Origin of the sequence: Bacillus sp. SG-1, assembly GCF_000181495.1 — a bacterium.
In the GTDB taxonomy this organism is placed as follows: Bacteria; Bacillota; Bacilli; order Bacillales; family Bacillaceae_B; genus Rossellomorea.
The window spans coordinates 1-54260 of the sequence record NZ_ABCF01000015.1; the positions used below are offsets into that span (position 1 = coordinate 1).

Genomic DNA, 54260 nt, shown 5'->3' on the forward strand with positions numbered 1-54260 from the left:
TTCGCCTTAACTGGATGAAGGGGTTTATTTTTGTATTCTGGAAAGACTGGCTTAATCATCGACAGCAAAACCAGCCCCTGCTTTTTGTTTATTCCGCATAGTTTTGCTAAACTGAAATCAATTAATGATATAGGGCGGTAACGTGATGAATAAAGGTAGCAAAGATAATAAAATCGTTTATTTTCCGCAGTTGAAGGAGAGGCTTTTTGAAAAAGGGATAGATGCGCTTCAAAACAGTCATCTGGACCAGGCTGTGCAATTTTTGGAGCAGGCGTATGAAATGGATCCGGAAGATGGAGAGGTCGGACCTGCCCTGGTCGTGGCTTTATATGAGGGTAAAAAGTATCAGCGCGCGAAAGAGATTTGCAGAGAACTGCTCCTGGAAGGACAAGGAGACTACTTTAAAGTTGTTGAATTATATGTAATGATTCTTATACAGTTAAATGAACATAATGAAGTGGTCAGCACCTTGAGCGCTTTGTTTGATGAGAAGGAAGTCCCTTTTGAAAAAGAAGAGCACTTCGGCAAACTGCTGTCATTCAGCAAAAGGGTGCTTGAAGGAAAAGAGGCTCCTGCTCCTGGGCGTCCTGATGAAGCTCAAGTAACTGAAGAAAAAACAATCCTGGAAGGGAAAGACCTGCAAGAGCAGACCTTTATTTTGGCAGAGCTTGTGAACCGGAATATACGTCCGTATCTTCCAGAACTGTTGACAGCGTTGAAAAATGAAGAAACCCACCCATTCATTGGAACGATGATAGTGAATGTCCTTCGGGAGCATGGCTTCAATGAAGAGGTAGAGGTGAAGAAATTCGGCAAGGTGATGACCTGCATACCTGCAAATCTGGAAGAGGTGTTCCAAACCGAATACTTTACTTCAGTGGCGGAAGGGATTGAGGATCTGGTTGCACAGAGAAACCCTACCTTGCTTCAGCAGGTGAGAGAAACCTTTACCCGTCACAGTTTCCTGCTTTACCCGGGGGAGTTTGAATGGCCTGCGGAGAAGGTATCGATTGCTTATCTCCTTTACGGTCTCCAGCTTTATGGAGAAGATCCTTCAGATATAGGACTGGATGAAGAAAAAACAGATGATGCAGTGATTAAATCTATTGAATCATTTATTCTTGAACTGGAAAAGGTGACCTCCCCGGTGCTGTAAGCAAATATAGGAAACTTGTTTTTACGGCTATGAGTTGAAAGAAGGATTCCATATGTTATAATATAATGGTTGCAATGTGAAGATTTTTCATATTCGAAGGGATAGTGCTTTTGTTACATAGCAAACCTATCTAAATATTTATTTTGTATTAACTATAATCAATTATAGATTGTTGGAGGGAAAAGTATGTCTGCTAAATGGGAAAAGCAAGAAGGGAACCAAGGGGTTCTTACAATTGAGGTAGATGCAGATACAGTAAACAACGGTTTAGACGCTGCATTTAAAAAAGTAGTAAAGCAAGTAAATGTACCTGGATTCCGTAAAGGTAAAATGCCTCGCGGTATGTTTGAAAAACGTTTTGGTGTAGAATCTCTATACCAGGATGCACTTGATGTAATTCTTCCAGAAGCTTATGCAAAAGCTGTTGAAGAAACAGGCATCCAGCCGGTTGATCGTCCGGATATCGATATCGAACAAATGGAAAAAGGCAAAGAGCTTATCTTCAAAGCGACAGTAACTGTTAAGCCTGAAGTTAAACTTGGCGAATACAAAAGTCTTGAAGTAGAGAAAATGGACACAGAAGTTACTTCTGAAGACGTAGAGAACGAATTGAAATCTCTTCAAGAAAAGCAAGCTGAACTTGCTGTTAAAGAAGGCGCAGCAGAAAACGGCGATACAGTCGTAATCGATTTCGAAGGTTTCGTTGATGGAGAAGCGTTCGAAGGCGGTAAAGCTGAAAACTATTCTCTTGAATTAGGTTCTGGTTCTTTCATCCCTGGTTTCGAAGAGCAATTGGTAGGTCTTGAAGCAGGAGCAGAGAAAGAAGTTGAAGTAAGTTTCCCAGAGGAATACCATGCTGCTGAACTTGCTGGCAAGCCTGCAGTTTTCAAGACAAAACTTCATGAGGTTAAAGCAAAAGAACTTCCTGAGCTTGATGATGAGTTCGCGAAGGATGCAGACGAAGAAGTTGAATCTCTTGATCAATTAAGAGAAAAAATCCAAAAGCGTCTTGAAGAATCCAAGAAAAACGAAGCAGATCAAACACTTCGTGACACGCTAGTGGAAAAAGCTTCTGAAAATGCTGAAATGGACATTCCTGATGCAATGGTTGACACTGAAGTTGACCGCATGATGCAGGAGTTCGAACAACGCCTTCAAATGCAAGGAATGAACTTGGATCTTTACTTCCAATTCTCTGGCCAAAAAGAAGAAGATCTTCGCGGTCAAATGAAAGAGGATGCTGCAAAGCGTGTACGCACTAACTTGACTCTTGAAGCTATTGCTGACGCAGAGAACCTTGAAATTTCTGATGAAGAAGCAGAAGAAGAAGTAAACAAACTGGCTGAACAGTACAATATGGCTGCGGACAACATCAAGCAAGCTCTTGGCGGTCTTGATAACTTGAAAGCAGATCTTAAAATCCGCAAAGCTGTAGAAGTTCTTGTGGATAACAGCAAGACTGTTGCATAATAATAACTATAGATACAAGGCGCGAGTTTAATCGTGCCTTGTTTTATAAAATACGAAAAAAACTATTGGTCTTGCCGGCTTACCCTAAAGGGAAACCTTTACAATCAAATTACATAATCACATAATCAGGAATAGGATAGACGTTTTTTGGATAAAGCTTAATAAGCGGGCAGAATATCGTAAGGTCGTTTAATTTCCTTTCCGGACATATAGTATGATAAAATGCAATACATAACTTGAATTTTTGAAACGACATAGCTTTCTATAAGGGGTGAATTTCATTGTTTAAATTTAACGATGAAAAAGGACAGTTGAAATGTTCTTTTTGTGGTAAGACACAAGATCAGGTCCGTAAGCTAGTAGCGGGACCAGGTGTATATATATGTGACGAATGCATCGAGCTTTGTACCGAGATCGTAGAAGAAGAGCTTGGAACAGAAGAAGAAGTTGAGTTTAAAGATGTTCCAAAACCGAAAGAAATCAGGGAAATCCTTGATGAGTACGTTATCGGCCAGGAACAGGCTAAGAAATCATTGGCAGTAGCGGTATATAACCATTACAAACGTATCAATTCAAACAGCAAAGTGGATGATGTTGAACTTTCAAAAAGTAACATTGCCATGATTGGACCTACAGGAAGCGGTAAAACACTTCTTGCCCAGACATTGGCCCGTATTCTGAATGTACCATTTGCTATTGCAGATGCTACATCACTTACAGAAGCGGGATATGTAGGGGAAGATGTTGAAAACATCTTGTTAAAACTGATCCAGGCTGCTGACTATGATGTAGAAAAAGCAGAACGCGGCATCATCTACATCGATGAAATTGATAAAGTAGCCAGAAAATCTGAAAACCCGTCCATCACTAGAGATGTTTCAGGTGAAGGTGTTCAGCAGGCATTGCTGAAGATTCTTGAAGGTACGGTTGCAAGTGTTCCTCCTCAAGGAGGCAGAAAGCATCCTCATCAGGAATTCATCCAGATTGATACTTCCAATATCCTGTTCATCTGCGGTGGAGCGTTTGACGGAATTGAGCAGATTGTCAAGAGACGCCTTGGCCAAAAAGTCATCGGTTTCGGTTCTGATCCTAAGACTGTCAATGTTGACAATGATAAATCTTTACTCGCAAAAGTTGTGCCTGAAGATTTATTGAAATTCGGTTTGATCCCTGAATTCATCGGTCGTCTGCCGGTTATCTCAAGCTTAACGCCTCTTGATGAGGATGCGCTTGTGGAAATCCTGACTAAACCGAAGAATGCCCTGGTCAAACAATACCAAAAAATGCTTGAACTTGATCAGGTTGAATTGGAATTCGAAGAAGATGCACTTAGAGAAATTGCCAACAAAGCAATTGAACGCAAAACCGGTGCCCGCGGTCTGCGTTCCATCATTGAGAGCATCATGCTTGAAGTCATGTTCGATCTTCCTTCAAGAGAAGACATTAAAAAATGTATCATTACACCAGGTACAGTCACAGATAGCGAAGCACCAAAGCTTCTGTTGGAAGACGGTACAATTATTGAAGGTAACGACGAAGAGAAGACATCTGCATAAGAGATATATCATAAAAGGTCCTCCCGGCTATACGCCGGAGAGGACTTTTTTTATAAAGGGGAATAGATCACATTATTTGTACAATAGCTTGAATGAAGGGGATAGTAAGTACACGAGTAGCAGGCGATGAGAGGACAGATGTACCAAGAATGTATCAAAGGGCCGAGAGTAAGTACATAAGTAGTGAGAAAAGAGTGGAGAGATGTATCAAAGAGCCAAGAGTAAGTACATAAGTAGTGAGAAAAGAGTGAAGTGGTGTATCAAGAAGCCGAAAGCAAGTGCATAAGTAGACGAAGAAGAGCGAAGAGATGTATCAAGAAGCCGAGTGTAAGTCATAAGTAGTCGAAGAAGAATGAAGAGATGTAATTAAGCATAGTAAGTACATAAGCCGTGGTAAAACAAAATAAATCTTTACCAAGTAAGGCGTGAAAGTTCAGCAGTTCTAATTGAAATGGGCTTTCTTAAAAAACTTATTGTAATTATCTGCCTTTCTCCGCATATTACTTTTGAAGTCAGCCATCCAAAAGCGAAAACTCTGTTGGTCTACCCGGAAATTATTTCGTTTATTCTCCCGGTTTTGAAAATTCACTACGGAAAACCACACTTCAAATGTGTACCAGAAAAACTTGTTTATTCCGCCAGTCTCGAGGAGATACTAAATTTTACAACAAGTTATTACTGGAGGGAAAGGCATGAGTTGGACAGGAATTGCATTGATCATCCAACTGTTTTTCGGGGTGATTATCGGTTTATATTTTTGGAACTTATTAAAGAGTCAAAGAACGCAAAAGGTTTCGATTGACCGTGAGTCGAAAAAAGAGATGGAACAATTAAGAAAAATGCGATCCATCTCTTTATCTGAGCCGTTGTCGGAGAAAGTAAGACCGCAAAGTTTTGCTGATATCGTCGGGCAGGAGGATGGAATCAAATCATTAAAGGCGGCTCTTTGCGGCCCGAACCCTCAGCATGTCCTCATTTATGGACCACCTGGTGTCGGAAAGACTGCAGCTGCAAGGCTGGTTCTTCAAGAAGCGAAAGACCAGATGAAATCCCCGTTCAGGAAATCCTCTGTCTTTGTAGAATTGGATGCTACAACCGCCAGATTTGATGAAAGAGGGATTGCGGATCCATTAATCGGTTCTGTGCATGACCCCATTTACCAGGGAGCAGGAGCGATGGGACAGGCCGGGATTCCCCAGCCAAAGCAAGGTGCAGTGACCAATGCCCATGGGGGAGTATTATTCATCGATGAGATAGGAGAGCTTCACCCTATACAGATGAACAAATTACTTAAAGTACTTGAAGATCGCAAAGTTTTTTTGGAAAGTGCTTACTATAGTGAAGAAAACACACAAATACCTACTCATATCCACGATATATTCAAAAACGGCCTCCCTGCCGACTTCAGGCTTGTAGGTGCTACAACGAGGACACCAAGTGAAATTCCACCCGCAATACGCTCAAGGTGTATGGAGGTCTTTTTCAGGGAATTGAATAAAGAAGAGGTAATGGAAGTTGCCTTGAATGCTTCTGAAAAAGTGGACATATCCATCAGCCAAGCAGGGGTCGAGCTTCTTGCATCCTATGCCAGAAATGGGAGGGAAGCCGTTAACATGGTGCAGATTGTTGCCGGGCTTGCCATTACGGAGAACAGGCAATCCATTGATGACAAGGATATTGAATGGATGATTCAATCCAGCCAGCTTTCCCCGCGAATGGATCGGAAAATTGATGGAAAACCAGTCATTGGCTTAGTAAACGGACTAGCTGTAACTGGTCCTAATACAGGTTCATTATTGGAGATTGAAGTCACGGTCATCCCTGCAGTTGATAAGGGAAGCGTTAATATAACAGGTATTGTAGAGGAAGAGAGTATCGGTGACAAAGGAAAATCCATCAGAAGAAAGAGCATGGCGAAAGGATCAATTGAGAATGTCCTGACGGTATTGCGCTCCATGGGTGTTCCTGCTGACCAATATGATATCCATGTCAATTTCCCGGGAGGCATACCGGTCGACGGACCATCAGCGGGAATTGCGATGGCTACAGGAATCTATTCAGCAATTTACCGAATCCCCGTAAAATCTGACATCGCTTTAACGGGAGAAATCAGTATCCATGGTTTTGTCAAACCGGTTGGAGGCGTATACCCTAAAGTGAAGGCAGCTAAATTGGCTGGAGCTAAATCTGCTATCATTCCATATGAAAATATGGGGGCTCTTCTCCAGGAAATAGAGGGAATAGAAGTGAAGCCGGTAAAACACCTGCAAGAGGTGTTCAACATTGCCCTCGATAAAGAAAAACCGGAGGAAGAGATAGCATTCAATGATAAAGTGAATAAGAAAAGCGTATAATCTCCTGAAGGAATTTTCGGTTTAAGTCATCACCTATAGAGGAAAACGATAAGTGTACCCTAAGCATAATTCATGAAGGAAACAGTTTTTATAGGTAAAATGAGAGGGAGGGGGTACAACAGTCCTCCCTCTTATATTCGAATAGGTCTATTTGCTTTTATAAAAGGCTGTTTTCGTATAGATTGTTGCTTTTGGAAAAATCCCTAGTGCCGGATTTTTCCCCTGGTACAAGGTTTTTTCTCTCTGAACAGGGAGAGCAGCTCTTTTCTTCCTGCCTTACCAGGATATATCGTGTGAATGATGGCTTTATTTTTCGAAATTCATATTAAATAGAACAAAGTTTGAGAAAAGAGCCTTATAAAAAGCCCCGCCCCTATAAAATGGACACTTATTTATAAATAAGATAGAATTGTACAAAGACTTATCAGAAGCAAAAGGGCAAGAATATTTGGAGGTGTATTTATGGCAAAACAAAAAGAATTAACTCTTCCCCTCCTTCCATTAAGAGGTTTGCTTGTTTATCCAACTATGGTCCTTCATTTAGATGTCGGACGTGACCGGTCAGTACAGGCGCTTGAAAAAGCAATGGTGGATGACCAATATATATTTCTGACTACCCAAAAGGATATGAATATAGATGAACCAGGCGTTGACGATTTTTATAAAATGGGGACGCTGACAAAGGTTAAACAGATGCTTAAGCTTCCTAATGGAACGATCCGGGTGCTCGTGGAAGGTATTCAGAGAGCTGAAGTAAGTAACTTTACTAATGAAGAAAAGTTTTATGAAGTTAACATTTTCACACATGAAGACAGTGATGAAAAAGAATCGGAAACAGAAGCGCTAATGAGGACGCTTTTGAATTACTTCGAACAATACATAAAGCTTTCCAAAAAGGTATCTGCTGAAACGTATTCAACCGTATCAGATATAGACGAACCTGGAAGGCTTGCTGATATTGTCGCATCCCACCTTCCTTTAAAGATGAAGGAAAAACAAAATGTCCTTGAAACGCTGGATATTAAAGAACGGCTTCAGCTTGTGATTCAAACGATCAACAATGAAAAAGAAGTATTGAATCTGGAGAAAAAAATCGGGCAGCGTGTCAAACGTTCAATGGAGCGCACTCAAAAAGAATATTACTTGAGAGAGCAAATGAAGGCTATCCAGAAGGAACTTGGCGACAAAGAAGGAAAGACTGGCGAAATTGAAGAGTTGACCAAGCGAATTGCCGAAGCAGAGATGCCGGAATCGGTTGAGAAAACGGTGTTAAAAGAACTGGGAAGATATGAAAAAGTCCCGACAAGTTCTGCTGAAAGCTCTGTCATCAGGAACTATATCGAGTGGCTTATTTCTCTTCCATGGTCTGCACAGACAGAGGATGACCTTGATATTAAAAAGGCAGAGGAAATCCTTAACCGCGAGCATTTTGGGCTTGAAAAGGTAAAGGAACGTGTGCTGGAATATCTGGCTGTCCAAAAACTGACGCAATCCTTAAGAGGTCCAATTCTTTGCCTTGCAGGACCTCCTGGTGTCGGTAAAACAAGTCTCGCTAAATCTGTGGCGGAATCCCTTGGAAGAAATTTTGTCCGCGTTTCACTCGGCGGTGTGCGTGATGAATCGGAAATCCGCGGCCATAGACGTACTTATGTAGGGGCGATGCCGGGCCGAGTTATCCAAGGTATGAAGAAAGCGGGAACCATCAACCCGGTTTTCCTTCTGGATGAAATTGATAAGATGTCCAGCGATTTCAGGGGAGATCCTTCCTCTGCTATGCTGGAAGTATTGGATCCTGAACAAAATTCCAACTTCAGTGATCATTACATTGAGGAAACATATGATCTATCAAAGGTCATGTTCCTTGCCACGGCAAACGATCTTTCTACGATTCCGGGGCCTTTGCGTGACCGTATGGAGATTATTACAATTGCCGGTTATACAGAACTTGAAAAGATTAACATCGCTAAGAACCATCTCCTGCCAAAACAAATCAAAGAGAACGGCCTAACCAAATCTCAGCTTCAAGTAAGGGAAGACGCTCTTGAAGCAGTTGTCCGTTATTATACAAGAGAAGCCGGTGTCAGGGGATTGGAGCGGCAGCTGGCAACTTTATGCCGTAAAACAGCGAAAGTCATCGTCTCAGGAGAGAAAAAGAAAGTCATCATTACAGAAAAGAATATTGAAGAATTCCTGGGAAAGAAGAAATTCCGTTATGGCCAGGCAGAATCAGAAAATCAGGTAGGTGTTGCTACCGGATTAGCTTATACCTCTGTAGGGGGAGACACCTTGCAGATAGAAGTATCTCTTTCTCCGGGTAAAGGCAAGCTGGTTTTAACAGGTAAACTCGGTGATGTAATGAAAGAATCCGCTCAAGCTGCTTTCAGTTATGTTAGGTCAAAAGCAAATGAGCTGAAACTTGAAGAAAATTTCCACGAAAAATATGACATCCATATACATGTTCCAGAAGGGGCAGTGCCTAAGGACGGTCCTTCAGCCGGTATTACTATCGCAACTGCCCTTGTGTCAGCCTTGACCGGGCGGGAAATAAAGCGTGAAATTGGTATGACTGGAGAAATCACACTAAGAGGGCGTGTCCTTCCTATTGGCGGGCTGAAGGAAAAGACGCTAAGTGCACATCGTGCGGGACTTACAACCATCATTCTTCCGATTGACAATGAAAAGGATATTGATGATATCCCTGAAAGTGTCAGAAAGGATCTAAAGTTTGTACCGGTTTCCCATATAGAAGAAGTATTAGAAACAGCTTTAGTAGGTGAGAGAAGTGAAAGTAAATAATGTAGAACTTGTAATAAGTGCTGTAAGGCCAGAGCAGTATCCGGGAGAATTTTTGCCGGAGTTTGCTCTGGCAGGCCGCTCCAACGTCGGGAAATCGTCGTTTATCAACCGGATGATCGGACGTAAAAGCATGGCAAGGATATCATCCAGACCAGGAAAGACGCAGACTCTAAACTTTTATAAAATTGAAGAGAGTTTGTATTTTGTCGATGTTCCCGGTTATGGGTTTGCCAAAGTATCCAAAAAAGAACGTGAAGCATGGGGAAGAATGATCGAAACCTATATCACAATGAGAGAACAGTTGAAAGCTGTGATTCAAATTGTGGACTTGCGTCATCCCCCTACTGAGGATGACATTATGATGTATGATTTCTTGAAGCATAATGGCATCCCATGTGTCATTATCGCCACAAAGGCTGATAAGATTCCGAAAGGGAAATGGCAAAAGCACTTGAAAGTCACGAAAGAGGCGCTTGATATTGAAGAGGGAGATGAGATCATCCTCTTTTCATCAGAAACAGGCTTAGGCAAGGACCAGGTGTGGGCGGCGCTTAATTCAAGACGATAGGTATTTAAAAGGGATATCCATAGTGGATATCTCTTTTTTTAATGCAATTAATAAGTAATTCCAATATTATCAATTGAATTACTTTTCTGATGTTTGGAACATATCGAAGCAGGGAAAGGAAAAGTAAGGATTTATGGGCAAATGAATGTATTTAAAAGGAATAGAGTGGCTTGCTTGACCTAAGGCCTGTATTCACTTGAATTTACAGACTTATCATTAAATTTGAATTTTGTGAATTATACATTAGTTTGCTACCATAATATCTAGGGTCTAAAAAAGATTAGAGGGGGAACTAAAGAAAAATGAAAAAATTATTTAGTTTTGCAGCATTATCATTATCAGCCGTTTTAATTTCGGGCTGCGGTACCAGTGAGACTGGTTCTGGAAGTGCATCAGACAGCGGGTTGGACTTAGTTGATGAAGGAAAGTTTACATATGCAGCATCCGGTGAATTCAAACCGTTCAGTGTTACCAGCGGAGATGGAACAATGACAGGATTTGATATCGAAGTAGCTGAGGCAGTTGCAAAAGAACTGGGCCTCGATCCGGAACAGAAGAAATTCAAGTTCGCGGGTATTGTTGAAGGTGTTCAGGCAGGCCGTTTTGATGCAGCAGTAGCCAGCCATACAATTACAGATGAGCGGGCTGAGAAAGTAGATTTCTCCACACCATACTATTACTCAGGTCCACAAATATTTGTTCGTCCTGACAGTGATGTAGAAACACTGGAAGATCTAGAAGGTATGGAAATTGCTGTTTCAAAAGGATCTACCTATGCAGATACAGCGAGTGAAGTAACGGAAAATATCAAGACATATGACAGTGATGTCGTTGCCCTTGAAGCTTTGAGCAAAGGAAAGCATGATGCTGTCATCACTGACTTTGTCACTGGTAAAGAAGCCATCGGTGCGGGACTTGAAATCGATACCAGGGAATTGCTCGGACGCAGTGAACAGGCGATAGCTGTTGCTCAAGATAATGATGAGCTTCTGGAAGCGATTAACGAAGCTTTGGAAACACTTAGAGAAAACGGAACACTGGAAGAAATCAGTAAAAAATATTTCGGAGAAGACATTACAACTGACCCTGAGGGAGAAGAATAAACATCATCAAATTTAGGGCGGATGTGCACTTTTTTTGCGCATTCGCTTTTTCTATCCGTAAATATCTAAACCTCATGCAGCAACGCCGCAAGGTAAGTGGCTGGAAAAAATAAGACACAGGAGGGAATAGGGTGAACTTTTTTGAAACATTCACAGGTACCATTGATGTTTTCCTGAAAGGGATGCTGTTAACATTTGAGCTGACAGTGGTATCCGTATTTATTGCTATATTCATAGGTTTATTTTTTGCATTTTTGAAGATTTCCAAGATGAAAGTTCTTGAAATCATTGCTGATATCTACATATTCGTAGTGCGTGGTACACCGTTGATCGTCCAGATATTCATCTTCTACTTTGGACTGACAGCTCTTCAGATTTCCGGCTTCTGGTCGGTAGTGCTGGGACTTGCTTTCCATAATGGGGCATACATTGCGGAAATCTTCAGAGGTACAATCCAGTCAATCGATAAAGGGCAGATGGAAGCGGGCCGCTCCCTGGGGATGTCCAATGGATTGACGATGAGAAGAATCATTCTTCCGCAGGCATTCCGAAGAGCGCTTCCGCCGCTTGGTAACCAATTTATCATTGCACTGAAGGATTCTTCGCTTGCCTCCTTCATCGGCATGTACGAGCTCTTCAGTGTGGCAACAACACTCGGATCTAACAATTTCGATTACATGACATATTTATTGATTGTAGCCGTTTATTATCTAGTGTTGGTTCTGTTCTTCTCAGTGATTGTAAACTTTGTAGAAAAACGTATGTCTTTAAGTGACTAATGAAACTGACTTCCAAAACAAGTGGAGGGATATAATTTGACCCAGGAAATGATTAAAGTAGAAAAACTGAATAAATCCTTTGGTGATCTTCATGTGTTAAAGGATATAGATATTAATGTAAAAGAAAGTGATGTAGTTTGTCTTATAGGAGCGAGTGGTTCCGGAAAAAGCACACTGCTCCGATGCTTGAACTTCCTTGAGATTAAAGATAGCGGAAAGATCATTATCGAGGGAGAAGAAGTGAACAGGGGTACTCATGATTTAAATGAAGTCAGGGCAAAAGTGGGAATGGTTTTTCAGCATTTCTATCTTTTTCCTCATAAAACTGTGTTGGAAAATGTCATGGAAGCACCTGTACAAGTGAAGAAGATTTCCAAGGTGAAGGCCAAAGAAGAAGCAATGGAACTCTTGAGCAAAGTCGGTTTGAAGGAAAAAGCGGATGTATATCCTTCCAAGTTATCCGGAGGTCAAAAACAGCGTGTTGCAATCGCAAGGGCTCTCGCTATGAAACCGGATATTATGCTGTTTGATGAACCGACCTCAGCCCTCGATCCGGAACTGGTAGGGGAAGTTCTATCCACGATGAAAGAACTGGCTCTTGAAGGAATGACAATGGTAGTCGTTACTCATGAAATGGGATTTGCCCGTGAAGTGGCTGATTGGGTTGTCTACATGCATGACGGCCGGATCGTTGAGGTTGGACCTCCAGAGGAACTGTTCGGGAATCCCAAGGAGCAGAGGACAAAAGAATTTCTCGATTCCATATTATAAGACTCTTTTCTTTAACTTTGCTATTTAACCATCTAAACGAAAACAGCCTATTATAAACGACAAAACAGGAACCGAAGCCGGTTCCTGTTTTATTTTTTCTTGATAAATAATAGATAGACGCCAATCAAGACGATGATAAGCGGCCAGAAGTCACGAATGACATTCACTCCGCCCTGCAGAAGGCCAAGCCACATTAAAACTTTATCATAAAACAAAAGAATAATAGCTAGAATAAGAAATAGGACTCCTTGAAACAGACCGCTGCCTGTTTTCTGATACCTAAGCAGAAAGCCGAGTGAAATAATCAGAATGAAGGTCCCTATATGATCCGGCCAGATGGCAACCTTATTTACAATGTGGAAATGCAAGCCGAATCCGGTGAGGATGGTACCAGGCAGGATGGATTCGTAATCCCTGCCTTTATACCCTTGAGCAAGGAAGGCGGCACCAACAATGATCAGCAGTGTCGGCCATGTATAAAACTCCCTGAATAACATAATGTTCGATTGCTGAAGGTAAAAATAGATGCCGAACCCTATTAATATCATACCTGGAAAAAGTCGTTGTCCTTTCATAATTGCCTCCGATTTGTATACTTGAATATTGGGTTTGTATTTGTTAATCTAACATAGGAAACTATGTCGAAAAGAATATATTTATGTAAGTCTTTATATAAATGTCTGAAAACGGGTATACAACGTATATGAAATATGGCACGTGCGGATATACAACTGGCTATCCGGGGCTGCGTTTCTTAGCATAGGATGTCAATGAGCCGTCCTCATCTGTTGTAAGAATCAACGCCTGTCGGACCTGAAAGAGCCGTCTTTACACTTAATGGTATCCGGTATCAGCGGCTAGGCCCTCGAGTCGTTATGTTTCAACAGCCAAGGGCAAAGAGCGTCCTCATCTGGTGGCCCATCAGCGCTTGTCGGGCCTGAGAGAGCCGCTTCTACACTTAATGGTATCCGGTGCAGACGGCTAGGTCCTCGGGTCGTTATGTTTCAACAGCCAAGGGCAAAAAGCGCCCTTATCTGTTGAAAGCATCAACGCCTGTCAGATCTGAAAGAGCCGTCTTTACACTTAATGGTACCACAGGTTTCATCTTATGTTCACATTTATTTAAATGGGATATTTGTCGGACATGTTATACTAGAGTTAATGATTATTTGGGGGTGTCATTTCTGTCATGCACATTATTACAGTCGGTATAAATTACAAAACGGCCCCTGTCGAGATTCGTGAACGTTTATCTTTTAATGAAGCAGACCTGCAAAGAGCGATGGAAACGCTTAAGGGGAAAAAGAGTATCCTTGAGAATGTGATCGTTTCTACATGTAACAGGACGGAAGTATATGCGGTCGTAGATCAGCTTCATACAGGTCGTTATTATATTAAGGAATTTTTATCCCAATGGTTTGATATTGATAAAGAGGAGTTTACTCCTTATTTGTTTATATATGAGCAGGATGGTGCTGTTGAGCACTTATTTAATGTAACATGCGGCTTGAATTCCATGGTTGTCGGGGAAACACAGATACTTGGCCAAATTAGGTCGAGCTTTTTATCTGCCCAGGAATCAGGTACAACCGGCACTGTTTTCAATCATCTTTTCAAACAAGCCATTACACTGGCAAAGAAAGCCCATTCAGAAACAGAAATAGGTTCTAATGCGGTTTCTGTCAGCTATGCTGCAGTAGAACTCGCGAAGAAAATCTTTGGTGATTTAAGCGGGAAGCATGTGCTGATCTTTGGGGCCGGTAAAATGGGAGAGTTGGCGATCAAGAACTTGCATGGCAGCGGTGCTACTAAAGTGACGGTCATCAACCGTACGTTTGAAAAAGCTGTTTCTTTGGCAGATAAGTTCAAGGGAAACGCCAAAACATTGCAGGAACTTCAATGTGCACTGGTTGAAGCTGACATCTTGATTAGTTCGACAGGTGCCAAAGAATATGTGATCACAAAAGATCAAATGGTCGAAGTGGAACGCATGAGGAAAGGGCGTCCATTGTTCATGGTGGATATTGCTGTTCCCAGGGATATCGATCCTGCCATCGAAAGTCTGGAAAGTGCATTTTTATATGACATCGATGACTTGGAAGGCATTGTCCAATCGAATATGGCTGAAAGACAGAAAGCAGCAGAGTCCATTGGCATCATGATTGAAGCGGAAATTGTCGCTTTCAAAGAATGGCTCAATATGCTTGGAGTCGTGCCGGTTATTTCTGCTCTTAGAGAAAAAGCCTTAGTGATTCAGGGACAGACAATGGAGAGCATTGAACGCAAGATGCCTGATTTGACTGAGCGTGAGCGCAAAGTCTTAAACAAACATACAAAAAGTATCATCAATCAGTTATTGAAAGATCCCATTCTCCAGGTGAAAGAATTGGCAGCACTGCCTGACGGTCAGGAGAAGCTGGACTTATTCATTAAGATTTTCAACATCGAGGAACAATTGCAGACAGAGGCAGAAGCACTTGAGAGCAAGGGGAAAGAAAAGACAGGAGTTGCAGCAGCTAAACTCCAGCCTTCTTTTCAACAATAAGTGAGGTTAAAAGTCGATGTTTGAACAAACAATGACGAGGCTGCATGAACTGATGATTGTTCTGTATGCTATCAGTATTCTATTTTATTTTATTGATTTCTTAAACAAAAACCGGAAGGCAAATGCGTTTGCCTTCTGGCTACTTGCGATTGTTTGGGTTCTTCAAACAATCTTTTTGTTTCTTTATATGATGCGTACAGGCAGATTCCCGGTCCTCACCATTTTTGAAGGGCTTTATTTTTATGCATGGGTACTTATTACTTTATCTCTTGCGATCAACAGAGTCCTCCGGGTGGACTTCACGGTATTCTTTACAAATATTCTCGGGTTCATCATTATGGCCATACATACATTTGCGCCTGTACAAGTTGAATCCAATGCAATGGCAGAGCAGCTTGTTTCGGAATTGCTGCTGATTCATATTACCATGGCGATTCTTTCATACGGGGCTTTTTCGTTGTCCTTTGTGTTCTCTCTGCTCTACTTGTTACAATATAAGCTTCTCAAAGAGAAAAAGTGGGGACCGAGGTTATGGCGGATCAGTGATTTGTCGAAACTGGAAAAAGGGGCATATATCTTAAATGCCATCGGGGTGGCGATGCTCCTGTTGAGTCTGATTCTCGGCCTTCAGTGGGCGTTTATCAAACTGCCTGACTTTCTATGGTACGACCCGAAAATCATTGGTTCATTCATATTGCTGATCATTTACAGTGTATTTTTATATTTACGAGTACGGAAAGAGGTTTATGGCAAGAATCTGGCATTGTTAAACGTAGGAGCTTTTCTGGTAATCTTGATCAACTTCCTGCTTGTCAGCCGTTTGTCTTCATTCCATTTCTGGTATTCATAAGCTTAGGAGGTTCGTAATGCGAAAAATAATAGTAGGTTCACGTCGAAGCAAGCTTGCATTAACACAAACGAATTGGGTCATCAGCCAATTGAAAGAATTGGATTCTTCGTTTGAGTTCGAAGTAAAGGAAATCGTTACAAAAGGCGATCAAATCCTTGATGTGACTTTGTCCAAAGTCGGGGGAAAAGGGTTGTTTGTAAAGGAAATTGAGCAAGCGATGCTCGATAAGGAAATTGATATGGCCGTGCATAGTATGAAAGATATGCCGGCAGAATTGCCTGAAGGCTTGTGCATTGGCTGTATCCCGGAAAGAGAGGACCATCGTGATGCCTTTATTTCCAAGGATCATGTGAAGCTTGCTGATCTTCCTGCAGGAGCGATCATCGGTACAAGCAGTTTGAGAAGAGGTGCCCAAATCCTTGCTCAGCGTCCTGATTTGGAAATCAAGTGGATCCGTGGCAATATTGATACGCGGTTGGGGAAACTTGAGACTGAGGACTATGATGCAATCATTTTAGCAGCAGCAGGATTGTCACGCATGGGCTGGACTTCGAATGTGGTAACGGAATTCCTGGATCCCGAAGTTTGTGTACCTGCAGTAGGGCAAGGAGCACTGTCGATTGAGTGCCGCGAAGATGATGAAGAGCTTCTTGGTTTGCTAGGCAAGTTTGCATCAGACCAAGTAACGAAGACGGTTACAGCTGAAAGGACCTTCCTTCATAAAATGGAAGGAGGCTGCCAAGTTCCAATCGCAGGATATGCTGAACTGCTTCAGGAGGAAGATGTTAAACTGACGGTGCTGGTCGCTTCTCCAGACGGGAAAGATATCTATAAAGAGACTGTTACAGGCTCTGATCCTGTACAAGTTGGTGAAGAAGCTGCAGCACTGCTGACAGAAAGAGGAGCTAAGGCCCTTATTGATAAGGTCAAAGAGGAGCTTGATCAGTAATGGATTCCTCTTTACCGCTTTCAGGTAGAGAAATTCTCGTTACACGGGAAGAAAAGGCGGCGAAAGGGATAGCGGATGTTATCAAGCAGTATGGGGGCATCCCCCATATTGTCCCGCTAATCTCTTTCAGGCCTTATGAAGATGAAAAAGAAAGTACATATTTAGAAAAATTGAAATCCTATGATTGGATTTTTTTTACTAGCAAAAACGGCGTTCACTTCTTTTTCCAAAAATTGAAGGAACATAATCTCTCAATTGTGGGCAGCCCTACTAAATTCGCTGCTGTAGGGGAGAAAACGTGTAGAGCCATGAAGAGCCATGGCATACAAGTGGATTTTGTTCCTAAATTATATTCGGGTTTTGATTTTGCGAAGGAGTTTGTCCATTCGTTTCCGCAAGCAGGCCGTGTCCTTCTTTCTAAAGGTAACTTGGCGAAAGATACCATTTCGTCCTATTTTACTGAGAGAAGCATGCCGATTGATGAGTGGATTACTTATGAAACTTTTTTTCCGGATGCTATTGAAAAAAGATTGAGTAGCTTATTGCAAGAAAAGAAGCTTTCTGCCGTAACGTTTACCAGTCCTTCAACTGTCAGGGGATTTATGAAGATTGTCAATGATAATGGATTGCATGAAGCAATGAATGGCCTGGCTGTCGTTTGTATCGGCCCTGTAACAAGAGAGGCTGCCTGCAGATATGGTTTGACTGTACAAGTCGTCCCTGAAAGGTATACAGTTGAAGATATGATAGACGACTTAGCTAACTATTTTATCTCTTTGAAAGAGAATAGGGAGGAATAAGCATGAAAGATTTGAAGTTCAATCGTCACCGCCGTCTTCGCCAATCCGAGAACTTACGCGCAATGGTGCGCGAAAATTTCTTGAGAACAGAAGATTTAATCTATCCGCTTTTCGTAGTCGAAGGTGAAAGTGTAAAGAACCCAGTTGCGTCCATGCCGGGTGTCTATCAAATTTCATTGGACTACTTAAAAGCTGAATTGGATGAACTGAACAGCCTTGGCATTCATTCCATCATTTTGTTTGGTGTGCCAGCAGAAAAAGATGAACTTGGCAAAAGTGCCTATGACGCGAACGGGATCGTTCAGCAGGCCACCCGCCTCGTAAAAGAGTATTATCCTGAAATGGTAGTCGTTGCGGATACTTGTCTATGCCAATATACGAGCCATGGTCATTGCGGAATAGTGGAAGGCGGTAAAATTCTCAATGATCCGACACTCGATCTTCTTGCGAAAACAGCTGTCAGCCAGGCGGAAGCCGGAGCTGATATCATCGCTCCTTCCAACATGATGGACGGTTTCGTTGCGGCAATCAGAAAAGGGTTGGATGAAGCAGGATTCATCGATGTACCGGTCATGTCTTATGCAGTGAAATATTCCTCAAGTTTTTATGGCCCATTCAGGGATGCAGCCCACAGTTCACCTAAGTTCGGAGACCGCAGAACGTATCAAATGGACCCTGCCAATAGAAGAGAAGCTCTTAGAGAAGCCCAATCCGATATAGAAGAAGGCGCAGATTTCTTAATTGTAAAACCGGCTCTGTCTTATTTGGATATCATCCGAGACGTCAAAGATGAATTCAATGTTCCAGTAGTTGCCTACAATGTAAGCGGTGAATATTCGATGATCAAAGCTGCGGCGGCAAACGGCTGGGTTGATGAAAAAGCGATGGTCATGGAAAAATTGACGAGCATGAAAAGAGCAGGAGCAGACCTGATCATCACGTATGCAGCTAAGGATGCAGCAGCCTGGATTAAAGGCGAATAAGCTCTGGATCAAGAATAATACTCAGTAAGACTTAAAACAGGCATTTCCTTCACAGAGGAAAGTGACGAATTTTAAAGAAAACGGAGGAACTTATCATGCGCACATATGATCAGTCGAAACAGGCTTTTAAAGAAGCAGTTAAAGTCATGCCTGGCGGGGTAAACAGCCCTGTCCGCGCCTTTAAATCTGTCGATATGGATCCCATCTTCATGGAAAAGGGGAAAGGTTCCAAGATTTATGACATCGACGGCAATGAATACATCGATTATGTACTGTCCTGGGGACCATTAATCCTTGGCCACACGAATGAAAGAGTGGTTGCATCCATTAAAGAAGTTGCTGAACTTGGTACAAGCTTTGGCGCACCAACATTGGTGGAAAACAAGCTTGCTGAGCTTGTAATTGAACGTGTACCATCCATTGAAATCGTACGTATGGTTTCTTCCGGTACTGAAGCAACCATGAGTGCACTGCGCCTTGCAAGAGGATACACAGGACGGAACAAAATCATTAAATTTGAAGGCTGTTACCACGGTCACGGGGATTCCCTGCTGATCAAAGCCGGTTCAGGAGTGGCTACTTTAGGATTGCCGGATAGTCCTGGAGTCCCTGCAGGTGTTGCAGAAAACACTATTACAGTTCCTTACAATGATCTGGAAAGCCTGCGATATGCATTTGAACAATTTGGGGAGGATATTGCCGGCGTTATCGTAGAACCAGTTGCTGGGAATATGGGGGTTGTTCCTCCACAGCCTGGATTCTTGGAATCACTTCGGGAAATCACTGAGAAACACGGGTCATTGTTGATCTTTGATGAAGTCATGACTGGTTTTCGTGTAGGTTATAATTGTGCTCAAGGATATTACGGTGTGACGCCTGATCTTACCTGCCTTGGTAAAGTAATCGGCGGCGGTCTGCCTGTAGGTGCATATGGCGGTAAAGCGGAGATCATGGAAAGGATTGCACCGAGCGGTCCTATCTATCAAGCGGGTACGCTATCAGGTAATCCGCTTGCTATGACTGCAGGTTATGAAACATTGAGCCAGCTGACGCCTGAAAGCTATAAGGAATTTGAAAGAAAAGTGGACAGACTCGAAGAAGGCCTCCATGCAGCTGCTGAAAAATATGAGATTCCTCATACAATCAACCGTGCAGGTTCCATGATCGGTATCTTCTTTACGAACGAAGAAGTGAAGAATTACGAGGGAGCAAAGAGTTCAGACCTTGAGCTCTTCTCAGCCTACTATCGCGAAATGGCAAACGAAGGCGTCTTCCTTCCGCCTTCACAGTTTGAAGGATTATTCCTTTCCACAGCACATACCGATGAAGACATCGAGAAAACCATCCAAGCTGCAGAAAAAGCATTTCAAAAGATTAAAGGTTAAATCATACAAAGACAGAGCCGTTCGGTGGCTTTGTCTTTTTTATTATAGAAATAGAAACACGCATATGTTTGAAAGTAGTTGTTTGGCAGCTGTTTCCCTGAAATTAGGAAGAAGAAATTTATAAAAATCAATATTTTCAATGACAGTTTTTTGTTTGATTGGACCGGAAGATGCTTGACTCCTGCGGGATTAGCGGGACGTCTAGTTCCAGCACCAAGGTTACGTACCTACTGGAACGTAACCCAGCCCCTCGGGATCAAATAACCCTCAGAGAATAAAAGGAAACACCACCTTTTTTTCGCTGAGGAACATTTGCCTGTCGGGGCTGAACAGTGCGCTTCCACTTTTTAAGCAAGCAAAGCCGAGGAGGCTCAACGTCCGCCCCGCGGAGTCGTACGCCTGTAGCGGAAATCATATCCAACCCATCTGAACAACTATTGAAAAAACGCATAAATTAATTATTCAAAACCTATTTTCACTAAAAATCAATTCATATTCTGCCGCTCCTCCTCATAAGTTGATAATGACATTGATATACCTTGTAACGGAATTGAAAGGAGGAGTTTTCTTTGTCACAAGAACAACAATCGTGCTTGCGATTTTCACTGGAAGAAGCTGTTTGGTTTAAAAAAGGACAGGAAGTAGAAGAATTGCTTTCCATCTCCTTAGATCCCCATATAACGATCCAGGAGCAGGAACAATACGTATTAATCCGGGGAACACTGGATTTAACAGGTGAATACTTACCATCTGGTTCAAATGAAGAGGAGGAGCCTGGAAACTGGTATGACTTTCAGCATAATGGAAAGTATGTGCAACGAGTCGAGCACAGAGAAAAAGGCGAATGTGAGTTTGCCCATAGTTTCCCTGTGGATGTAACAATTCCAAAGAACCGTATCGCCAACCTAGAAGAAATCGATGTCTATGTTGATTCTTTCGATTATGTGGTACCTGAAAATGCATGTCTGAAACTGAATGCTGATCTCACCATATCAGGCATTTATGGCGAACAACAGGTCCATGCACCGATTGAACTAGCGGAAGATGGAGTGATTGAACCAGTTTACCGTTCTGCACCTGCTGCTGGGGTGTTACAGGAAGTGGAGGAAGAGGAATCTTTCGACGACCTGGAAGAAACAGTGTACGAAGTTGATAGAGACGAAGAAGAAGTCAAAACAGAAGTGGATTACGAAGACCAGCAGACAGAAGAATATGAAGAGGATACTTATGAGCCGTTTACCATAGAAGGAAGAAAGGCTCCTGAAGAAGAGGAAGAAGTTGTGATCCCTATCTCTTATGAAGCCAAAAAGGAATCTCCTCCGACTTTTTCATATGATGAGGAAGAATTTGAGTATGCAAGAGGGGAACAAATCGAGTTTGAAGAAGAAGAGGCTGTAGAGGCAGTCGAAGCGGAGTATGAAGAAGAAGAGGAAAGCAGCTCCTCCTCGTCTGCTGAAGAATCGAAGAAAAAACCTCTGTTCAAGAAAAAGAATGAGACAATTTCATTGACTGATTTCTTTGCGCGTAAAGATGAAGAAAGAGGCGCGAAAATGAAGGTCTGCATCGTCCAGCAAGGGGAAACACTTGAGCTGATTGCTGACAAGTATGATTTATCGATTCCGCAATTACTGCGTGTTAACCACCTGGAAGCACACCAGGATGTATCAGAAGGTCAGGTCTTGTATATCCCTCAAGAAGCTGTTTATAAAAATTAACTTGTGGTGAGCAGGGTCTGATCCTTGCTCTCCTGTTTTTTACAGGCATATATTAAGAGCGGGTTGTAAGAATTCCCAGCTTTCACAACCATCGGTGAGATAAAGCCAGAGCCGGATTTTAACACAGCCACCTTTTTAAAGGCAAACAGATAACTAAATAAGCAGGTGAAGGGAATGGCTAACGACCAAATTTTAACTGCTGTCTTAAAGCCATATGGTATAAAACCACATTTTGTGGAAGAGTTCGGCAAGATTGTGAAAGTTTACACGGAGAAGGGTACGCTTGCTGTTAAAAAAATTCCTGCCGATACTGGGGTAGATTTTGTCAGGAATGTACAGCACCTTTTCCAATCTGGATACCATCGGATTGTGCCGATTTATCCTACGCAAGATGGCCGGTACGCTGTATGGCATGAAAATGATTTGTATTATGTAATGCCCTGGCTGGCGAATGAAGTGAAAGAAAATCATTTTGAAAGGCATCAAACGCTTTTTCGTGAACTGGCAAGGCTTCACACCCTCTCTTCCAAGGAACAAAAAATAAGAAAAGAGGAACGTGAAGAACATTATGAAACGATGAATGAAAGGTGGGAAAAAGAACAGAATTTTTTAGAGGAATATATCGAGCTGTGTGAGAAGGAATGGTATATGTCTCCATTCCAGCTATCATACTGTATGTTCTACGGAGATGCTTCACAGGCATTGAAGTTTGCGAGAAAGAAGTTTGACAGCTGGTATGAGGTTTCGAAGGATCTTGAAAAGGTCAGGAGTGTCGTCGTTCATGGAAAGATTTCTCCTGAGCATTTCTTATACGATGAAAGGGGTTCAGGTTACTTTTCCAACTTTGAAAATACAAGAATTTCCTCCCCCATCCATGATCTGCTTCCATTCTTATCGAGAACACTGAAGACATATCCGAAAGCATATGACGAATGTTTTGACTGGCTGATGACTTACTGCAGTCATTTTTCCTTCAGAAATGAGGAAAAACTGTTGTTCCTAAGCTACCTTGCGTACCCGAGCGGATTGATTTCAGTAGTAAAAAAATATCATGAAACCCCGCGCGAAAAAAGAAATGAAATTAAGTTTTTAAGAAAACTGCAGCACCATTACTGGCTTCTAAAAAACACCGAGTATATCGTCATGAAGTGGGAGGAGTGGGAGCAGCGGAACAAAGAAGCAAAACAAAATGCACAAGAAGGAGCTTCATCCTCTTAACAGGCTGAAGCTCCTTTTTATATCCATTCAAAATAAAGAGCAACGGCAAGCAAAATGAAAATGGAAAGCAGCAATACATCAAAGGTGGTTGGAATAAGTATCGTCCTAATCCCCTGAAAAATGCAGAAAGGAACACTAAACTGCTTACATACCATCCGGCATGTACGAAGCCAAGGAGGCAGGGTATATGGGTTATATTTTTTCCGCATTGGATCTCCTCCTAACAAAGTTTATACTATTCTATGAGAGGGTCCTTTTTTTGTTCCCCAAATATCCGAAAAGTTTTTTGCATTATTTTTTAAAAAATGGGCGATAATGATTGACGAACAGAATTAAAATCCTATACTATATTTAATAATAGTAAATACAGTTTAAATGCAGAGAAAGGGAAGAGTACTTTGAAACTCGCCTCCAGAGAGGGAAATCACCTGCTGAAAGATTTCCCAGGCCAAGACAAAGGAATGTCGCCCTTGAGCAGTTTCCGTGAAAATCAGCAGTAGCGGAAGCCGGTTTAAAGCCGTTATCTCAACGAAGTGCCAGGCATGTTTTTCTGCCTGTGTAAAAAGGTGGTACCGCGAATCAGCTCCCTCGTCCTTTTAGACGAGTGGAGTTTTTTTATTTTTCTTGCAAAAACACATAGAATTATCAACTCTAAGGAGGAAAAGGTTATGGAAAACAATGAAATCAGTATGCCGACCAAATATGATCCGCAAGCCATAGAAAGCGGACGCTATCAGTGGTGGCTGGACGGAAAATTTTTTGAAGCAGCGAATGACAAGGAGAAAGAACCGTATACAATCGTCATCCCTCCTCCGAACGTTACAGGCAAGCTTCACCTTGGGCATGCGTGGGATACGACTCTTCAAGATATCCTCACAAGAATGAAACGGATGCAGGGTTATGATGTACTCTGGCTTCCTGGCATGGACCATGCCGGCATTGCAACACAGGCCAAAGTAGAAGAAAAACTCCGCAGCGAAGGGACTACCAGATATGACCTTGGCCGTGAAAAATTCCTTGAAGAGACATGGAAGTGGAAAGAGGAGTATGCCAAGCATATCCGTGCACAATGGTCAAAGCTTGGCCTGGGACTTGATTACAGCAGGGAACGTTTTACGTTGGACGAAGGCTTGTCAGATGCGGTTAAAGAGGTATTTGTTACTCTTTATGAAAAAGGCCTGATTTACCGTGGCGAATATATCATCAACTGGGACCCGGCAACGAAAACAGCCCTTTCTGATATTGAAGTAATTCATCAGGATGTTCAAGGCGCCTTCTACCACATGAGATATCCGCTGGCTGATGGTTCGGGACATATCGAAATCGCGACAACGCGTCCGGAAACCATGCTTGGAGATACGGCAGTGGCTGTACATCCTCAAGACGATCGCTACAAACATCTCATTGGCAAAAAAGTAACATTGCCAATCGTCGGCCGTAAAATTCCGATTGTCGGCGATGATTACGTAGATATGGAATTTGGTTCAGGAGCGGTCAAGATTACACCGGCTCATGACCCTAATGACTTCGAAATCGGGAACCGCCATAACTTGGAGCGCATCCTGGTAATGAATGAAGACGGCTCAATGAACGAAAAAGCAGGAAAATACAACGGTATGGACCGATTCGCCTGCCGCAAGGAAATTGTAAAAGATCTGCAGGAGTCTGGTGTTCTTTTCAAAATTGAAGAACATATGCATTCTGTTGGTCATTCCGAACGAAGCGGAGCAGTTGTAGAGCCATATCTATCCACGCAGTGGTTTGTAAAGATGCAGCCTCTTGCTGACAAAGCAATTGAGCTTCAAAATGGTGAGGAAAAGGTTAACTTTGTACCAGATCGTTTCGAAACATCGTACCTTCGCTGGATGGAAAACACCCGTGACTGGTGTATTTCCCGTCAACTTTGGTGGGGGCACCGGATACCTGCCTGGTACCATAAAGAAACTGGCGAAATCCATGTTGGAAAAGAAGAGCCTGCTGACATTGAAAACTGGAGACAGGAAGAGGATGTACTCGATACGTGGTTCAGTTCAGCGTTATGGCCGTTTTCTACAATGGGCTGGCCTGACACGGAAGCGGAAGATTTTAAACGCTACTACCCGACAGATGCTCTTGTAACAGGATATGACATCATTGGATTCTGGGTTTCACGCATGATTTTCCAAGGTCTTGAGTTTACCGGAACACGCCCGTTCAATGATGTACTCATCCATGGTCTTGTAAGGGCTGAGGATGGAAGAAAGATGAGTAAGTCCCTGGGTAACGGTGTGGATCCTATGGAAGTCATCGATCAATATGGAGCCGATGCTCTAAGGTACATGCTTTCAACAGGAAGTTCACCAGGACAGGATTTACGCTACTCAACTGAAAAAGTTGAATCGGTTTGGAACTTTGCCAATAAAATTTGGAATGCTTCAAGATTTGCCCTGATGAACATGGATGGATTGAAGTATGAAGAGATCGACCTAACAGGAGAAAAGTCGGCAGCTGATAAATGGATCCTGACTCGCTTGAATGAAACGATTGAAACTGTAACAAAACTGGCAGACCGTTATGAATTCGGTGAAGTGGGCCGTATCCTTTACAACTTCATCTGGGATGACTTCTGTGACTGGTACATCGAAATGGCGAAACTGCCGTTGTATGGTGAAGATGAAGCAGCCAAGAAAACGACAAGATCGATCCTCGCTTACGTTCTTGATAACACAATGAGACTTCTTCATCCGTTCATGCCGTTTATTACCGAGGAAATATGGCAGAACCTGCCGCATGAAGGCGAATCGATTACGACTGCTGCATGGCCGGTTGTACGCGAAGAATTCTCGGATAAAGCAGCGGCTGAGGACATGAAACTTCTCGTGGAAATCATTCGTGCGGTACGTAATATCCGCGCAGAAGTGAATACACCTCTAAGCAAACAAATCAAGCTTCTTCTGAAAGCGAAAGACGAACAAACGAAAAAGACGCTTGAAAAGAATAAAGGATATATTGAAAGATTCTGTAATCCTGAAGAATTGACCATTTCTACTGATATTGAAGCACCTGATAAAGCGATGACAGCTGTAGCAACGGGTGTTGAACTCTTCCTTCCTTTAGAAGGACTGATCAATATTGCCGAAGAGATTGCCCGTCTGGAAAAAGAGCTGGAGAAATGGAATAAAGAAGTTGCCAGGGTACAGGGTAAGTTGAACAACGAAAAATTCGTAAGCAAAGCACCTCAAAAAGTAGTGGATGAGGAGCGTGCAAAAGAAGCGGATTACCTGGAAAAACGCAGCACGGTTGAAGCACGTATCAATGAATTGAAAGGCCAATAAGATAGTCAGATAAATGTTCGGGACTGACACGGGAGAAGGTGAATGCGCTTCTTCCGGGCAGTCCCGATTTTAGGTAGGAACTTTTTGAAATAGAAGATATTCTTCCTATTTTCGGTTTTTCGATTCAGCGGTAAACATGCAATATACAATTGCCATTCGAAGGAGGGAGCAACATGGTCAATACATATGAAGAAGCCGTTGGCTGGATTCATTCGAGGTTGAGACTTGGCATCAAGCCGGGCTTGAGCAGGATGGAATGGATGATGAAAAAGCTGAATCATCCTGAAAAAGAAATAAAAGCGGTCCATATCGCCGGTACGAATGGAAAAGGGTCCACTTTGACATTCCTGCGCCACATTTTGGAATCTGCAGGCTACGATACCGGAACCTTTACCTCTCCTTATTTAGAAGTATTCAATGAGAGGATCGGTATCAATGGGAGACCGATTTCAGATGAAGAAATTATGGAATTGGTTAACATCATCATCCCTCTGGCAGAGGAACTGGAAGAGACAGAAATGGGTGGTCCTTCAGAGTTTGAAGTGATCACTTGTATGGCTTTATATTACTTCGCCAGGATGAATCCTGTTCCAGTTGTCTTATTTGAAGTGGGGCTCGGCGGCCGGTTTGATTCCACGAATGTCATCGATCCCATGATTTCCGTGATTACAAATATAGGGATGGATCATACTCAATTTCTCGGTAACACCATTGAGAAAATCGCTTTTGAAAAAGCGGGAATCATTAAAGAAGGAAAGCCTGTAGTAACAGCAGCATCGCAAACGGGCGCACAAAACGTCCTCATCTCTAAAGCGGCTGAGAAGAATGCTGATTTATTTTTGCTGAATCGTGACTTTGAAGTCAGTTATAAAGGACCTGCTGAAGAAGGTGAAACCTTTGACTTCTTCGGAAAAGGCAAGACAAGAAGTTACGAAATAGGAATGATCGGCAGACACCAAACAGAAAATGCTTCATTAGCTGTGGCGGCCGCCGATATATTAAAAGAGAGATATTTTTATAAAATAGAAGAAGGTGCTATCCAAAGGGGATTGGCTGCTGCCTATTGGCCTGGAAGAATGGATAAGGTTAACCAGAAACCTGCAATTTATCTGGATGGGGCACATAACCCTGAAGGGATGCAGGCGTTGATTAATACCATTGAGACAAGATTTAGGAAGAAAAAAGTATCTATTTTATTTGCTGCTTTAAAAGACAAAGATCTTCAGTCCATGGTAAGTGACCTTGAGAAGAACGTTACTGATATAGGGCTTACGACATTTGAATTCCCAAGAGCGGCGAATCCGGAAGAACTTGCAGAATACTTTCAACTTGATCGCCACCATATCGTAAATGATTGGGAAAAATATATTGAAGCTTTCAGGATTGAAGAAGATGATAGCGCAGTACTGATTGTCACCGGGTCGCTTTACTTCCTGTCAGCGGTTAGATCAAAGATTTTGAACTACAGTTAGGCTATGTAATCTTTTTCATGACTTTTTCAAAAGACTTTGATAAAATATTCTTAAACTTGTGACTTTTTAACTAATATTAGGAATTTATCCATTGAGCTAGTTGGGATTTAAGAGAGGAGGGGATATTGATGAAAATCAGCAAGACTCAGGAGGCGATTGTCTGGGTAGTATGGGCAATGCTTGTACCCCCTGGCATATATTTTGCCTATCAATACTTCCCCCCGGTGAACGCTGATATATTCAGTATGTCAGCGTTTATTATTTTTACTATCATTATATCTCTTATGCCTATAGTCATTAACGGCTTCCCGATATTGCTCATACAATGGGTGTCGCTGGCAGCTTTTTTGAAGTTCGGACTTTTTTTTGAAGTGGTTCTCCTTCAAATTGCCATTTTCACCTTCATGTTCCGTCTTCGCGTTGGAAAAAATGACTTGTATCGTTTTCCTTGGAACTCTATCATGTTCTTCCTTATGTCTGTGTTCAGCGGTATCATTTATTTTTATATCGGGGGCACCATAGGTTATTCCCCTGTTGAGTCGATATTTATTCCGGCTCTGGTTTATCAGGTATCTTCCATTCTGGTAAACCAAGTCCTGCTGATAGGTTTTTATGCGTTTCTTAATAAGAAAATCAAGTTGTTTGGGGAGGACTTGAAGTGGGATTTTTCAGCGATGCTGATCATGTTCCCGATGGGTCTGGGCTTATTTTACCTCCAATATCAAATCGGTCCGATTGCGCTGTTTTTGATCGGCCTGCCGTTTATGTCAGGTGCAATGATATTGAGGCTCTATAACTCCTCAGAACAAATCAATCAATATCTTCAAAAAGCAGTGGAGATAGGCCATCAGCTTACTGAAAGCCTTCAAGTTGATGAGGTGCTCCAATTCTTCCTTGATAAAATCCTTCAGACCCTGCCCGTGGAGTATGCCTACATATTGGATGTCCAGGGGGATGACCTGGTCCTGCTGCGAAGAGTCGAAAATAATGAAAACAAGTCCATAAGCCTTCCTCCTTTGAAAAAGAATGAAGGAATCAGCGGCTTGGTATGGGCATCTGGAAAGTCAGCATTATTTCATAGAAAATCTGACTGGACAGAGGTAGCGAAAGGGTATATGCCTGAAGATGTAGAGAGTGTGCTTTCCGTCCCGATTGTCAGGAACCAAAAGGTGAGAGGGGTCCTGCTCCTCGCCTCATCAAAAAAGAGGGCGTATAAAAAATACCAATTAATGATTGTTGATATACTGTGTTCGTATCTTGGTGTGGCAATAGCCAATGCCCGCCATTATGAAGCAACAAAACGGAACAGTGAGCGCTGCGCTTTGACCAAGCTTTATAACTATCGGTATTTTGAGGACCTGTTATCCAGTGAGTTTAACGCATTGAAAACAGGTGACAGAGTGTGTTTATCCCTGATCATGCTTGATATTGACCATTTTAAATCGGTGAATGATAACTATGGACATCAAAGCGGAAACGAGATTCTGTTTGAATTGGCAAGAAGGCTTGAAACCCTTATTGGAGATGAGGGGACAGTCGCCCGCTATGGTGGTGAGGAGTTTGTTATCCTGCTCCCTGATACTTCAAAGGAAGATGCATTTTTAATTGCTGAGATTGTACGGAGAACTATTGCGGATCGTCCGTTCATTTTACACAGTAATCTCGAAGCTGAGAGAAAGTCGCTGAAGCTGAAGGTTACCGCCAGCATCGGAGTCGCATCGGCTCCGCTTGATGCTGATGACAGCATGTCCCTGATAAGGCACGCAGACAGGGCTCTTTATACGGGCGCTAAACAGGCTGGGAGAAACCGAGTAGCTGAATATGTGAAATCTTCTTGACCCCGTTTTGAACAGCGGGGTTTTTCTTTTGAAAAAATTTCTTGGTTTGAGTACTTAGGTCTATATAAAGATGGATGAGATTGCTATAATAGTAGATAAGTAATAGATTTTAAATGAAAATTGAAAATAAATAACAATGAGGAGGGGAGAATTTGAACAAAAGGTTATCGTTTGCAATCATTTTTACAATCATCTTCAGTTTTATATTACATACCTCCTTTGCGAATGCAGCTATTAAACCTTCAGTTGAATTTTCCGTACAACCCAGTGCGACTGAATATGTGAAACCCGCAAACGGTGATGCCCAGGGACGCCTGGATATTGAGGTGACACCAAAGGGACAAGCCACCAATGAAGAGAGGAAGCCGATTGATGTGGTTTTCGTGCACGATACATCAGGCTCTATGAAAGACTCATTTGGCGGTGTCAAAAAAGCGACAAGTGCGGAAAATGCACTAAAAGAGTCTTTAAGATTTTTTAATCAAAATCAACAGAGTAAAGATAAATACTTCTTTGTCCCATTCGACAGTGATGTGAGTTATAAGAATTATGGAGATAAGCGAATACAACCAGCTGAAGGTTTAAGTGATATTCTGCCAATGGCGGAACACCTGGACTTTAGTGAAGCCTATTGGGTAAAAAAATATTCCTGGTACTACGGTTATTACTGGTCGCAGGAAATTTTCGACTTCAGTGTAGGAGGAACCAACTATACCCAATCACTTGAGTATGCCCTGAGTAAATTTTCCGGCATGAGGGACTCCAAGAGGTATATCATCTTTTTGACTGATGGAGAGCCGACATCTCTTAACCATGACAATAAGCAATATACACTATATACAAACGGAACTGCCAGAGCAGGGAATGTGAATGCAAACTATAATGATGTGCAGAAATTCATCCATGAAAAAGCAGTTGCCTCGGCTGAAAAACTCGGTGTCAACGATGTCAAGATGTACAGCATTGCCTTCGCCGAACCTGGCGAGGTGAACTATCAGCTGTTAGAGAATATGTCCAATAAAACCGGAGGAAGGGCCATACAGGCAAACCCAAACAGTCTTTCCAATGTGTTTACCGATATTTCGAAAGAGTTCAATTCTCCATCAGTGGATGGGGAGGTTCAAATCGATTTAAGCAAGTTCAATGGGAAAGTAAAACTGGCTGCTAATTCTGATGCTTATATTGATAAAAATAATGTGGTGCATATGAAGTATAATTTCACCTATCCCATTGGAAAACAGCCTTCTCCTGGCAGTATTCAATTAAGTTTGCCGCTCCAATTTACTGAAATGGGCAGCTATGTGTTCGATAATATTAAATTAATTTATAAGGATTTTGACGGTAACATCCAACCGGCCATCACGCATAAGAGTATTACTGTAAACATCGTGGAGGAAGCCGCTCCGAAATTCGATAGTGCGGTAAAGATAAACGGAAATCAATATCATGCTCCCGAAAACTTAATAAAAATGGGAATGCAAAATAGTGTCCAGAATGAATTTTCCGTTGAATATGATTTAATTCCTTCAGGTATTCTTCAATCGAACAAGACAGGGGTATTGAAAGATATTCGTATCGTTCAGCCATTACCTGATGGAATTACACTTAAAAGTCAAAATCTCCAGACCGCCCTAAGCGGTTTACTGACGGGAGCTACTGTCAAGGAGATCACACATAATGGCCAAAGGGCAATTGAAATTAAGCCAGGAAAGTCAATCAATTACAGCGGAAGTCAATTTTCTCCTGCCAAGTTGAATTATAAAGCTCTTCTTCAAGCAGAGTTTGCTATGTCATTAGTAAAAATGCCAAAGGCAACAATTTATTACAATGATACTAACTTCAATTCCCAAAGTCATACTCTTACTTCCCATTCAGGATATATTGGCATGCAGGTAATCTTGAAAGGGATGGCAGATGATATCACATATATCGGCGATCATACTGGTAAGCTGGCTAAGAAAAACGACTTAACAAGCGAGCTGACTGCTGAAGTATCACTTAAACCTCTTCCAGTAAAAGGACTTGAGCTGATAGCTGGAAATACTATAAGGGTTCATTTCAGTGACCAGTCTTTCAAAGATGTATATTTGAAGACCGATTTTAAGGTAATGGAAACCTTAACAGAAAAAGTCCTTTCAAATAATGAAGAAACAACAGGCCCGGCATCATTCAAAATAACTAACCAGGTTGGTGGAGATGATGTCAAATACCTGTATAAGATAATAGCAAACAACACGCAAACAGAATGGACCCAATTTTCCCCTGATCAAAAGGTAGACATACAGACAGGTATAGTCGGACCGGTAGAAGTTCAGGTTAAAACGGTAGGCGGATTCACTCTCAATGATCAGCCAGTGACAAAGAAAATCATCTTTATTAAAAAGGTAAGTTCCATAAACATCTCTCCTAATCCTATAGAAGTAAAGGTTGGAGAATCCATCTCCTTCCAGATCGAAGTGCTCCCGGTAGATGCCTCTAACAAAAATGTTGACATCTACTTAGAGAAGGGAAATGGAAAGATTGCCAGCTACTCTAATGGCGGCATACTAACATCAGATTCACACCGAATAATAGGTGTGAAGCCAGGGGATGACAAACTAATAATTGAAGCAAAAGACGGTTCAGGGGTAAAACGGATCGTTCCTGTTAAGGTCCTTGATCCTTATGTGAAACTTGAAGAAATCCGGTTCAAGCAAGCTAAAATCACTCTGCCTCTGACAGAGGTGCAGATACCGATTGATGCATTCCTGATTTACAATCCATCAGATGCAACCAATAAAAAGTTAGCTAAAGTACTTTCCACTTCAGATGCCATTGAGGTCATTAAATCTGAAGGTAAATGGTATATCAGGACTGAAGATCTTGGTTATACTACCGTTACCGTAGAGGCTGATGAAGACAAATCCATTACTGACTCGGCAGTATTTGAAGTCGTAGATCCTGAAGAAGGCGGCGGAGATGGAGGAGATGGAGAAACTCCATACTTGGATGGCAGATGGTAAATGAAAAAGCTTCCCAATCGGGAAGCTTTCAGCTTGTAGACAAAGTCCAAGATATGGACCACGTCTACAAGCTTTTTTGTATAATTAGGTTGTAAATACTTTTTGGCATACGTTTAGGTGGTTGGAATAGATAGTTGATTTCCGCTACATGCGCACGACTCCGCGGGGCGGGCGGTGAGCCTCCTCGGCTGCGCCTGCGGGGTCTCACCTGTCCCGCTAATCCCGCAGGAGGTCGTACGCCTTCCGCTCCAATCAATCCTTTGTAAACTAAAACTAGTCTTGACACCAAAACCTTTGAAAAAATCTGTGGGGGATTCAATATGTTATCAAAACATGTAGAAGATGGAAGAAATCAAATTGAGATGGTTGCACTGGACCAGCTGGTCCCGCAAGACCACTTAGTAAGAAAGATAGAACAAGCGATTGACTTTGAGTTTATTTATGACCTAGTAAAAGACAGATACTGTCTAGACAACGGAAGACCGAGTATTGACCCTGTTGTGCTGATTAAAATGGTATTCATTCAATACCGCTTCGGTATTCGCTCCATGCGTCAAACGATTAAAGAGATTGAGACCAACGTTGCTTATCGCTGGTTTATTGGATATGCCTTTACGGAAAAGATCCCTCACTTTTCCACCTTCGGCAAAAACTACGTTCGCCGTTTCCACGATACTGACTTGTTTGAACAGATCTTCTACCGTATCTTGAAAGAGGCTATGACAAAAGGATTGGTAGATCCATCTGTTGCTTTCATTGATTCAACGCATGTAAAAGCAAATGCCAATAAGAAGAAATTCGAGAAAAAGGTTGTTCGAGTAGAAACGAGGAGTTACCAGGCTCAATTGGATGAAGAGATTAATATTGATCGCGAGGAACACGGAAAAAAGCCCTTCCCCCCACAGAATAAAGAAGAGACGAAAGAAATCAAGGTAAGTACCACAGACCCTGAAAGTGGATACTATGTGAAAGATGAACGTGAGAAGCTATTTGCTTATTCATTCCATACAGCGAGTGATTCACGGGGATTCATTCTAGGATCTCTGGTCACTGCTGGAAATGTCCATGATAGTCGGATGTTGGATCAACTTGTGGATCTGGTCAAGAATAAAGTTGGAAAACCTTCTTCTGTAGCTGTTGACGCTGGATATAAGACTCCACATATTGCTAAGTTCTTAATGGATCAAGACATCAGACCGGTGATGCCCTATACTCGTCCCCGAACGAAAGAGGGATACCTCAAAAAATATGATTACGTGTATGATGAACATTTTGACTGCTATATTTGTCCGGAAGGTCAAATACTTCCGTATCGCACGACCACAAGAGATGGATATAAACAGTACGCTTCTGATCCTTTAAAGTGTAAGGAGTGCCCGCTATTACAAAAATGCACACAAAGTCAGAACCATATCAAGATGATTCATAGACACCTTTGGCAGGATTATATTGACGAGGTTGAACATCTTAGACATACTGATTTGAATAAAACGCTTTACGCGCAGCGGAAAGAAACAATCGAAAGAGTTTTTGCTGACGCGAAAGAGAAGCATGGCATGCGTTGGACGACCTTGAGAGGTCTGAAAAAAGTTTCAATGCAGGCGATGCTTACGTTTGCTGCCATGAATCTTAAGAAATTGGCAAACTGGACATGGCGAGGGCCATGTCCAGTTTGATATTCAATGGTTTTCACTCAAATACTTAACAAACCCCACTCCAACTTTTGGTTGGAGTGGGGTTTGTCTACGGTCTGAAAGCTTCCCAATCGGGAAGCTTTTTCATTTACTATTAAATATTGTTTTATTATTGAACGGATACTTCATCACTAAAAAGTGAAAGTACTTCTGTTTTAGGCAATGCGTCAATTTTTTGCAACAAAATATCACGGTTGTAATTAACATTGAAGCGGGAGAGATAATTATCCTGTTCGATTTTTGTTGAATAGAGGTCCGCTTTTTCTATTTCATCGATTTTGCCCCTGATTGCATTGATCACAAGAGTATCATTGGCGAACACTCCGCCGTCAATATGGAAAAGCGAGCCCACACCGTAAAGTTCCGCACTGCCATTTGTATAAAAGAACGCTTTTAATGGGTCAATCTTTTCGTCTGTGATAACGCCATCAAAGTTATCTGGTTCTTTACTTTTTTTGAAGTTCCTATATTCATTCATTCGGGTCATTGTCAGTTTATCGCCCGCTAAGAGAACAAGCTGTTTGGTGTTATTCTCATTTCCTGATATATTCAAATTGGAAATGAACGCTTCTCCTCCCGCATAGATGACAGAATCGAAGACGATTTCATCATCTTCTTTTTTTGATCCTTCATTGCTGTCCCCATGAATAAAAAGATCTTCACCTGCAATGAGGTTTCCTACAATCGTTGACGTACTGTCAAACGTCTGGATGGTCAACGATTTCCCGGCGAGCATATAACCAGGTTCTTCTGAATTATTGTCTTTCTGGAATAAAAATCCTTCGTTGCCCTGAATTGTAATATCTCCAGCAGAAATGATGTTTCCTTTTACTTCAATTGTATCTTCTAAATTGATTAGATTGATATCACCGGTTGCAATAATGTCATTAAGTGTAATGGATTTATTCCCAATGATGTATATGTCGCCATCGGCAATAATCTTTCCTGGAAAGTCGAGTATTGAAGAAACACTTGAAATAATCAGGTCTCCCGGTACCTGGATTGTACTTGTCAAGCTGTTGTCAATCAGCTTGTAGCTGAGATTGTTAAGAAGATCATCAATATTGCTGTTATCGTGGTCATCATCACAATCACGGTCATCGTTATCATCGTCATCATCATCATCACAATCACGGTCATCGTCGTCATCGTCATCATCGTCATCATCATCGTCATCATCATCGTCATCATCATCGTCTTCATTTCTCTTCCAAAGCTGAAGGTTAAGGATGTCCTGCAAATTTAACGTATCATCAACAATCTCCAGCGGCCTCGTAATCAGTCCTGGTAAGTCTGCCAGGCTGAAAGTATAGTCATCCTTGATGGAGGCCGTTAACTTCTGCGGAAGATCTTCAATGGATGCTACTTGTGAGAATCCCTGTTCTTGTTGTATTTCATTGACTCTTTCAGTAAATGTCTCTTCAAAATTCACACTGATAAACTGACTGTCATTCTTTAGCTTAGGCAGGTTATTGTGATAGAATTTTTCAGCTGTCAAATAATCCATTACAGCACTATAGTCAGCTTCAGATGAATTAATATAAATATCGCCGAAAACGGAAGAGAAGGGGGTTTCAATTTCTTTTTGATCTCCATCAGTTAATTGATATTGAGCATTTTTATTAATAACGAGTTCATTGCTGAAGATATTTCCGGCAATATTGGGTGATCCATTTATGATCACTTTATTTCCAGCTCCGGCTGCGTATTTCAGGAAGCCAGGCAAAGGAGAGAGAATGACGCGTTTACGGATGGTCCTGTTTACTTTTCCCTGTACTTCTTCAGGATTATTTACAGTGACCACGAATTCCAGCACCCTTGTTAATTGAAGTGATGGATCAATGTTAAATGTTTGCAGCCCGCTTAGGCTGCTTCCCAGGCACTGTTTTTCTTCCCCGGCAATAAGATATTTAGGGGCATTTGCAGTGACATCCACAACGTTGATACAGGAGACACTGTCCCCGGTGTCCATTTGATCCAATTGCGAGGAGAAATAAGAGTTCAGTTTTGTAGTCAAATCCAAGGGTGAAAGATTCTTAAGGTTGAAGTTAGCACTTGCCAGGTTGGTTGAAAGCTCTGCTGTCATTTCGTCGATCAGTCTTAACCCATCATAGGTAATATCAATTTCCGTTTCCCTGACTTCTGTCCTTTTTGCTCCCCCTATGGAAGCTGACAAGACACCCATGCCCACAGTAATAACAACGAGTGAAGTAATCATGACGGTTATAAGGGTATTTCCTCTTTGGTTCCTAAACATTCGATCTCCCCCTTTATATTAAAATCTAAAATCCGAATTGGCTTTGCAAATTCAACTGTTTATCATGTTTTGTATGCGCAACTTGAAAATCAAGGAATATAATGGCGTTAGTACACTGTTCTTGCCGGTTTTTTTCCGAGCAGACATAGCTGATTTCGGAATTTTTGAAGTCTGACTTAGTTTCAATGGCCGAATTACCGCTTGTCCATATTTGACGTCCATTTCGTTCGGTCAACTTTATTTGAAAAAAATTCTCATCGGTCTTCTGTTTGTCCTGGTCAATAACCTCGGAATTATATTCGTTTTGCCCGGTTTCAACACTGTCAACAAATTTAACGCAATTGTCTTCATCTTCACATTCGTCGACATAATCAAACTGGTTAGAGTACAGACTGTTCATTACCATTGCAGAAACATAATCCGCGTCTTCTCTGAGCTGGGCTTCAATACTGACCTTTTCGTAGATTTTATAACCGGTTATGAAAGTGCCGTATATTACAGGAAACAGGATGGCGGATATGGCAATCGTTAACAGCAGTTCGATTAGGGTAAGTCCATCTTCAGCGGATATCTTCACTTTTAACCGTTCCATCCACGGTCGTGCTGAACTCCTTATCATTCGTCATCCACCTCACTTCTGCGATAACTGGAATATAGTAATCTAGTTTTTCTTGTTCTTCAGGAGGAACTTCCTCTGATGTTATCTCCACTTCATATGGGGTTTCATTTATTGAAATATCTTTGCAGTCAGCGGGAACGGCTTCATCAGGGGGAAAGGTTTCATATCCGGCATCACAAATTTTCAGTTTCAATGGATGCTGCTCGGGAGGTTTCCGGCCTTCGTTCACATCGGAAAATTCTCTCTTCGTTTCAAGGAAACTCCGGCTTTCCATATACATTAAAGCGTTCCGGGCTACGTTGACAGCAACCGTCTTCTTTTGGTTCATATTGGTGTATGTACCTGCCTGAAAGAAAAAATTTAAAAAGACTAATAGGACCGTACTTAGTATAGTAACTGATACTAATACCTCGATTAGGGTTAATCCTTGGTGATTTCTTAAGATATTTGACAGTTTCATTCTGTCACCTTCTTTCAAAATGCATAAGTTTATTATACAATATTTAAGAGTCGAATAATGGAAATGTAGTACTAAATTCATAGAAAAATTATTTTTTGAAGGGAGTGAAAGGATGGAGTTATATATCTTTGCATTGATAGCCTTCGTAATCCTTTTGCCTGTGCTATTTTTCCTGCCTGGCGGGATGACGAAAAAAGGAAGAGTCTGGATAGCCGGTGGAAGCTTGCTTATTTCTCTTCTGGGCCTGTTGGCATTAAATCAATATCCGCTTTGGATGGTTGCCATTATTTTATTCATTTTAGTCATTGTTTCATCCTTAGTGATTGGAAACCGTTTTGGTCCGCAGTTACTGGCCGATGGGGGAGTACAAGATGCCGACAATTTTGCAGCTGATGCAGATAATGTGGTAAAAGAAGAAAAAATCTTTTTTGCAGCAGTGGATGAAGTAGATGATCTTGTTGAAGACAATCCTGAGGAAGCAGACGATTTTAGTGAATCGGGAATTAACATGGATTCAGAAGAGAATGTACAAGAGGATACTCTCATGGAATTCATCACTAATGAAGAACTGGAGGAATTACCACTGCTTACTGTAACAGACGATTCTGTGAACAAAGTCGAGTCAGTACAAGATAACGATGAAACCGAAGAGATAATCATTGACGAAGATACATCTGTTGAAGAATTGAGTGAGCTTGAATGGCTGATTCAACAGGAGGAACAGGAAGATACCGGGCCGGTACATACAGTGGAAAATGATGAAGGAAGCTCTGATAGTGAGGAGTCACTTGAGGAATTGCCGATCATGGATATCCAAGAAAAACCAGTACTCCCGGATGAGGAAATGGAACCTTTGAGCGAAATTGAATTGATGATTCATGAAGCTGAAGACGAACCAAGTATCCTTGAACCAGCAGACCACGAGCCTTCTCAAGAGACAAGTAATACTATTCCTGAAGAGTCGGATGAACTTCAACCAATTTTGTTAGACGATAATGAGATTAAGTTTTTTCAAAGTGATTACTCCGAGGAAGATCAAAAGTTAGTTGAATTGTTCTCAGCAGAGTCATCTGAAACAGATTCAATTACGCCAGAGGAAGAGCTCCTTGTGAAAGAGGCATTATCAGATATGCCGGTTGTCCTGGAAGAAGAATTGGATGACCTTTCTGATGATGGTTCATCGGAGGAAGAGATGCTTCAAGACGCTGAATCAGAACCATCAGATCTTGAAGAAGGTATCTTAAGTGAACCAATGGAGAATACAGAACATGAAAGCCAAGACGAGATTCATTCAGAATTTCCGGAAGGTGTTCAGGAGGAATCAGAGGTTCGTTCTCCACTTCAAACATTGGTCATTCAAACAATTGTTGAGGAACTTGCTTATTATAAAAATAAGATGTCTCTTGCTGAGTTTGAAGCGCTGATTGCGCAGTATATGCATCCCAAACTTCATGATAGGGATTATTATGTGCTCTCCCAGCAATTGATTCAACGGTATAATGAATTAAAAGAATACAAGAAGCTGAAATTATTTATAGATGAAATTGAGGAAAGATTCATTTCTTATCCGGTATTGAAAAGTGAATTGAATGATTATAAAGAAATTGCATGGAAAAATATCGTAAAAGAATAAATGATGCAAAACGGAAGGGAATAGGTGTAGTTGTATGAAAAAGAGTGCTGAAATATTAGGTTTGCCGATCATTAGCATTGCAGATGGAGTGGAGATTGGAAGTGTTAAATCTCTGGTTGTGAATCCTGAAAAGGGATCAGTCGACTTCCTGACCATCGAACATGAAGATTGGCAAGTCAGCGTAAAGGCAATTCCATTTAAAAAAGTCATTGGAATCGGGGAGTATGCTGTTACCGTCGAGAATGGCAATGCTGTAATCGATTTAAATGAAATTCCGATTGCGAACGCATTGGTTAACAAGAAAATAAGAATCAATGATACAAAAGTTATGTCGAGGAAAGGCCAATTGATCGGCGAAGCAAAGGAATACTATGTCGATGATGAAACAGGTAATATTATTGGTCTTCTGGTAGCGATGAAAGACAGTGAAAAGGTATTGGAGTCTGAACAGATATTGACTTACGGAAAAGACATCCTCATTGTTCAAGAGGGCTCAGCTCAACACTTTAAAGATTCTGTAGAAGATCTTCTTCCAGATACTCAAGCTGATCAAAGTCTTGATTTCGAAGAACCGGTAACAAACGATCTGGAAAACATTAAGAATAAACAAGCAAACCTCCTAAAAGGCAAGCGGGTAACAAAAGATATCTTGGGAATTTCCGGGGAAACTTTGATTCCTGGCGGCACCATTCTGACCGAGGAGGATATTGCCAAGGCACAAAACGAGGGGCCTTCCGTTTTTGTTGAATTGACAATGAATGCTCAAGACTAATGTGAAAGGGGGCGATAGACATGGAGAACAGACCATTTAAGACCGTTTTTTTTCCATTACTCTCTGCGACAGTATTTATTTTCGGTTTTTCCCATGCTGGCTCTTTTGCACTTGATAGATTCACCGAAGGGTCAGTAATTCACCCATCGACAAAGGTAGCTTCTGTAGATATAGGAGGGCAGCCGGAGGAGAAGGCGAAGGAAGCATTAGCCCAGGCTGTAGCCGACTGGAAAGCAACTGCCAATATGTCAGTTGAGCTTTCAGGGGAAGAAACACCTATAGATTTATCAGTCTTTCATATTGATATAAATAGGAGTTTCCAGAGTCTCAATGAGGGTGGACAAACTCCTATGGCAGTCTCACTGGATGCCGAATACCTTATGGAACAGCTGACCGCTGCTTATCCTGAGATGAAGGTGGAAGAATTAGATGCTGCAGCATTTCAACAAGACCTGCTCAGTCAAGCTTCCATGTTACCAAGCAGCTCTGTCCTTTCCCTTAGTGACTACTTTCCTGAGGGGAGTGTCCAGGAGGTAACCGCCGAGGCACTTACGGAAGAGATAACTGTGACCCCTGAAATCAAGAGATTCATAGAAACTTTTCCGGAGATAGTCATTAAGCAAGGAACTGATTTTTCTTTCCTGCGTCATATGGAAGAAAACGGTTTTGCAGCTGAGGAAAAAGGTGAAGACTTGAATGCGGTCTCTTCTCTGCTGTACAAGCTGATCCTGCAATCCAATTTTTCAATTATTGAACGAAATACAAGCCAGGAACTGCCGGAAGAGATTGAGCTTGGGTATGAGGCAAAAATCGATGGCGGCAGTAATCAGGATTTTGTTTTTGCAAACCCTAATAAAACAGATTATGTCATCCAGCTCGAACTTCTCAATAATCAAATTTATGGGAAATTAGTCGGCTTTCCTTTAGCAACTGACTATAAAGTTTCGTTAAAGGACAAAGAAGAATTTTCACCTAAGAAAATTGTGCAGTACAATCCGTTTTTAGATAAAAATGTTGTACAAGTCCGTGAAGAAGGACGAAAAGGTGTGTTGATTAAAGTTTTCCGCCAAAGTATCGGTGAAAATGGGGAACTGATGGAGGAAGAATTGATTGCAGAGGATTTTTATCCACCTGTGCATAGAATCGAGATTCATAGTTTGGAAGAAGCACCGGAAGACGTTGAAGAAACTGATATTGTCGAAGGCCCTCTCCCTGATACAGGCTCCGATACTGAAGGATCCGGGGGGCCACCGCCAAATTCCGGCAGCAGTGACGATTCATCTGGAGACGAAAAATCTGATGAGGATAAGTCAAGTTCAGAAACTGAAACAGAGTTAGAATCAGGCACTTCTTCTGACTCTGACTCCGATTCAAAAGGCACTAAATCACAAGAGCAAAAGAAGAATAAATGATTAAATCTTAAATAAGCTGGTGATTGCATGGTTCAGACGAGAAAGAGGCTCGGGGATCTCCTGGTAGAAGCGGGCCTGATATCGGAAGAAAAACTTAATATGGCATTGCAGGAAAAAGAACAAGGGCAAAAGCTCGGCGATGCCTTGCTGCAAAAAGGGTATATAACCGAACAGCAGCTGATCGAGGTGCTCGAATTTCAACTCGGAATTCCTCATGTAAGCTTATACCGCTACCCTTTTGATACGAACTTATTCCACCTGATTCCCAAGGAAGAAGCTAAACGCAATCTGATGATACCTCTGAAAAAAGAAGGAGAAAAGCTGTACGTCGCTATGGCAGATCCGATGGACTTCTATGCGATAGAAGACTTGAGGCTGTCGACCGGCTTTCAGATTGAAACAGCTATCGCTACAAAAGATGATATCCTTCGAGCGGTTACAAAGTATTACGATACAGAAGAAGGCTTTGAGGAGTTGGTTAACGATAAGCCTGCCAAAAGCTCGATTGAAGAGCAGACAATCGTTGATCAAGATTCCCCAATAGTAAAACTCGTCAATCAGATCCTTTCAAATGCAGTAACGCAAAAAGCCAGTGATATCCATATTGATCCGCAGGAGACCAAAGTATCCATTCGGTACCGGGTTGATGGTGTGTTGAGAACAGAACGAAACCTGCCAAAACATATGCAAAGCATGCTGATTGCAAGAATTAAGATCATGGCCAATCTTGATATAACCGAGTTCAGGGTTCCACAGGATGGAAGGATCAAGACGAATGTTGATTACAGGCCGGTCGACCTCCGTATCTCCACCCTTCCAACCGTATTCGGGGAAAAGGTCGTTATGCGTATACTCGACCTCAGCAGTGCTCTGAATGATATCAAACAGCTTGGTTTTAACAAGCTGAACTTCAAGAGATTCATGGACATGATCCAGCAGCCTACGGGCATTGTGCTGATTACCGGGCCGACGGGATCAGGGAAGTCATCCACACTTTATGCGGCTTTGAATCATTTAAACAGCGAAGAGGTCAATATCATAACGGTTGAGGATCCTGTGGAGTATCAATTAGAGGGCATCAATCAGATCGGAGTCAATCCAAACGTTGGCCTGACCTTTGCCAAAGGTTTGAGGGCGATCCTCCGTCAGGATCCCAACATCATCATGGTCGGAGAGATCCGTGATAAGGAAACGGTGGAAGTTGCGATTCGTGCTTCACTGACAGGGCATCTGGTCCTGAGTACCATCCATACCAACGATTCTCTTGGGACAATAACAAGACTTCTTGATATGGGGGTGGAGCCATTCCTGGTCGCATCTTCCTTAAGCGGCATTGTGGCCCAGCGTCTTGTCAGAAAGGTCTGCCGGGATTGTGGGCGAGAACAGGAACCGAGTAAACGTGAAATTGAAATCTTCGCTAAAAGAGGCATGAAGATTGATAGAATCATGCGTGGAGAGGGCTGTTCTTCCTGTAACATGACAGGCTATAAAGGCCGGCTGGCAATCCATGAAGTCCTTGTCATGAATGATGATATGAAGAAAGTAATTTTAAATGGTGAGCCATTTTCCAAACTTCGTGAATACGCGGTGAAGAACAAAACTATTTTTCTAGTGGATGATGGGTTACTGAAAGTAAAGCAAGGACTGACTACCACCGAAGAAATTCTTCGGGTAGCAATTTCAGAATAGGTGAAGCCAATGAAAGAAAAAATAGACTACTTATTGCGTTCAGCTTATGAACTGAAAGCATCAGATATACACTTGACAGTCGGAGCTCCGCCTGTTTTTCGTCTTCATGGTGATTTGAAGAGATATGGCAAGGAAATCTTAAAACCAGCTGATACAGAAGGGATGGCTAAATCGATCATCCCGGAAGATCTCTGGAAAAAGTTCTTAGAACATGGTGAGCTTGATTTCTCATATGGAATTCCAGGGATCTCACGCTTCAGGATCAATGCGTATCAGCAGCGCTCGTGTGTCTCGCTCGCCATCCGGATTGTTCCGACGAGCATTCCAAGTATTGATGACCTTAGCCTTCCGCCTGTGTTGAAGAGGATTACAGAAAAACCTCAAGGACTTGTATTAGTGACAGGTCCTACAGGAAGTGGAAAATCGACCACACTTGCCTCCATGATCGATCATATCAATCGTACGATGCGGAAACATGTCATTACACTTGAAGATCCTATTGAGTATCTCCATAAACATGGCACAAGCATTATCGACCAGCGAGAAGTCGGATTTGATACGAAGAACTTCTCAAGAGGTCTTCGAAGCGCCCTTCGGCAGGATCCGGATATTATCCTTGTCGGGGAAATGCGGGACTTGGAAACCATCCAAACTGCTATTACTGCTGCGGAAACAGGGCACCTTGTCTTTGCGACTCTTCATACTTCAAGTGCGGCAGCCACCATTGAACGGATTGTGGATGTGTTTCCTCCTGAACAGCAGGCCCAGGTCAGAATTCAGCTTGCCTCAGTCCTGGTAGCGGTACTCTCACAAAGATTATTTCCACTTGTTGATAAAAAGGGGAGAAGAGCCGCAACAGAATTACTAGTTAACAACCCGGCCATCGCCAATCTGATCCGCTCAGAAAAAGTTCATCAAATCGATAACATTCTGCAGACATCTAAAGGAATGGGGATGCATCTAATGTCATCAAGCATTAAGAATTTGTATGAATCGGGAGTTATCTCCCGTGAATCCGCCTTTCCTTATATTGAAGTGGAGCAGGCGACCTAATGGCACGATTTAAATACACTGGACGCGGGCGCACTGGAAAGAAATCAGGAATCTTGACGGCTGGATCGACAAGGGAAGCGATGCTTAAGCTGAAGAAACAAGGCATCCGTGTGATTGAAATGAATGAAGTGCCTGAAACTCTGCTGACAAAAGACATTGCCATTGGAAATCCGGTCAAACTGCAGCACATGGTCATCTTTCTGAGGCAGTTTGCCACACTGCTGCAGGCGGGTGTTACGGTAGTGGATGCCACGGAAATCCTTTCCTCACAGACCGGAAGCAAGGCCCTAAGCAAAGCTCTGGATGAAGTACAACTGGAATTGAAAGACGGTAACCCATTGTCCGATGCCCTGGCAAAACATAGAAGGATCTTTGAACCTATGTTGATTAACATGGTCAGGGCAGGGGAAGCTTCAGGAAGTCTTGATGAAACCCTTGAAAGTCTGGCAACTCATTATGAAAAGCAGCATATGACAAAACAGAAAATTATTTCAGCCCTCGCTTATCCTGCAGTAGTTGGGGTTATCGCAATTGCTGTCGTAATCTTCCTGCTGGTGGCAGTGGTGCCAACCTTCGTCACAATGCTTGCCGATTTTGGCGGAGAGCTGCCTGCCATCACACAGTTTGTGCTGGGTTCCAGTGAATTTATGCAAAAGTACTGGTACCTGGTGACAGCCGGAATGGCAGGTATGGCAGCTGCCGTTATGGTAGTGAAGAAAAACAGAAGGACGAAATATTATTTCGACTATGCGATGCTGCGTATGCCGATTTTCGGGAGCATCATCCAAAAAGCGGCTCTGGCCAGAATGACAAGGACACTAAGTTCCTTATTCTCAAGTTCTGTACCGATTCTTCAGGCGCTGGCCATTGTGGAGAAGGTTGTGGAAAATGAAGTGGTTGGCCGGGTCCTCCGTAATTCAAGGGATGCTCTTGAAAAAGGGACCTCATTGACAGAACCTATGAAAAATCATTGGGCTTTCCCGCCGCTCGTGACCCAAATGATTGCCATCGGGGAAACAACCGGTTCATTGGATTCCATGTTGGGAAAAGTTGCCGATTTCTATGAAAAAGAAGTCGAAAACAGTACAGACCGTTTGAAATCACTTATCGAGCCACTGATGATCGTTGTCCTGGCAGCATTGGTAGGAACAATTGTCACTTCCATCATGGTGCCGATGTTCGAGATCTTTAACAACGTTCAAGGCTATTAACAATTTCTTTAAAATTTTTACAGATTGCCACTTTTCATGACAAGATTGTCATGTATAATTAAAGTAGGAATAATCTATCTAATCCAAAAGACTCATAGGAGGTACGGAAAATGTTGAAAAAATTAGGTCAAAAGTTGAAAGACCAACGAGGGTTAACCCTTATCGAATTACTTGCTGTTGTCGTTATTTTGGGAATCATTGCTGCAATTGCTATTCCTAGTATTGGTGGACTTATTAATAACTCTAAGAAAGATGCTCATATTGCGAATGCTCAGCAGATGGTTAGTGCAGCGAGGTTGGCAGTGACTTCAACCGATGTGGGATCGGATGGTGAGGAGTATAGTCTTGAAGAATTAATTGATGGTGGATACTTAGAAGATGTAGATAACCCTTCTGGTGATGCATACGATATTGTGAACAGTAATGTAACAGTTTCTCGTGATGATAATAATAACTATACTTATTCTGTTACGTTAATTGGAGATGATGATGCTCAATATTTCGCAACTGGAGACCCTGATGATCTTACGCGTGCGGATATTGAGTTAGATGGGATTTGATTTATCTTTCAAATGAAGATACTTCTTCTTTCATACGGCTTACTCCTAGGCTCCTTCTACAACGTAGTAGGCCTGCGGGTTCCGCTTAAACAATCGATCGTCAAGCCGCGCTCCTCTTGCCCGGGGTGTGGCCATACATTGACGGCAATGGAACTGATTCCGGTTTTGTCGTATTTATTTCAAGGAGGAAAGTGTTCCCGCTGCCGGGAACGCATTTCTCCTCTTTATCCTTTAATGGAGGCAGCTACAGCGGTATTGTTTGTAATCTCGTATTCTATCATCGGATTGGAGTGGGAACTTCTCGTTGCCCTCACACTTGTTTCGCTGTTCATGATCATCTTGGTGTCTGATATAAAATACATGATTATCCCTGATAAAGTTCTGCTGTTTTTCTCGGGGCTTTTTTTATTAGAAAGAATTTTGATTCCTTTGGGTTCGCGCTGGGACTCTTTAGCGGGAGCTGCATTAGGCTTCGGGCTTCTACTCTTAATTGCCGTCATCAGTAAAGGCGGAATGGGCGGCGGTGATATTAAATTGTACGCGCTCATCGGCTTTGTTCTGGGTGTCAAGCCAATGCTTCTTTCCTTTTTCCTTGCTACCTTATTTGGAGCAGTAATCGGGATCATAGGCTTGGCGGCAGGCTTTTTTGAACGGAAGAAACCTATTCCGTTTGGACCGTTTATCGCTGTTGGAACACTTATATCTTATTTTTACTATGAAAATATCATTAACTGGTATTTATCACTTTTGCTCGGGTTCTAGGTAAAGGGGTTATATTCAATGAACTTTGGATTGTTTGGAAAAAACAAAAGAGTAGCAAATCTCGTCATCACCGATACAGCAATCCGGTATGCAGACTTGAAGATGGATTCCCCGCTGATCTTGCATAACTATGGTGAGAAGCTTCTTCCTCAAGGTGTCATAACGGATGGAAAGATCATTGAATATGACACCCTTGTCATGATTCTGGAAGAATGTATTTCTGAGTGGGGAATTACGAAGAGGCCGGTCCGTTTCATTGTTCCGAGCACTTCCATCATTGTCAAAAGGGTCCTTGTGCCAACTGATATTAAAGAAGATGAGTTGAAAGGCTATATATTCATGGAAATCGGGACAAGTATTCATCTTCCATTTGAGGATCCTTTGTTCGACGTGGTCCTTCTCGGGGAAAAAGGGGACAAGCAGGAAATATTGGTTGTTGCATCTCCTGAAGAAGTCATCCACTCCTATAGAGATATCCTGGAAGAAGTGAAGTTGAAGCCGATGGTCGCGGATATTTCTCCATTAGCTCTGTACAGGTACTTCTATCATAATGATATGGTGAGAAGTACGGATCATGAAATGCTTCTTCAGTTTGATGAGAAACTGTTGACCATCTCCATCTTCCATAATAACCAGCCCATTTTCCTGAGGCCGATTTCCCTGCAGGGAGACCTCGAGCTTGCGGAGCCGTTAGAAAACCAGTCAGGCGGACTGCTGTTTTATTTGGAAGATACCTTTAAAGAGATTGAAAAAGTATTCAGCTTTTATAAATATTCCTTGAATAAAGGAGAGGTCAATGTCAATAAAGTCATCCTGACAGGAGACCATCCTTATTTAAATGAAATCTATCAAACGCTATCAGACAGACTGGATGTCGCTGTCCAAAGATCCCCTAAAGACACTGTGATGGATACAACTGGACAGACGGTGCCCCGGCAATTCGACCTGGCAATCGGTTTGGCATTGAAAGAGGTGCTGTGATGCTGATTGATATCAATTTACTTCCACAGAAAGAACGAAAACGGAGGATGCCGGTTTACATTGCCATCGCTGCACTTACCCTCACCATACTGGGGACTGCATTCCTTCTCGTTTTTACCCAGTTATCACATCAGGAGCTGGAGAACATAACAAAAAATCTAGAAATGAAAAAAGAATTTCGTCTTCAACAGGAAACGACCGTAAATACCATTGAGTCTTCAGATGGGCTAGAGCAGCTCCACACAGCTGTTCAGTGGGCTGAACAATATCCGATTGATACAGTTCCTGTTCTTGAACACCTTACCTCTCTATTGCCTGAGAGGGGTTTCTTCAGACAGTTTAACTACACAGAGGATGGGATGATTAACCTGAATGTTCAGTTTGACACGAGCAGGCAGGCCGCCTACTACCTCAATGATCTTAAACACTCTGATTGGATCAGTGAAGCAAAACTGACTTCCCTTGAAACATCCCAAGGTCAAATGGAGGAAGATTTAGTTGTGCTTCCAGAAGATAAACTTATGCCAAGGTATCTGGGGCAGTATGAAATTTCCTTGAATCAGTCCTTCATCAAGAGTGAACTTCAATCTGAAAGTGAAGGAGGGGGAGAGTGATGAACCTCCAATTCGAAAAAAGGGAATGGCTGTTGATGGCCGGTTCTATCATCCTTGGCGTTTGTATCTTGGCTGGTGTCTATTTTCTGCTTTATAACCCGGTTCAAAAGGAAATCGATGTTCGTGCACAGGAACTGGAAACAGAGGAGAAGCTGATTTCTATACTAGAAGAGAAAACGAGCAATATTGAACAGGAAACGTTTCAAAATTCCATTTCTCTTCAAAAAAAGGTTCCTGTTAAGCCAATGACGGAAAAGCTGCTTCTTGATCTGGAAAAAGCGGAAACGATATCAGACAGTTTTATATCCAGTATCCAATTTTCCGAAGGAGATGTAATTCTGCCGCTCACATCCCAGAGTGCAGAGGAAGATATTGAAAATCTTTCTTCAGACGATAGTGAAGATTCAGGGGAAGTGAATGGGGAGACGCAGGAAATTCTGCCTCAAGGATTGAAAAAACTCAATGCAATACTTTCTGTCGAATCACCAAGTTACTTCGAAATGGAAAAATTTTTGGAAGTCCTCGAAGAGCTTGACCGAATAACAGAAATTGAACAAATTGCTTTTGAAGGGCCTGAAGAATCGATTATACAGGGAGACAGTTATGACAAGGTCAGCTATAAGCTGCTGGTTGCTGCTTTTTATTTGCCTGACCTCATGCAGCTTATAGAAGAAATGCCATCGCTGAACAGCCCGCCGCCTGCCAATAAAGTGAATCCATTCAGCAGCTACAGTGACTTGGATGAAAATGAAGATGAGTAACTAAATAAAGCGGGAAATAAAAAATCTTCTGTGTTATATTACTATCTATTTAGAGTGCCATTTCCGAAAATGAAAAAATTGGCGAAAACCTCTGGGGACAAGACGACAAAAGTCTTGTTCTTTTTTTTATGCACTGTGATAGCATAAAAAAAACGACATAGAGGAGGGGGACACAAATGGACAAGCGGGGCAGCAAAGATGGCAGGATCACAATAAAAATTAACGGAGACAAAAAGAACTATAATGAAGAACTGCTTGTACATAATTGGAAGTTAGGAGAAGAAGAATCTGCCGCTGCCGAAGAGAGGGCAGAAGAAGATTCTTTTGACTGGGTCCTTCCAGACGAAGATCCGGCTCCTAAAGAATTTAAAAAAATTAATTATGTACAAAAAAACAAAGGAAAAAAACGGTTTGGCGTAAAGCAAATCACTCCTGGGATTGCGAGGATCATCTATACGCTGGTCGGTGCGGTTGCTGTCTCACTAATTTTTGGCTTCATTATTCTTAATGTTATTACCGACGGTGAGCAATCCATCCCGGCGGTTCAGCTTCAGGAGGCTGCAGATGTAAACAAGGATGGGAAGGAAACTCCTTCTGCTGCCGGGGGTACTATAACCATTGATAGTCTGACGGCATCTGTTCTGCAGGGAGGAGTATACACCACTACGGACTCTGCCAATACCATGAAAGCGTCCTTGGAGGCAAAAGGCATCCCGACGATGATGATAGAAATGGACGGTAACCTATTTTTATTTATCGGAACCGCAGGAGACCTTGAAGGAGCAAAGGCTATGGGCAAAAAACTTTCTAATCAAGATGTTGAAGTGTATGCAAAGGACATCGTGCTTCCAGACAAGAATGTTGCGGGAACAAAAGCAGATGCTGACTTCATTGAAAAGTCAAAAGCCGTTTTTGCTGCATTAGCAGTTGAGAGCTCAAATGCGTACACAAACGGGTCAATTAATGAAGAGAAATTAAACGAAATCAGCACGCTGTTGAATGATCTGTCAGCTTCAAAAGTAAGTGAGAACATGACCGGATTGAAAGAAAATCTTGAAACGGCTTCACGGAACCTGCAGGAATACAAGTCTTCAACGGAACTCTCTAAACTTATTGCTGCACAACAGTCTTTGCTTACTTATTTGGAGTCTTATCACAAATTGTAATATTATCTGGTATATTGGATATTTTCCGGGAAATATATAATAAAGAGGCAGAGCAGGGAGGAATTTGACCCTGCTTTTTTTATTAACAGCAGAAAATCTCGAGAAGGGGCATCCGACAACATAACTCCAGTGGCCAAGATCCCGGCTTCTCTTAACGATTAGTCGTGAAGTTCATTTCGTATGCCGCTGAACGGGAAATCTCCGCTTTGTTATTAGTTGTGAATAGGACAAGTATTTGATACGATGAAATGGTATCTCCCAATCTTACGGAAGAAGGGAAAGGTGTATGAATTGTCAAACCTCATTTTAGCTTCAGGTTCCCCCCGCAGAAAAGAACTTCTACAACAAATCCAACTATCTTTTTCTATTGAAGTCAGCAATGCTGATGAAACTTTTTCTTCAGACCTGCCGCCGCATGAAGTTGTGATGGAACTGTCCAAGCGTAAAGCCGTCTCCGTTGCAGCCCGACACCCGGAAGCTTTTGTCATTGGATCGGACACGGTCGTTGTCTATGGCAATGAAATCTTGGGAAAACCTTCTGGTGCAGAACATGCTAAAGAAATGCTCCGCACACTTTCAGGCAAAACACATTCCGTCTATACAGGTGTAGCCATTGTGAATAACGAAAATGAAAAAATGTTTTACAAAAAAACAGATGTAACGTTTTGGGAGCTGACAGAAGAGGAAATAGAAACGTATGCAGCTTCTGGTGAACCACTCGATAAAGCAGGCGGATATGGAATACAGGGATTGGGCGCCCTTCTTGTAAAAGAAATCCACGGTGATTATTTTTCAGTAGTGGGGCTGCCGATTTCCCAGGTATACCGCAGCTTGAAAGAAATGGGCTGCCATCCGTAAGCATTTTTCCTCTTTTAGTCCTCCCAGGCGTTATAATTGGGAGGTATGGAATTTTGCCGGAAACAAAACTTATGATCAGAGATTATCCTACTGATGAAAGGCCGCGTGAACGAATGGTTCAAAGCGGTGCAGCCAGTCTGTCCAATCAGGAGCTTCTGGCAATCATTTTGAGGACAGGAACTAAGTCGGAGTCTGTCCTGCAATTGGCGAACCGGGTCCTGACGACGTTTGAAGGTCTCAGGCTTTTAAAAGAAGCTTCTCTTGAAGAAATTATGAATATCAAGGGCATTGGACTTGCTAAAGCGGTACAGATCATGGCTGCTTTAGAAATCGGCCGGCGTATCGGCAACCTTGCATATGATGACCGCTATTCGATTCGCTCCCCCGAAGATGGAGCCAACTACGTGATGAATGATATGAGATTCCTGTCACAGGAACATTTCGTTTGTCTTTACCTTAATACAAAAAACCAAGTACTTCACAAACAAACTATATTTATTGGCAGCCTGAATGCATCTATCGTGCATCCCCGTGAAGTCTTTAAGGAAGCCTTCCGAAGATCAGCGGCGTCCATCATATGTATCCATAACCACCCCTCAGGAGACCCGACTCCGAGCAGGGAGGATATTGAAGTGACGAAGAGGCTCGTCGAATGTGGAAAAATCATAGGGATAGAAGTACTGGACCATCTTATAATCGGTGAAAAGAAATATGTCAGCTTAAAGGAAAAAGGATACTTATGATACTTTGTTTTTTGTGATGGTTAGGCTATAATATTGTTTATGATTTTTGAAGCTTAAATATATAGGGAAAGAACTTATATAGATTGGAATGACCCCATTCCGCATTAGAAAGGGAGATACAACAATGTTTGGTACAAAGGATCTTGGAATAGACTTAGGAACGGCTAACACACTTGTATATGTAAAAGGAAAAGGAATCGTCGTTCGTGAACCTTCAGTGGTTGCTTTGCAGACTGATTCAAAGCAGATCGTGGCTGTAGGTAACGACGCTAAAAACATGATCGGAAGAACACCGGGAAATGTAGTGGCACTGCGCCCGATGAAAGATGGTGTCATTGCTGATTACGAAACCACTGCTACCATGATGAAATATTACATAAGACAGGCAACTAATGGAAGAGGGTCCTTCTCCCGTAAGCCTTATGTAATGATCTGCGTTCCATCCGGCATCACAGCTGTCGAGGAACGCGCTGTTATTGACGCTACGCGACAGGCGGGAGCAAGGGATGCTTATACGATTGAGGAACCATTTGCAGCTGCTATCGGCGCCAATCTCCCAGTTTGGGAACCGACAGGAAGCATGGTTGTGGACATCGGCGGCGGAACGACAGAAGTCGCAATCATTTCCCTTGGCGGAATCGTGACAAGCCAATCCATCCGTGTTGCAGGGGATGAAATGGATGAAGCCATCATCAACTACATCCGCAAAACGTACAACTTGATGATCGGGGATCGTACGGCCGAAACCATCAAAGTTGAAATTGGTTCTGCCGGAGACTCGGAAGGTGTCGATACATTGGATATCCGAGGGCGTGATCTGTTGACGGGACTGCCAAAAACAATTGAGATCACAGCAGATGAAATTGCCGCTGCGCTCAGGGACACAGTTTACTCCATTGTCGATGCCGTTAAGAGCACGCTTGAGAAGACTCCTCCTGAATTGGCGGCCGACATCATGGATCGCGGAATCGTCCTCACTGGAGGCGGTGCTCTGCTTCGTAACCTGGATAAGATCATCAGTGATGAAACAAAAATGCCTGTACTGATTGCAGAAAACCCGCTTGATTGTGTGGCGATCGGTACTGGAAAAGCACTTGACCATATCGATTTATTCAAAAACAAAAAATAATATGGTTTGATTATTAAAGATGGGGCTGCACTCATTGAAAGATAACGTGGGCAGTCCCTTCTTGTTTGTGTAAAAGGGTAAAAGTAACTGTTCGCCTGATCAATCGCTTATGGGCGTGCATTTATTTAAAAGGCTCTTTTTCCTTTTTGAGAAAAATGGTAGATTAAGAAGTGTACTTGTTAAAATATATTCATTCAAACAGGATAGAAAATAAGTGTAAAAGATAGAGGTGTCTTACATGCCCCGCTTTTTTTTGAATAAACGATTGATCATCCTTCTTGTCAGCATCATCGTGCTGGTGGCATTGATAGGATATTCTGTTCGTGAAAGGGATAATATATCCTGGCCGGAACAGTTCGTAGGAGATATTGTTGGATTTGGGCAATCCCTTGTGTCCAAACCGGTTGGAGCGATTGCCGGTTTCTTTGAAAACGTAAAAGACTTGCAAAATACTTATACAGAAAACCAGAAACTGAAGTCCCGCCTGGAAGAGCTTGTAAAGCTCGAAACTATGGTGAAAGATCTTGAAAAAGATAATGATGAACTGCGTCAAATCTTGGACAAACAAGAAAATTTAAGAGATTTTGATCCCATTCAGGCGACCGTCATTGCCAGAAATCCCAGCCAATGGGAAGATCTGCTTGTAATTGATAAAGGAAAAGTCCAAGGTGTCCAAGCCAACATGGCTGTCATTACTTCCCAAGGTTTGATAGGGAAGGTGAAAAGCGTAAAGCAGTTTTCCTCGACCATTGAACTGCTCAGCAATAAAAATCCAAATAACAGGATTTCTGCGCTGATTCAAGGTGATGAAAATGTCATTGGTTCAATTGAAGGGTATGACACCGACAGGGATCAGCTTTTAGTTAAACGCATCCCTAATGATATGAAGGTTGAAGAAGGAGCCAAAGTCATCACTTCAGGTCTTGGCGGCGTATTTCCAAAGGGGCTGCCGATCGGGGAAGTGAAGGAAGTCGTGCCAGACCAATATGGATTGACACAGACGGCATATGTTGAACCGACAGCTGACTTGTATCATCTTGAACATGTGATTGTTGTGGACAGAAGCAAGGTGAGCATTGATCTGGAGGAGCCCGAAGAAGCGGAGGGTGAGGAATGAAAAAACTTCTCCTTCCGTTCATCGCATTAATCTGTTTCTATGGATCAAGTTTGTTTGTAACCTATCTGCCCATGGGAATTTTTAACACTGACAGAGTGCTCGTTCCTCATTTCCTGATCATTTTTATATTGCTGATGAGCGTCTA

At 42.2% G+C, this 54260-nt stretch carries 43 protein-coding genes and 1 other annotated feature; of the genes, 38 read left to right on the forward strand and 5 right to left on the reverse strand.

The genetic code is table 11. From position 1 onward, the window contains the following. Positions 1-145: 145 nt before the first annotated feature. The 9 genes from BSG1_RS09390 (at position 146) to BSG1_RS09430 (ending at position 12553) form a co-directional block, all read left to right on the forward strand. The gene (locus tag BSG1_RS09390; RefSeq protein ID WP_006836773.1) at positions 146-1156 is read left to right on the forward strand and encodes a tetratricopeptide repeat protein; all 1011 of its coding nucleotides are present in this window, start codon (positions 146-148) and stop codon (positions 1154-1156) included. A gap of 186 nt (positions 1157-1342) precedes the next feature. After that, complete coding sequence (gene tig / locus BSG1_RS09395) at positions 1343-2626, forward strand: trigger factor (protein ID WP_006836774.1); 1284 nt, start codon at positions 1343-1345, stop codon at positions 2624-2626. 281 nt (positions 2627-2907) lie between these two features. Next, entirely contained in the window at positions 2908-4182 is a 1275-nt protein-coding gene (gene clpX / locus BSG1_RS09400; protein WP_006836775.1) for an ATP-dependent protease ATP-binding subunit ClpX, read from the forward strand. A 692-nt stretch (positions 4183-4874) separates the two neighbouring features. Beyond that, a complete protein-coding gene (gene lonB, locus BSG1_RS09405) occupies positions 4875-6536 on the forward strand; it encodes an ATP-dependent protease LonB (protein ID WP_006836776.1) in 1662 nt (553 codons plus the stop codon). A gap of 462 nt (positions 6537-6998) precedes the next feature. Then, positions 6999-9332 carry an endopeptidase La gene (gene lon / locus BSG1_RS09410; protein ID WP_006836777.1) on the forward strand — a complete coding sequence of 778 codons (2334 nt, stop codon included), beginning with the start codon at positions 6999-7001 and terminating at the stop codon, positions 9330-9332. Then, positions 9319-9900: a ribosome biogenesis GTP-binding protein YihA/YsxC gene (yihA, locus tag BSG1_RS09415; RefSeq protein WP_044022685.1), complete on the forward strand. Its 582-nt coding sequence runs from the start codon at positions 9319-9321 to the stop codon at positions 9898-9900. Before lon ends, yihA begins: the two co-directional genes overlap by 14 nt. 302 nt (positions 9901-10202) lie before the next feature. Next, the gene (locus BSG1_RS09420; RefSeq protein ID WP_006836779.1) at positions 10203-11003 is read left to right on the forward strand and encodes a transporter substrate-binding domain-containing protein; all 801 of its coding nucleotides are present in this window, start codon (positions 10203-10205) and stop codon (positions 11001-11003) included. A gap of 131 nt (positions 11004-11134) precedes the next feature. After that, positions 11135-11782 carry an amino acid ABC transporter permease gene (locus BSG1_RS09425; RefSeq protein ID WP_006836780.1) on the forward strand — a complete coding sequence of 216 codons (648 nt, stop codon included), beginning with the start codon at positions 11135-11137 and terminating at the stop codon, positions 11780-11782. 48 nt (positions 11783-11830) lie between these two features. After that, positions 11831-12553 carry an amino acid ABC transporter ATP-binding protein gene (locus BSG1_RS09430; protein ID WP_044022691.1) on the forward strand — a complete coding sequence of 241 codons (723 nt, stop codon included), beginning with the start codon at positions 11831-11833 and terminating at the stop codon, positions 12551-12553. Between the two features lie 89 nt (positions 12554-12642). Here the strand turns inward: BSG1_RS09430 and BSG1_RS09435 are convergent, their stop codons facing one another. After that, the gene (locus BSG1_RS09435; protein WP_006836782.1) at positions 12643-13128 is read right to left on the reverse strand and encodes a LiaI-LiaF-like domain-containing protein; all 486 of its coding nucleotides are present in this window, start codon (positions 13126-13128) and stop codon (positions 12643-12645) included. 614 nt (positions 13129-13742) lie between these two features. Between BSG1_RS09435 and hemA the strand changes: the two genes are divergently transcribed. From hemA to ysxE, 8 genes are all read left to right on the forward strand, one after another. Then, a complete protein-coding gene (hemA, locus tag BSG1_RS09440) occupies positions 13743-15098 on the forward strand; it encodes a glutamyl-tRNA reductase (protein WP_006836783.1) in 1356 nt (451 codons plus the stop codon). Positions 15099-15114: 16 nt separating this feature from the next. Next, positions 15115-15948, forward strand: coding sequence for a cytochrome c biogenesis protein (locus tag BSG1_RS09445; protein WP_006836784.1), 834 nt, complete (start codon positions 15115-15117; stop codon positions 15946-15948). Between the two features lie 16 nt (positions 15949-15964). Next, complete coding sequence (hemC, locus tag BSG1_RS09450; protein WP_006836785.1) at positions 15965-16897, forward strand: hydroxymethylbilane synthase; 933 nt, start codon at positions 15965-15967, stop codon at positions 16895-16897. Then, positions 16897-17697, forward strand: a complete 801-nt coding sequence (locus BSG1_RS09455) for a uroporphyrinogen-III synthase (protein WP_006836786.1) — start codon at positions 16897-16899, stop codon at positions 17695-17697. Before hemC ends, BSG1_RS09455 begins: the two co-directional genes overlap by 1 nt. A gap of 2 nt (positions 17698-17699) precedes the next feature. Next, positions 17700-18680 (forward strand): porphobilinogen synthase, encoded by a 981-nt coding sequence (gene hemB / locus BSG1_RS09460; protein WP_044022686.1) that lies wholly within the window; start codon positions 17700-17702, stop codon positions 18678-18680. A gap of 95 nt (positions 18681-18775) precedes the next feature. Continuing rightward, the gene (hemL, locus tag BSG1_RS09465) at positions 18776-20065 is read left to right on the forward strand and encodes a glutamate-1-semialdehyde 2,1-aminomutase (RefSeq protein ID WP_006836788.1); all 1290 of its coding nucleotides are present in this window, start codon (positions 18776-18778) and stop codon (positions 20063-20065) included. 569 nt (positions 20066-20634) lie between these two features. Continuing rightward, on the forward strand, positions 20635-21780 hold the full coding sequence (gene spoVID / locus BSG1_RS09470) for a stage VI sporulation protein D (RefSeq protein WP_044022687.1): 1146 nt from the start codon (positions 20635-20637) through the stop codon (positions 21778-21780). 174 nt (positions 21781-21954) lie between these two features. Further along, positions 21955-22998, forward strand: a complete 1044-nt coding sequence (ysxE, locus tag BSG1_RS09475) for a spore coat protein YsxE (protein WP_006836790.1) — start codon at positions 21955-21957, stop codon at positions 22996-22998. 17 nt (positions 22999-23015) lie between these two features. Here the strand turns inward: ysxE and BSG1_RS09480 are convergent, their stop codons facing one another. Next, positions 23016-23207, reverse strand: a complete 192-nt coding sequence (locus tag BSG1_RS09480; RefSeq protein ID WP_006836791.1) for a hypothetical protein — start codon at positions 23205-23207, stop codon at positions 23016-23018. 162 nt (positions 23208-23369) lie between these two features. Next, positions 23370-23597 (forward strand) — a binding site (T-box leader). Positions 23598-23666: 69 nt separating this feature from the next. On the opposite strand from BSG1_RS09480, the gene BSG1_RS09485 reads away from it, so the two are divergent. From BSG1_RS09485 to BSG1_RS09505, 5 genes are all read left to right on the forward strand, one after another. Continuing rightward, entirely contained in the window at positions 23667-26312 is a 2646-nt protein-coding gene (locus BSG1_RS09485; protein ID WP_006836792.1) for a valine--tRNA ligase, read from the forward strand. A 173-nt stretch (positions 26313-26485) separates the two neighbouring features. Beyond that, entirely contained in the window at positions 26486-27784 is a 1299-nt protein-coding gene (locus tag BSG1_RS09490) for a bifunctional folylpolyglutamate synthase/dihydrofolate synthase (RefSeq protein WP_006836793.1), read from the forward strand. Positions 27785-27912: 128 nt separating this feature from the next. Continuing rightward, positions 27913-29622 (forward strand): sensor domain-containing diguanylate cyclase, encoded by a 1710-nt coding sequence (locus BSG1_RS09495; protein WP_006836794.1) that lies wholly within the window; start codon positions 27913-27915, stop codon positions 29620-29622. A gap of 152 nt (positions 29623-29774) precedes the next feature. After that, positions 29775-32624 carry a vWA domain-containing protein gene (locus BSG1_RS09500; protein ID WP_006836795.1) on the forward strand — a complete coding sequence of 950 codons (2850 nt, stop codon included), beginning with the start codon at positions 29775-29777 and terminating at the stop codon, positions 32622-32624. Positions 32625-32944: 320 nt separating this feature from the next. Next, positions 32945-34300, forward strand: a complete 1356-nt coding sequence (locus BSG1_RS09505; protein ID WP_006836796.1) for an IS1182 family transposase — start codon at positions 32945-32947, stop codon at positions 34298-34300. A 127-nt stretch (positions 34301-34427) separates the two neighbouring features. On the opposite strand, the gene BSG1_RS20305 is transcribed toward BSG1_RS09505, so the two are convergent. From BSG1_RS20305 to BSG1_RS09520, 3 genes are read right to left on the reverse strand one after another with little or no spacing between them, the layout of a single operon-like run. After that, entirely contained in the window at positions 34428-36575 is a 2148-nt protein-coding gene (locus BSG1_RS20305) for a hypothetical protein (RefSeq protein WP_006836797.1), read from the reverse strand. 25 nt (positions 36576-36600) lie between these two features. Next, a complete protein-coding gene (locus tag BSG1_RS09515; protein WP_156791451.1) occupies positions 36601-37194 on the reverse strand; it encodes a prepilin-type N-terminal cleavage/methylation domain-containing protein in 594 nt (197 codons plus the stop codon). Next, on the reverse strand, positions 37136-37654 hold the full coding sequence (locus tag BSG1_RS09520; protein WP_044022688.1) for a type IV pilus modification PilV family protein: 519 nt from the start codon (positions 37652-37654) through the stop codon (positions 37136-37138). Before BSG1_RS09520 ends, BSG1_RS09515 begins: the two co-directional genes overlap by 59 nt. Before the next feature lie 112 nt (positions 37655-37766). On the opposite strand from BSG1_RS09520, the gene BSG1_RS09525 reads away from it, so the two are divergent. The 16 genes from BSG1_RS09525 (at position 37767) to mreC (ending at position 54115) form a co-directional block, all read left to right on the forward strand. Continuing rightward, positions 37767-39287 carry a hypothetical protein gene (locus tag BSG1_RS09525; RefSeq protein ID WP_006836800.1) on the forward strand — a complete coding sequence of 507 codons (1521 nt, stop codon included), beginning with the start codon at positions 37767-37769 and terminating at the stop codon, positions 39285-39287. Between the two features lie 34 nt (positions 39288-39321). Next, entirely contained in the window at positions 39322-40059 is a 738-nt protein-coding gene (locus BSG1_RS09530; protein ID WP_006836801.1) for a PRC-barrel domain-containing protein, read from the forward strand. Between the two features lie 20 nt (positions 40060-40079). Further along, entirely contained in the window at positions 40080-41471 is a 1392-nt protein-coding gene (locus BSG1_RS09535; RefSeq protein ID WP_006836802.1) for a VanW family protein, read from the forward strand. Between the two features lie 27 nt (positions 41472-41498). Further along, entirely contained in the window at positions 41499-43160 is a 1662-nt protein-coding gene (locus BSG1_RS09540) for a GspE/PulE family protein (protein WP_006836803.1), read from the forward strand. A 9-nt stretch (positions 43161-43169) separates the two neighbouring features. Further along, positions 43170-44213 carry a type IV pilus twitching motility protein PilT gene (locus BSG1_RS09545; RefSeq protein WP_044022689.1) on the forward strand — a complete coding sequence of 348 codons (1044 nt, stop codon included), beginning with the start codon at positions 43170-43172 and terminating at the stop codon, positions 44211-44213. Beyond that, a complete protein-coding gene (locus BSG1_RS09550; RefSeq protein ID WP_006836805.1) occupies positions 44213-45424 on the forward strand; it encodes a type II secretion system F family protein in 1212 nt (403 codons plus the stop codon). The genes BSG1_RS09545 and BSG1_RS09550 overlap by 1 nt, the downstream gene beginning before the upstream one ends. A 110-nt stretch (positions 45425-45534) precedes the next feature. Continuing rightward, complete coding sequence (locus BSG1_RS09555) at positions 45535-45984, forward strand: prepilin-type N-terminal cleavage/methylation domain-containing protein (protein WP_006836806.1); 450 nt, start codon at positions 45535-45537, stop codon at positions 45982-45984. A 12-nt stretch (positions 45985-45996) separates the two neighbouring features. Continuing rightward, a complete protein-coding gene (locus BSG1_RS09560; protein WP_044022690.1) occupies positions 45997-46746 on the forward strand; it encodes a prepilin peptidase in 750 nt (249 codons plus the stop codon). An 18-nt stretch (positions 46747-46764) separates the two neighbouring features. Continuing rightward, positions 46765-47727, forward strand: a complete 963-nt coding sequence (gene pilM, locus BSG1_RS09565; RefSeq protein WP_006836808.1) for a type IV pilus biogenesis protein PilM — start codon at positions 46765-46767, stop codon at positions 47725-47727. Further along, positions 47727-48341: a PilN domain-containing protein gene (locus BSG1_RS09570; RefSeq protein ID WP_006836809.1), complete on the forward strand. Its 615-nt coding sequence runs from the start codon at positions 47727-47729 to the stop codon at positions 48339-48341. Before pilM ends, BSG1_RS09570 begins: the two co-directional genes overlap by 1 nt. Beyond that, a complete protein-coding gene (locus tag BSG1_RS09575) occupies positions 48341-49102 on the forward strand; it encodes a hypothetical protein (RefSeq protein ID WP_006836810.1) in 762 nt (253 codons plus the stop codon). Before BSG1_RS09570 ends, BSG1_RS09575 begins: the two co-directional genes overlap by 1 nt. A 176-nt stretch (positions 49103-49278) precedes the next feature. Next, a complete protein-coding gene (locus BSG1_RS09580; protein WP_006836811.1) occupies positions 49279-50268 on the forward strand; it encodes a hypothetical protein in 990 nt (329 codons plus the stop codon). A 291-nt stretch (positions 50269-50559) separates the two neighbouring features. Further along, on the forward strand, positions 50560-51126 hold the full coding sequence (locus BSG1_RS09585; RefSeq protein WP_044022695.1) for a Maf family protein: 567 nt from the start codon (positions 50560-50562) through the stop codon (positions 51124-51126). 71 nt (positions 51127-51197) lie between these two features. Further along, complete coding sequence (gene radC, locus BSG1_RS09590) at positions 51198-51869, forward strand: RadC family protein (protein WP_044022696.1); 672 nt, start codon at positions 51198-51200, stop codon at positions 51867-51869. A gap of 124 nt (positions 51870-51993) precedes the next feature. Next, complete coding sequence (locus BSG1_RS09595) at positions 51994-52998, forward strand: rod shape-determining protein (RefSeq protein ID WP_006836814.1); 1005 nt, start codon at positions 51994-51996, stop codon at positions 52996-52998. Positions 52999-53236: 238 nt separating this feature from the next. Continuing rightward, entirely contained in the window at positions 53237-54115 is an 879-nt protein-coding gene (gene mreC / locus BSG1_RS09600) for a rod shape-determining protein MreC (protein ID WP_006836815.1), read from the forward strand. The last annotated feature ends 145 nt before the right edge of the window (positions 54116-54260 follow it).

Excerpts from the sequence above, each read along its gene's own strand:
- BSG1_RS09535 (WP_006836802.1), top strand. The coding sequence starts at position 40,080 with ATGGAGAACAGACCATTTAAGACCGTTTTTTTTCCATTACTCTCTGCG.
- BSG1_RS09555 (WP_006836806.1), top strand. The coding sequence starts at position 45,535 with ATGTTGAAAAAATTAGGTCAAAAGTTGAAAGACCAACGAGGGTTAACC.
- ysxE (WP_006836790.1), top strand. The coding sequence starts at position 21,955 with ATGGCTAACGACCAAATTTTAACTGCTGTCTTAAAGCCATATGGTATA.
- BSG1_RS09570 (WP_006836809.1), top strand. The coding sequence starts at position 47,727 with ATGCTGATTGATATCAATTTACTTCCACAGAAAGAACGAAAACGGAGG.
- mreC (WP_006836815.1), top strand. The coding sequence starts at position 53,237 with ATGCCCCGCTTTTTTTTGAATAAACGATTGATCATCCTTCTTGTCAGC.
- tig (WP_006836774.1), top strand. The coding sequence starts at position 1,343 with ATGTCTGCTAAATGGGAAAAGCAAGAAGGGAACCAAGGGGTTCTTACA.
- BSG1_RS09560 (WP_044022690.1), top strand. The coding sequence starts at position 45,997 with ATGAAGATACTTCTTCTTTCATACGGCTTACTCCTAGGCTCCTTCTAC.
- BSG1_RS09530 (WP_006836801.1), top strand. The coding sequence starts at position 39,322 with ATGAAAAAGAGTGCTGAAATATTAGGTTTGCCGATCATTAGCATTGCA.
- BSG1_RS09430 (WP_044022691.1), top strand. The coding sequence starts at position 11,831 with ATGATTAAAGTAGAAAAACTGAATAAATCCTTTGGTGATCTTCATGTG.
- BSG1_RS20305 (WP_006836797.1), bottom strand. The coding sequence starts at position 36,575 with ATGTTTAGGAACCAAAGAGGAAATACCCTTATAACCGTCATGATTACT.
- BSG1_RS09480 (WP_006836791.1), bottom strand. The coding sequence starts at position 23,207 with ATGCGGAAAAAATATAACCCATATACCCTGCCTCCTTGGCTTCGTACA.
- hemL (WP_006836788.1), top strand. The coding sequence starts at position 18,776 with ATGCGCACATATGATCAGTCGAAACAGGCTTTTAAAGAAGCAGTTAAA.
- BSG1_RS09520 (WP_044022688.1), bottom strand. The coding sequence starts at position 37,654 with ATGAAACTGTCAAATATCTTAAGAAATCACCAAGGATTAACCCTAATC.
- BSG1_RS09435 (WP_006836782.1), bottom strand. The coding sequence starts at position 13,128 with ATGAAAGGACAACGACTTTTTCCAGGTATGATATTAATAGGGTTCGGC.
- BSG1_RS09390 (WP_006836773.1), top strand. The coding sequence starts at position 146 with ATGAATAAAGGTAGCAAAGATAATAAAATCGTTTATTTTCCGCAGTTG.
- BSG1_RS09545 (WP_044022689.1), top strand. The coding sequence starts at position 43,170 with ATGAAAGAAAAAATAGACTACTTATTGCGTTCAGCTTATGAACTGAAA.
- radC (WP_044022696.1), top strand. The coding sequence starts at position 51,198 with ATGATCAGAGATTATCCTACTGATGAAAGGCCGCGTGAACGAATGGTT.
- BSG1_RS09525 (WP_006836800.1), top strand. The coding sequence starts at position 37,767 with ATGGAGTTATATATCTTTGCATTGATAGCCTTCGTAATCCTTTTGCCT.
- BSG1_RS09505 (WP_006836796.1), top strand. The coding sequence starts at position 32,945 with ATGTTATCAAAACATGTAGAAGATGGAAGAAATCAAATTGAGATGGTT.
- lonB (WP_006836776.1), top strand. The coding sequence starts at position 4,875 with ATGAGTTGGACAGGAATTGCATTGATCATCCAACTGTTTTTCGGGGTG.
- pilM (WP_006836808.1), top strand. The coding sequence starts at position 46,765 with ATGAACTTTGGATTGTTTGGAAAAAACAAAAGAGTAGCAAATCTCGTC.
- BSG1_RS09485 (WP_006836792.1), top strand. The coding sequence starts at position 23,667 with ATGGAAAACAATGAAATCAGTATGCCGACCAAATATGATCCGCAAGCC.
- BSG1_RS09550 (WP_006836805.1), top strand. The coding sequence starts at position 44,213 with ATGGCACGATTTAAATACACTGGACGCGGGCGCACTGGAAAGAAATCA.
- BSG1_RS09580 (WP_006836811.1), top strand. The coding sequence starts at position 49,279 with ATGGACAAGCGGGGCAGCAAAGATGGCAGGATCACAATAAAAATTAAC.
- hemC (WP_006836785.1), top strand. The coding sequence starts at position 15,965 with ATGCGAAAAATAATAGTAGGTTCACGTCGAAGCAAGCTTGCATTAACA.
- hemB (WP_044022686.1), top strand. The coding sequence starts at position 17,700 with ATGAAAGATTTGAAGTTCAATCGTCACCGCCGTCTTCGCCAATCCGAG.
- hemA (WP_006836783.1), top strand. The coding sequence starts at position 13,743 with ATGCACATTATTACAGTCGGTATAAATTACAAAACGGCCCCTGTCGAG.
- lon (WP_006836777.1), top strand. The coding sequence starts at position 6,999 with ATGGCAAAACAAAAAGAATTAACTCTTCCCCTCCTTCCATTAAGAGGT.
- BSG1_RS09420 (WP_006836779.1), top strand. The coding sequence starts at position 10,203 with ATGAAAAAATTATTTAGTTTTGCAGCATTATCATTATCAGCCGTTTTA.
- BSG1_RS09575 (WP_006836810.1), top strand. The coding sequence starts at position 48,341 with ATGAACCTCCAATTCGAAAAAAGGGAATGGCTGTTGATGGCCGGTTCT.
- BSG1_RS09490 (WP_006836793.1), top strand. The coding sequence starts at position 26,486 with ATGGTCAATACATATGAAGAAGCCGTTGGCTGGATTCATTCGAGGTTG.
- BSG1_RS09445 (WP_006836784.1), top strand. The coding sequence starts at position 15,115 with ATGTTTGAACAAACAATGACGAGGCTGCATGAACTGATGATTGTTCTG.
- BSG1_RS09595 (WP_006836814.1), top strand. The coding sequence starts at position 51,994 with ATGTTTGGTACAAAGGATCTTGGAATAGACTTAGGAACGGCTAACACA.
- BSG1_RS09455 (WP_006836786.1), top strand. The coding sequence starts at position 16,897 with ATGGATTCCTCTTTACCGCTTTCAGGTAGAGAAATTCTCGTTACACGG.
- BSG1_RS09515 (WP_156791451.1), bottom strand. The coding sequence starts at position 37,194 with ATGATAAGGAGTTCAGCACGACCGTGGATGGAACGGTTAAAAGTGAAG.
- BSG1_RS09495 (WP_006836794.1), top strand. The coding sequence starts at position 27,913 with ATGAAAATCAGCAAGACTCAGGAGGCGATTGTCTGGGTAGTATGGGCA.
- BSG1_RS09540 (WP_006836803.1), top strand. The coding sequence starts at position 41,499 with ATGGTTCAGACGAGAAAGAGGCTCGGGGATCTCCTGGTAGAAGCGGGC.